The sequence below is a fragment of the Bacillus cereus group sp. MG1 genome, assembly GCF_040460035.1.
Taxonomy (GTDB): Bacteria; Bacillota; Bacilli; order Bacillales; family Bacillaceae_G; genus Bacillus_A; species Bacillus_A cereus.
This window is the reverse complement of sequence record NZ_JARVGY010000001.1, coordinates 3804045-3861715: the sequence shown is the minus strand read 5'-3', so window position 1 is coordinate 3861715 and position 57671 is coordinate 3804045. Positions and strand designations below refer to the sequence as shown.

Below are 57671 nucleotides of genomic sequence, written 5' to 3'. Positions count from 1 at the left end.
ACTTAGCAAGCTCAATCGCTGTCTCCATTACACCAATTGTGTGTATATAACGTTTTTCATGCATTTGTTGTTTGACAATATGCAGTGCATTCTCACGATTCATACAACCCATTCCTCTCGATATATACCTGTACTTTTTCAGGAAGTAAATATTTACACGTTTTCTTCTCTTTATATCTCTCACGTAATAAGGATGAAGAAACTGCAAATTCCGGAATTTCCACTGTAGTAATCTTATATGGTGTATGCAATGTATACCCAGGTCTTGCAACTCCAACAAACGTTACAAGATTAAGTAAAGCTTCAATGTTATACCACTTCGGTAAATATTCAACCATATCCCCACCAATAATAAAGTGAAACTGCACATCCGGATACTTCTTCGTCAATTGTAACATAGTGTCATACGTATAAGATGGGCCCTTCCTACTTAGCTCTTCTAAACAAATAGAAAAGTGTTCTTCTGCCTCAGTCGCGAGCTCTAACATATGTAAACGACTTTCTACACTTGTAATATTCCGGCCTTGTTTATGTGGCGGAATCTGGTTTGGCAAGAACCATACTTCTTCCAAGTTCAAAGCGTGATATACTTCATTTGCAATTAGCAAATGTCCATAGTGAGGCGGATCAAATGTACCGCCAATGATGCCAATTTTCCTCAAAAGAAACGCCCCTTCCTTTTATATACAGCAACTCTCCTCGGTTAGGAATGAAGAGAGTTGCTATTAATAAAAGTTCAATTGGTTTCGCTCTCTACATCATTACGCATCAGCGATAAAAATAGCGCATGCTAATCTTTTTATCGAGGAAGCTTAATTTGTTTATTTTCTCTTGATTCTTTGTATAAAACGATTGTGCTTCCAATTACTTGAACGATTTCAGCACGTGCACCTTTTGCAAGTTCTTCCGCAACCTCACGGCGATCAAATTCACAGTTTTGTAATACACTTACTTTAAATAACTCACGAGCTTCTAAAGTATCTGCAATTTGTTTAATCATATTTTCATTTACTCCGCCTTTTCCTACTTGAAAAATTGGTGTTAAATGATGTGCTTGTGCACGTAAAAATCTTTTTTGTTTTCCTGTTAACATATATGTTAGCCTCCAAGCTTTTCTATAACTAATTGTTTCATTCTCTCGATATTTGGGGTGCGTCCTGTCCACATTTCAAATGCAAGTGCTCCTTGATAAACAAACATATCAATACCATTTTGAATGATTGCACCTTGCTCTTTTGCCTCACATAAAATTTTCGTTTCAAATGGATTATAAATTATATCTGATACAATCGTTCCTTTTTTTAACGAACAAATTTGTAATGGCGTATATTCTACGTGCGGATGCATACCTATCGTTGTCGTCTGAATGATAATATCATAATTTCCTTGTTCTTCTGTCGCTTTTTCTAACGACAAAGCAACAGAATTAACATCGGCCGTACGTGCAGCAATAAGTTCCTTCGCCTTATCTACTGTACGATTGGCTACATCAATCTCTTTTACACCTACATCAGCAAGAGAAAAATAAATAGCTCGGCTAGCACCACCTGAACCAAGTAACAAAATACGTTTCCCTTGAAGTGGTTCATTACTAATTGACTGCAGCGCTCGAACAAAACCAATCCCGTCTGTGTTATAGCCAATTAATCTTCCATCCTTATGAACCACTGTATTTACTGCACCGATTTTCCTTGCCAATGGGTCAATCTCATCCAAATACTCCATAATAGCAACCTTGTGCGGAGTTGTTACATTAAATCCTGAAATACCTAATGCTTTTAAACCTCTTACTGCTTCCCCTAGCAATTCCTCTTCAACAAGGAACGCATGATAATGGGCATCCATATTCAAGTGTTCAAATGCATCGTTATGCATAACGGGTGATAATGAATGTCCAATTGGATTTCCGATTACACCATATAATTGTTTCATAAATCCCTCTCCATATTAAATTAAAGATTTACGTAGTGAAACACTTACTCCTTTTGGTACGTGTGCAACAATTTTTGCTCCTGGTTCGTTCACAGTAACCCATCCTAATCCAGAGAATACAACATCCGTTTTAGGTTCACGAATATTAAATTCGTATTTCACTAGCTCAGGCATATTTGCTAATTCTTCTGGCGTTGGTGGGCTTAATAAATCCCCGGCATGATTTTTATATAATTCATCTGCTTTCTCAAGCTTTGTACGATGGATTGTTAAGCGATTCGAGAAGTGACAAGTAAATGCACGACGACCACCACTTACATAATCAAAACGTGCCAATCCACTAAAGAATAACGTTTGTTCTTCATTTAATTGGAATACCATCGGCTTAATTTCTTTTGTTGGTGTAATAAGCTTTAAGCTTTGCTTTCCAACATAATGAGCCATTTGGTGGTGGTTAATAATACCTGGCGTATCATATAAAGAAGACTCTTCGTCCAATGGAATATCAATTAAATCCAGTGTTGTTCCTGGGAAATGAGATGTTGTAATTACATTTTCAGTCTCATCACTAAATTCTTTAATCATACGATTAATAAATGTCGATTTTCCTACATTCGTACATCCAACAACATAAACATCTTTGCCGCCGCGATAATACTCAATAGCATCTGCTAGTTCAGCAATTCCTTGTCCCTTCGCTGCACTAATTAAAAAGACATCTTCTGGTTTTAATCCTAGCTGCTTTGCACTATAGCGCATCCAATGTTTTACTTTATCATGTTTTACTGACTTTGGAATTAAATCAGCTTTATTTCCAACAAGTAATACTTTATTATTCCCTACGAAACGATGTAAGCCAGGTAACCAGCTACCATTAAAATCAAAAATATCTACAATTTTGACTACTAATGCATCTGATTTTCCAATTCCATTTAAAATGCGTAGGAAGTCATCATCTGTTAACGATACATCTTGAATTTCATTGTAATGCTTCAAGCGAAAACAACGTTGACAAATGACTTGTTCTTTCTCTAAAGATGAGGCAGGAGCATACCCCACTTCATTTTTATTTTCTGTTTGAATTTCTACACCGCAACCAATACATTTAATTGTTTCAGTCAAACTTTATTCCTCCCAGTTAATTAAACCTTTTTTCTTCATATTTTTCATAATTCTTCGTTCAATTTTTCGATTAAAGCGCGTTACTAATCCGTCCGTTTGTGCTACCGGTACAACTAAAATTGTATGAAGGCCTACTCGGTTTCCACCAAGCACGTCAGTCAGTAACTGATCTCCAATTACTACAACTTCATCTGGCTGCAAACGCATCTCTTGTATCGCACGCTTAAATGCGCGAACAAATGGTTTACGTGCACTATGAATAAATGGAATACCTAATGGATCAGCAAAATCTTTCACACGTTGCTCATTATTATTTGAAACGACCGTTACTTGAATGCCTTGCTCTTTCATTTCCAAGAACCATTTTTCAAGTTGCGGCGTTGCATTGGGACGATCCCATTCAATTAAAGTGTTATCTAAGTCAGTAATAACGCCTTTAATCCCACGTTTTTTTAAATCTTCTGGTTGAACATGATATACATTTTTCACATATTCATTTGGTAAAAATAGTTTCAATTTCTTTCACCTCTTTGAGGATTTTTCATAAAATTTTTCGACAACATTTTTCGATATATAACCTGTGGATAAAATTGTACACATTTTCCACATTGATTTTGCAGTTAATTTGGAATTTACTAACAAACTATACACACTTTATCCACCTAGGTATGTGGATAACCACTCGTTTGTGACTGTCATATTTTTTTGGTACATTAAATGCATCAACGAATCAATCCTTATATTATTAGGAGGTGACTCACCTTGAAAACAAAACATATGGAACAGTTATCCACTGAGTTACTCACTGAGTCTTATTATAAAGCAAAAGAACTAAAATTAAATCCCGACTTCATTTTACTTATAAAACAAGAAATCATTAGACGCTCATTAGAGGACAAGCTTGTCAAATCATCTTGATTACATATAAAGTGAAAGTTTAATCAGCCCTTACCAATCAAACAGTTAAAGGATAAATTATTAGATGCCCTGTAAAAAGAGCCATCCTACGATGGCTCTCGAATAAACAAGTACTCCCATCTAGGGGATTTCATCATTAAGTATCTTTGCCCATAACTCTTACTTACGGTTATAAAAGCTTTTCTTTATTTATGAGCTAAGCGAGTAGCTATTTTTTCACCAAGACGAAGCTCTTGTCCACTCTTTAATTCCTGCACTACTTCTATCATATCTTTTTCAAACAATAACACAACTGTTGAACCAAATGTAAAGTATGCCATTTCTTCACCTTTTTGAACAGTGTCTCTCTCATGCAAAAGCTCAATACTATTAACAAACATAGCACCTACTTTTACAAGAGCCATATGCTCGCCATCACTGCTTACTTCTGTAACAGAACGATAATTTTTTGACAGTGGTTCTTTCCCGTATTCCATACCAGCTGCATTTACCGGATATGATTTTCTACCGAGTACAAATCTTTCAGTCACAGAACCAGAAAGCGGACTATGAATGCGATGATAATGACTTGGACTCAAATAAATTACCATATATGTACCGCCTGCATATCGCGTTGCACGTTCTTCATTACCTAGCATATCCACGATTGAATAGCGCTTTCCTTTAATATCAAATGTTTTTGTATCCTCAATAGGACCATGATCTGCAAAAACACCATCAACAGGACTAACGATACTCGATGCATCTGTATCAATACTACGCTTTCCTTCTTTTAGCTTACGCGTAAATAATTCATGCAATGTTCTATATTCCTTCAAACCCTTTTCCATCTCATCTTGATTAATTTGAAAAACTTTCGCGTACGATGGAATAATGATAGAGCTCAAACGAGATTGTGCAAATTTACGTAATATATAAGAAGTAAAGCGACCATTTGTAAGTTCTATCATAAGTCGATATAATGTACGTCGCAAATTGCGAAACCCCCTAATCAGTCTATAACTTTAGTTTTCCCTTCTTTTCTTTCTATATCATATGTAAAATTGGTTCTTATTCCCACATATCATATAAAGCAGCCTTATTATATATACAGAAAACTAAGTATGGTATTATTCTTAAATTATTTAGCACCTTCTAATATTACAGATAGAATCCGTCATTTTCAACAGTGAACGTGTATTTCTTCTTAGCATAACGCGTTTTCTTTTCTTATTTACAATAAAAAAAGCAGCCCATTTTAAATATGGCTGCTTCTAATACACTTTACTCTTTCGCTTTTTTCTCTTTCTCTGCCCTTACAAACTCGTGGAACATTTTCATTAAAGCACGCTTTTCAATCCGTGATACGTAGCTTCTAGAAATACCAAGCGCCTTAGCGATTTCCCGCTGTGTTTTCTCCTTATCTAGCCCAAGTCCAAAACGTTTCACAATCACTTCTTTTTCTCTTTCGTCTAAAATATCGATATACTCTTTAATTTTTTCTAACTCCATACTAAGCTGAATCATATCAATTACATCTTCAGACTCTGATTTTAATATATCAATAAGCGATATTTCATTACCCTCTTTATCTTGCCCGATCGGATCATGAAGTGAAACATCTTTTTTCGTTTTCTTTAGTACACGTAAATGCATCAAAATTTCATTTTCAATACAGCGTGCTGCATACGTCGCAAGCTTCGTTCCCTTTCCTGCAGAATAGCTCTCGATCGCTTTAATGAGCCCGATTGTACCAATTGAAATTAAATCTTCTGCATCTTCTCCTGTGTTCTCAAATTTTTTAACGATATGAGCTACAAGCCGTAAATTATGTTCAATTAAAAGATTTCTCGCTTGAGCATCACCTTGCTCCATTAACTCTAAGTACTTTCTCTCATCATCTGATGATAACGGCTGCGGGAACGCATTGTTCTTCACATAAGAAACAAAGACAAACACTTCTCGAACCATATATCCAATTGCGGCGAATAGACTCAAACCTTTCACCTCCGCCAAAATAGTGGTCTTTATTATGTGTATGTGGGCGTGAGGTTGTTTGTGTCTGTACAGTTTATTTATAAAACTCAACACTTCTAACATTTAAAATATTTTATTGTTATATTATAATTAAATAAAATTGTTATTTATATATGAATATGCTATTAAAGGGGACACTATTCATGATTACATTAGAACGATTATTAAATGTAACAATTTATTTAGGGGTATTTTTACTTTTCATTTCGTTCATTACTTTTGTTATTAAAAGAGGGCCTGATTTATTATTTTTTCAATTTGGAATTTCTTTATTTTTTGGAGCTCAAATTATAACTGGAATAAAATTTTTTCATAACTATGGTTTCTCCTTTCACTCAAAACTAGAACTACTTATCTTTATTTTCTATGTAATTGGAATTATTACATGTATACTATTATTCTTTCACTTTCAAAATCCGTATCGAATTTTTTTATTAATCTGTAGTTGTTTATTTTTAACTGGATCCAATTATTACTTTAAAGAAACATTAAATTTTAGTAAAAAAATTCCAAAGCAAAAAAAAACTTTTTTAAGTACACAAGATGACTCTTTCCCAAAAGAAGTTCGTAAATTTTCAGAGGATTACAACAACATAATAAGAAATGATTTTTATGAAATACCGATGATTCCTACTGAATTACAGATTACAAGCAAAAAAGATTCTTCCCATAGTACATCTTACTTAGTTGAACTTCATAATAGCGAAAATGAAATTACTGATGACTCTGTACAATTAACTCCATCAGACCGTTTTTATGTGCTGTTAAATAAACAAAAAACAAAAATATCAAAAATAGTATATGAAGGACAGAATTTTTTCACATTTACAGTCACACTAAAGGCTCTTAATTTACAGCAAGAACCAGAGATTCATAATATGTTTTTAGAAATAGATAAACGTAGAGCGATGAATCTTCTTAATTTTGAAATTAAAGCCCATACTAAAGAATGGAAAGTAATATTTAAAAGTGATAGTTCTTATTCCAATCTTCCTATCACATTTACTTTTGAAAAACGAACAGGCAAAGTATAAAAATAAAAAGAGTTATTTTCTTTGAAAAATAACTCTTTTATTTTACTTACTCCAAATCTTTCTCCCCGCTTGGGCATCAATATAACGAATTTCCCGCCTACAATTAAAAGGTTCTTTATGTTTTTCATCTGTCGTTTGTTTGTAAAGTAGTTTGTATTTCGTTTCCTCTGCATCATGATCTAAAAACCATTCTAATTTAACTCGGATAGCCTCTCTGTATATTTCTAACGCTTTTTCTTTAGTTACTTTTGGTGTTATTTCATATGTGAGCAATTCTTTTATAAAGTTGCTAGACTCCCCCGAGTAGTGCATAACAGCACCATTTTCTGCATTGATGTTAATCATAAATTGGTTATACTCTGCCGGAATATCATTTATATATACAGAAAAGATAAATCTTTCAATCCCATCTTCTGCTTCTTCACGTTCCTCCCAAAGACGCAGATATTGTGTGATATCTGGAATAACTCGTTCTAAAAATTGAAGTGCTCTTTGTAAACATTCCTCTCTAGACAGTATTTGCTTTACTTCTTTATCATCTGTCAGTTTTATAAAACCAGTTAATTCATTGGTTAATTTATCAATTGTAACGCTAACTAAATTATTATATTTCAACATCGGTAAATGCTTTTTAAAGAATTCATTCATTAAATATGGATTCTTTTCTTCTTTCTGTTTTTGTAATTCCTCTTTCGGAACAAATTTCATCCTTATTTCATCATCATTTTCTGTCTCATCTACTTTTGTAAAACCTTCTTTATTCCAGTCAAATAATTCGAATACTTCACCTCGTTCGTTACCTTTTTTCGATTTTTCAACAGCTACAGCCGAAGGCAATTTATAATGATCTGGTCCAAATAAATCTTTACCTGTACTTGCATCAATAAACGCATGACTAGGCTCTGGTTCATATACAAGATGGTACCCTTTTACTTCTTCCCCGTTTTCATACTCACATGAAGAGTATGTTAAATCTATAAATACAAGTCTCATATCTTGTCTAGCTTTCAAATTTTCTAAAACGATATTCTCCTCAACAATTTCACTTGGCCATAACGGTTTTTTCTCTATAGCTTTTTGTCCATTGTAATGAAAATGCACAACATTACCTGAAGAGTGCACTCGCACAACGCACCCTGTATTCGGCAATGGATAGCTATTCACTTCTTGCATATAATTTACTTCTTTCCAACCGCGCCTGTCGTCCTTAACCGTTACATATGTATAGAATTCATATCCTTCTTTTGTATATTTTTTCAAGAACGCATTTGCAATCTCTCTTGCCTTCTTCTCCTCTATCGCTTCCTTGCCACTTGAAAAAGGATTTTCATCATCTATCCTAAATTCAATTAAATTACCAGTATGTCTATTCAATGTAATTTGTATCGTTCTCTCCTGATCCTCTTTATGCTCCTACCATAATAGATGATACGGGTCATCACCCCCTTCTTGATCATCTACAACAAGACTATATTCATCTGGAATATTAATAATATGAGCCACTTGCTCTTTTCTTTCTTTATCTTTTTGATTCATCATACCGCTCCCTTTATTACAATTTAAGGTAATTATAACAAACAAAACCAAAGAACTATAAAAAAAGACTAGAGATATCTCTAGTCTTCTACTTCGTTTCACGATGTAACGTTACTCGCTTTAATCGTGGACAATATTTTTTTAATTCGATGCGTTCTGGATTGTTTCGTTTATTTTTTTTAGAAATGTAATTACGATCACCGCACTCCGTACAAGCTAATGTAATATTTACACGCATATTTAATTCTCCTTTCTTTCAAAAATCGCAACTAAAACGTAATGATTACGATTTATATATTATAAAACTTCATTCCATTTGTCAATTGCAAAAACAAGAAGATTCCATTTAGAATCCCCTTGTTTTTATAGTTAAATAAATTTTCTCCCGCATTAACGGGCAGTAAGACCCCCCACTGATTAAAAGTTTCACTTTATTAAAACGATTCGTATGTAACAAACTCACTAATCGGCTTTCGATATCCTCGTGGGCGAGTTTTAGTCGTATCACTTTTTCCTATCGTAATCATTAAAACAGGTACTATATGCTCCGGCATATTTAATTCACTTTGTACTGCTTTTTCATCGAAACCAATCATTGGACATGTATCATAGCCATAATATTTAGCTGCGTACATAAAAGTCATCGCGCTTAACGAAGCATTTCTAATCGCTTCATCCTCCATGAAACGCTCTCCTTTTCCTTCATATAAACCTTTCGTTTGCCTAATTGTATCTTCATATTCACATTCATCAATCATTTTTAAAACTTTCATACCGAAGTAAATATTTTCAACATTTTGGTATGCTTTTTTATCACCACAAACGAGCACTACCGCTGATGCACTCGATACTTTATATTGACCGAAAGCTAATTCTTTTAATCTTTCTTTTCGCTCTTGATCACGAATTACAACATAATGTGTGTGCTGCAAATTATAGCAAGATGGAGAAAGCTTAGTTAACTCAAATATTTTTTTAAAATCCTCATCAGGGATTTCTATACCTTGTATAAATTTCATTGCAGAACGTCTAGCAATTGCTAATTCTTCAAAGTTCACCATATATCCTCCTCGATAACTGTAAATTTAAATATACATTAATTTATACAAATAGATAAATCAAATAAAAACACTTTAAATCCGAATAATAATTATGATTAACAGCAAAAAAGACAAAAAGCTGAAACAATTAGTTCATACGAAATTCACACGAATCTATTACTATAGAAACTGTACATAGTGAACTTATTAACAATCACGTTTATTTATATAAAATCTTACTCGAAAGGAGTTGAAAGTATGAAAACTAAATATCGCTTTATGATCTCATCATTTGCTGCTTGCGCTTATATGATTTGGTATTTAGTATAATAACGACCTCACTTGCAAATAGGAAAAGGTGTGTATATAAATGGAATATAATCAATCAACAGTTAACTACTGGAAAGCTTTTGTATTACCATATACATTTGCTTTAGAAGAGTTAAAAACTAAATTTGAAATTATGAACCGGGAAGCTCAATTTCTAGAGGATTACAACCCGTTTGAACATATAAAAACAAGACTAAAACAACCTGAAAGTATTATTAAAAAACTAGAGCGCAAAAGCTTATTACCAACAGTTGAAAATGCTCAAACACATTTACAAGATATTATTGGTATTCGTATTACATGTTGCTTCGTAGAAGATATCTATCATTTGAAAGAAGTCATTCAAAAACGCGAAGATATGGAAGTCATAGAAGTAAAAGATTATATCGCTAACCCAAAACGAAACGGATATAAAAGTTTACACATGATCATTAAATACCCTTTATCACTAAATTCTGGTACAAAAGATGTATTTGCAGAAATTCAGTTACGTACACTGGCAATGGACTTTTGGGCAAGTTTAGAACACAAACTTTATTATAAATATGAAGGGAAAATACCGGAGTATTTAAAAGATGAACTACATGATGCAGCAATGAAAGCTGAAGATCTGGATAATAAAATGGCCACAATTCGTCAAGATATTGATGATATTGAGGCATGTTCAAATCAAATTATGCTACCACTATAAAAAAAGGTTCTCGCCAATGAGAACCTTTTTTCTATCATTTTTGGGAAGTATGACTCCACACTTATTAAAGTTTCACGTTATTTTTTCTCTATTGTTCGAACCTCTTCAATCTTCCATTTATCCTCTTCTTTTCCAAGGGCATACTGTACTTTCTTTTGAAGAGTAATACTGTCGTCTACTTCCTTTTCTTTCGTTTCAACAATAACATACCCTACTTTACTAACTTTCATATCTATATGTTCCAATTCAATTTTCTTATTTCCCTTTTGAAATGCGGCTTCTTTTTGTGTTTTTAAGTCTTCAGCACTAGGCATCTTCTTTGAAAATAACTCCATATGTTCTGCAAGATTTTTTTCATTGGTCGTTCGCACAAATGTATGAATAACATCTTGAATAGATTTCTCTTCTTCTTTTGTTATTTGTACCTTTTCCTCAGTTTTTTTAGTAGTAGATTTTTGTGCTACATTATTCTCTTCTTGTTGACATCCAACTAGTAATACTACAAATGCTAGAAGGAATCTTAATTTCGCAAATATTTTTTTCATATTTCCAACTCCTAAAAAGAAAAGCGAGGCAGTTCGCCTCACTTTCGCTCTTAATTAGCGTCTTCCTTTATTCGGATCACCGCCACCAACAATATCAAAGACACGTTTCGCTATATTTGTATTCTCTTGAACGCCAGAGAACAAGTATTTACCTGGACCAAATGCATACACGTTCACATCTTCCCCTGTATGTCCACCTGTTGTCCAGCCTGTAACCGAGCGCTTATTGAAAATATCTTCAATTGCATTATCAATCTTTGTTACATCTTTTGACGGAGCTATATCATTTACAGCTTGAATTTCTTCTGGAGTTAATTGTAAATCAATATACTTTTTCAATGTTTCTTCTACATTTGCACCTTTTGCAATCTCATTTGCCATAAAGTCTGGTGTGCGTTTTGCAGCTTTAATTGGATCTACTTTAAAGTTATACTCGCCATTGGCACCTAAAGATAAGCCACCAGTAGCGTGATCTGCCGTTGCAACAACTAACGTATTTTTATCTTTTTTCGCAAACTCAATCGCTGCTTTGAAAGCTTTTTCGAAGTCTTCCATTTCACTCATTGCACCAACAATATCATTATCATGTCCAGCCCAGTCGATTTGACTTCCTTCCACCATTAAGAAGAAACCATTTTTATTTTTGTTCAAACGCTCAATTGCTGCATTAGTCATTTCTTCTAATGAAGGTGTTTTCTCATTGCGGTCAATCATTTTATCTAATCCACCTGGTGCAAATAAACCAAGAATTTGATCATTTTTATCATTTAACAATTGATCTCGATCCGTTACATAGCTATAACCAGATTTCTTAAACTCTTCTGTAAGATTACGATCTTTTCTAACAAAGTTCTTTACGCCGCCGCCAAGCATAACATCTACCTTATGCTTCCCTTTAATTTTCTCATCAAAATAATCATTTGCAATTGCGTCCATATTTTTACGGCTAATGTCATGCGCACCGAAAGCAGCTGGTGTTGCATGTGTAATTTCAGAAGTTGCAACGAGTCCCGTTGATTTCCCTTTTTCTTTCGCTTGCTCAAGAACTGTTTTCACTTCCGCTTTATCATTATCAACTGCAATTGCAGCATTATATGTTTTAATTCCTGCTGACATAGCTGTTGCTGCCGATGCAGAGTCTGTAATATTTTCATGTTCATCTTCTGGGTATGTTTTTTGTGTTCCTACAAGATGCTTATCAAATTCTGTAGATTCCATTTCAAAGGTTTTTGGATTATCTTTCATATAACGGTGAGCCGTCATATATGAAGGACCCATACCATCCCCAATTAATACGATAACATTTTTAATCTTTGCATTGCTTCCGTTCTCATCTGCATTAACCTCACTAGAACGAGTAAAATTCCATGTTGCTACCGAAGTAACTGCTAATGATGCCACAACTGCAAATGGCCATGCTTTTTTCACAAACTTTTTCACTGTCTTGTCCCCCTAATTAGGTTATTCATTTCCCACTATCAAATTTAATGGAAGACTATTAAGAGAAAATTAGCTGTATGTAAATTTTTTGTTAACTTATGTAAATATCAGTTATAATTTGTATAAGTTTGTCTTTTTGTATCAATCATTCCGCCCTTTACAATTTAAATATAAACAAGTTGGATTTCATTTAACGTAAATCTCTTTTTTTACATTTTGACTCTATGTTTATGAAAATAAATAGAAATGCGGTGAGCCTTTATGAAAATAGTAAAGCTAAATGAATCTTTTATTTTTGAATTACTTAATCTTTGCAAATCTGTTGGATGGTTACACGATGAAATTTTTATGAAAAAACAATTCGAAATGTATCTTTCTATCGGCACACTTGTAGGTTACATTCATGAAAACAAACTCATTGCGACTGGAGGAGTATTTCCCTTTACAAGTAACTTCGCTTCCATTGGTATGTTAATTGTTCACCCTAATTTTCAAGGACGCGGAATAGGGCGCATGTTGCTAAATCATTGCTTGGAACAAATTCATCCAAAACAACCCATTGCACTTATTGCGACAAAAGCTGGCGAACCTCTATACACATCATGCGGATTTCAAACAGCAACAACGATTCATCGTTTTGAAAAGCAAACTATTAAGACGTACCCTTCTCACTTACAACAAGTACAAGAAGAAGACCTTATACCTGTTACTTCTCTGGATCAAATTGCAACTGGTATGAATCGTTCTCTACTTTACTCTTTGCTATTACCAAGGGCCGTACACTCTTTTAAAATTGAAAGAAATAACTGTATAGAAGCTTTTTCATTATGCATACAAAAGGGCAATATATTATGTATCAATCCACTTATCGCCCAGCAAGAAGAAGATGCTATCCAATTATTAAAAAAGATATGTGAATGTTGGAATGGTATAGTACGAATTGATGTTCCACACTCACAATTTACATTTCGTCAATTTCTTCAAACAGAAAATTTCCAAGAAACGCTCCTTTCACCTCTTATGATAAAAAATGGTAGCCAACTTCCTGGAAATCGTAATATGCTATTTGCTATGATAGATACAGCGTTATGTTAGAAAGGAGACACCTAATTGAAGCGATTTAGCTATTTTATGGTAGGTTGTCTTACTCTTACACTATTAGTAGGATGTAGTGCAGCAGAAAAGCCAGTAGAACAAGTAAAACAAGTTAAAAATACAATTACAGCGAAACTAGCTACCGAGGAAAAAATGGTAGAAATAGATGGTCAAACCATTTACTTTAAAAAGATTGGTAATGAAAAACCACCTTTACTTATGATTCATGGCTTTGGAGGGTCATCAGATGGTTTTCAAAAGATTTACTCCGATTTAGCAAAAGATCATACAATTATTTCTGTAGATGCTTTAGGATTCGGGCGCTCATCTAAGCCAATGGATTTTTATTATTCTTTTCCAACTCATGCAAATTTGTATTATAAATTAATGAAAAAACTAGGGTATGATTCATTCGCAATACTGGGGCATTCCATGGGGGGAGAAATTTCTCTAAATTTAACATATTTATATCCTGAAGCAGTTACTCACCTTATTTTAACTGATGCTACAGGTGGCCCTCATACATTCGTTAATAAACAAGGCTCACCAAAACCACAATTGTCGACTGATTTAAATGCCGTTTCTTCTATTACAGATTATGATGAAAGCAAAGTGAAATTCAAACGTAATGATGAAGAGCATTATAATAAAATGAAATTATGGCCTAGACGTCTTAAAATTAATGCAAATGAAATAAAACAGCCAACTTTAATTATATGGGGCAGAAATGATAGTAGCGTTTCCTGGAAAGAAGGAGAAACGTATCATCAATTCTTAAAAAATAGCACTTTACATATTATTGAAAAAGGTTATCATGCACCATTTCGCCAAGAACCACAAGAATTTGTCGGGTATGTAAAAGATTTCTTTAAGAACAATCCGATTAAAGTTGAAAAATAACATAAACGGGTATCTCAAAATGAGATACCCGTTTTCATATATTAAGCAGCTTGCTTTTGGCGTTTTGGAGTTTTTGATCCTAATACTTTCGGGATAACGAAGCCATCCATTCCAAATTTCCCAGCGTTCATACCGGAAACAAGAACAAACATAGATAAGATAACCATCTCAGGGTTCACACCAATTGACCCACTAAACATATAGGAAAAGTTCATTACAAGACCAAAAAAGACCGCTGTTTTTGTTAAACAGCCTACAATTAAACCAATTCCGACTAAAATTTCTCCCCATGTTACAAGTGTATTAAACAAATCTACATTTGGAATTGCAAATTCTTGTAAGAATGATGCCCACCAAGATTGAACAGCCGGTTGTGCACCTTTAGATTTTTCAATTGCCCCTTGCAAATAACCTGTTGCATCGAATCCTTTTCCTTGTAGTTTACCGATTCCAGCCATTAACCATGTGTAACCAAGATATACTCGAATTACTGCTAATGCAAAAGAAACTGCTTTGTTTTCTCTTAAAAATTGAATAACCATATCTTCCTCCTAAAGTTGTAATTAAGTTAGTTACAGATAATATAATAACATTAGTTACTTATTTTTCAAACGTTAATTATGAATAATCTGTGACATGCGTATGAAACATTAAAAACTAACGTTTATATAGTAACTTTTATTACCTGTAAAAACTTGAACATATCATACCACAAGTGATAACCATTTTCATTGAAAAAAATGTAAAAAAAATGTGAGTTAAATGTGAAACAAGTTTATTCGAATATAGAATAAACTTGTTTCACACTAATTATAGAATCGAAATGTATGTGTCTCCTCATCAATTAAACTCGCTTCTTGAAACGCTTCTTCTAACGTTTTCCCATGGTTAATAACCCCATAAAATAAGCGTATAGTAAACATAAGTGCTGCATTTCCATCTACATAATCAATCGATCCAATATATGATTTCGCACCACTATGTAAAAAAGATTTTGCTAGATTTTGCTCCCCTAACGTGCACCCGCTATTTACAATATGTGTATTATGCAATTTTGCATATTTATAAATTTCTTCTGTACCAAAATCCCCTCTCGGTTCATCTTGTTCATATACTTCTTCGCCTAACTCTTCCATGACAAACTTCCCTTCTTCACCATGAAAGCAAAAAATAATATAATTAATATTGTTAAATAAGTTCTTTCCAGAAAGAACTTCCACAAAATCTTTCGGTCTACCAATCCAATATGTCACAACCCTTGCACCAAAATATTCAAGAGATGCTCGAATTGATTGCGCTTCTAAATCCGAATTAAAACCAACTACTAATGCAATATTCAACATACAACCCCCATCCTATAATCAGCCCTTATCAATCAGAATTTTATGGGATAAATCCATTTCATATATGCCCCTTTCTTTCAAAAAATCTGATCTAGTTAAAACGACTTTCTGTAAATATTGCCTATATGCTGTAATTGTTCCATCGTGAGATACAATGCAAATTCTTTCAGCACCCAGTTCATAACACCAAAGAAGAAATTCATCTACTATTTGCTGAAAACTATTCTCTGAAATAGTGTTTATACCTTCCTTCCATAACTGATTATTTGAGCTTTTCTCTATCGAAAAATGCGGAAATAACTTTGTTATCATTCCCTGATCTACTATATAATCGCACGGTAATGTTTTCGCTCCTTCTCGATAAGGAAAAATACGTGGGGATACATATGGATGGACTAGTTTTTGACAAGCAACTTTCGCACTCCATATTGTCGCCGTTTGCAAAGTTCTAAGTGTAGGACTAACAATTAATATATCCGTCTCTTGCAATGGCACATTGCATTGAAGTAATTTAGCTTGAGCCTTTCCTACTCTCGTCAATGGTGGGTCAAACACTTGTAAACTTTCTGGTAAATCCGTTGTATGTTCACCTTCACCATGCCGAACAAAAACGATTTTCATCCTCTTCCTCCTCTCTTTATGAAATCCTCTTACATATTTCTTCCCTATCTTATACTTTATTCCTGCTATATGAAAAACTGATATGTAAAACACTTTTTACAAGGGAGAAGTGAATCAAAAAATATGAAATGGATAACCATCTTAATTGGAATGATTATATGGGGATACATAAATGGATTTTTTAGTAGTGATAAAGTGAAACTTTAATCCGTGGGGGTTTTGTTCATCCCCCACGGATTATTAGTTGAACCAATCGGGCTTTTACGGACAGTTGATCCCCACCTAACTTCTTTGCCTCCGCTGAATTTTGAGGTGGGGGTCTTACTGCCCGTTAATGCGGGATAAAACTGCTAATCCTTGGATTACAGATGATGAACGTGAAACAAAAATTAAACAAAAAGCAATTACGGCAAGCTGGTCCGGTGTTTTTATGTTTTGTACCATTAGCCTCTTAAATAAATGGTTAGGTTTAAACACAAACGATAAATCACCGTACTTACCAGACCCTATCGCAGCTATTTTAAAGGAAAATGTAGAGTTACAAGTTTTACTCATGCTATTTGTTATGTATGGAATATTTTACTTACATTATCGAAGAAAATTAAGTGCCTAACTTCTAACTCATGATTATCCTCCTAAATGGTTATAGTAATTAGGACGAAATGAAAGGAGTGATAGAAAAATGAGTAACTCGAATGAATTTTTAGATACACTACATGAAAAACAAGCAAAAGATGAACAAAATAGAAAGCGCCAAGGGAACGGAAACCCAGCGAAAAAAAAGCCAAATAAAACGCATAAATAACAATAAAAAACTGCCTAAAATGATCTTTTAGGCAGTTTTTTATTGTTATTTCACCGAGATGACATTTTCCCAATTCCATTTCTCATAATACCACGCTGGTACATCTATATTTTCAATCCACTTCTTTTCCTGTTTCCCATCTTTATGAGCAAGCCATACATCCGCTTTCTTACGGTCTGAACGTATCCAAATTAATTGATTACTCTTCTTCATGAAGATCGGGTGGTAATCCCCTTGCTTGTTCTTTTTCTTTGTGATTTGATGCTGTGCATTACTTGTACTATCGACCTCATACAAAGATGGTAGTGGCCTTTTTTCTGGTGGAGTTTCTATCCCTGCCTCCTTTGCTCGTGAAACGATAATTACTCTATCGTTCTTCCGTACAAAATCCCAATCAACATATCCTTTCGGCGTAAATATGTTCTGCTGAAGTGCTGGCAATTCCTTTACTTTTAAATGCTTATTTTCTAATGCAACTCTTCCGCTCCCTTCAATATAAGCTAATATATTTTTTGATGGTGCCCATTGAAACCATTGTGCGTTTAGTAACATTTGATCTACTTTTTCAAACCGACTGCCATCTGCACGAACTAAGCAAAGCGTATTACTATCAGCTGACCATGAAGCTGTCGGTACTGCTAAAAATGAAATCCACTTTTGATCTGGTGACCACTTAAAGCCACTTGCTACTAGCGCTAGGAAATCATCATGTTGATTTGGCAATGCATACAAATGCTTCATTTTGTGAGGATTCATATGTGCATCTTTTTGCACTTCATATAGCTGAGCCCCTGTCCATCCTGTTGGAAGTAAGTGCGCTTCAGAGGATACAAGAAAGTTCTTTCCATCGGGGTACCATGCATAATCCCCTACACCAGCCGATACATTTTCAAAATCTGCATTCTTTTTTTCTACATCAAATGTATTTAATGTACCTGTAAATATAAATGCAATTATATTTTCTGTTGGTGACCATTGATAATTCGATGCTTCTGAGTGAAACGGCGTAACTTTCTTTCCATCTTTCAGCCGATATAACTCAAGAATATTTTGTTTCTTCCCTTTTACATATGCCAGCCATTCTCCATCATGTGACCACTTTGGCCCTGTTATGTTCTCTCCTTTTGTAAGTTGTTTTTCTTTCCCCTCAACTTTAATCCAAAGGTTATGATGACGAATAAAAGCAACTTTCACACTATTATTTTCTGCGCTAGTAATAGTGATAGAACACAAAAACATAAACAACACTACACTACCACTTACTATTAGCCTTTTCATACCATCACTCCATTTCCCTCATAGCATTCCTCACTTTCTTCCTACAATATGTGAAAAATATCGATTCGACATAATCAGAAAAAATTTCCCAAGAAATTTTCAATTCATAGAGGATTGGTATGAATTATGTTGAAAGTATAGTTTAGCCAACATTTATATTTATAAGTTATAACTAAAATGTAAGATTTAATTTCTGAATATTGTCACTTTTTATTAGGGGGAGTATCAATGAAAAAAACTACATCTACACTATTAAGCATGGCGCTTGTCTTTTCTAGTTTTGGAGCTTTAAGCGCTCATGCTGAATCACTACAAAAGGAGAAGCAATTTAGTCCACAATTAAAAACAACGATTGAACAGTGGGGAGAACATAAAATTGCTCAAAATGTTGAAACGAAAACAACAAAAGAAATATCAGTAATTGTAGAATTGCAACATGCACCTCTCGCTGCTCAAAGTAATATTCAGCATGCTCCAGATTTACAAAATAGTAATGCTCAGTCTTATCATGCTGAGCTAAAAAAAGCACCTGGTATTCCAGTGAGAATGCAATATGAAATTAACGGAAATGGTGTATGGGAACAGGCATTCCTGAACCCTTGGGAGAAAAGCTATGACATTTATTTCGATCGCACTCAATTACACGAAGAAAAAAATACTATTCACATTGTAGCAACTGATGCAGCTGGCAATACCTCTAATTTAACTGTTAATTTAGAAGTGAAATAAAGTGAAACCTTAATCAGTAGAGATTTTGTTCATCCCCACTGATTATTAGCCTTCACCAATCGGGGGTTACGGGCAATTATTCTCCCACCGAATTTTGAGGTAGGAATTTTACTGCTCATTAACACGGGATAAAAAATTTTTGTTGACAATTTTTTTAATATAGTTTTATAATACAAAACATAGTTTAGTTTAACGAATTATATATCGGCTTTGAAGGAATGCTAGTAGCGACTTATATCACTGTCCCAGAGAACTGATGGTTGGTGCGAATCAGTACATATACAAGCGTGAATTACAATTCTGGAGCTTCTTTCCCGTAATGCTTTTTATGCATGAAGAGAAAGACGGATCTTTCCGTTATCGTAAAGTGAGTGGTAAACAATTAGTTGTTTACAAATAGGGTGGTACCGCGATTTTTATCGTCCCTATCGGATTTTCCGATAGGGACTTTTTTGCATCCATCCTCTTACACAATTTCATATATACGCGTTGAAAGAATCGCAGTAGTATCTTATATCCCTGTTACAGAGAGCTAATGGTCGGTGGAAATTAGCACATATATAAGTATGAATTACAATTCTGGAGCTTCTTTTTCGTAATGCTTTTATGCATGGAGGAAAAGACGGAATTTTTCCGTTATCATTAATTGAGATGTAAGTATATTTTCACTTACAAATAGGGTGGTACCGCGATTCTTTCGCCCCTATCGGATTTTCCGATAGGGGCTTTTTCTATTTATCACAGAAACATATGTTAAATAATTCCGAATCTTATGATAAAATTTTATAAGCGCTTACAAAAAAATGAAAGGGGGTGATACAAGCTATACGAAATCGATATTCAATTTTATTGAAAAAAAGGAGGATGTCTAAATGACAAAGAAAACAGAAATTCCATCGCATTTAAAACCATTTGTATCCACACAACATTATGATCAATACACACCGGTGAATCACGCTGTGTGGCGTTACATTATGAGACAAAATCATAGCTTCTTAAAAGACGTTGCTCATCCAGCCTATGTGAACGGACTACAATCATCTGGTATTAATATAGATGCAATTCCAAAAGTAGAAGAAATGAATGAGTGTTTGGCACCAAGCGGCTGGGGCGCTGTAACAATTGACGGACTTATTCCTGGCGTAGCATTCTTCGATTTTCAAGGACACGGATTACTACCGATTGCAACAGATATCCGGAAAGTAGAAAATATCGAGTACACACCAGCTCCAGATATCGTACATGAAGCCGCAGGACACGCACCGATTTTACTTGATCCTACATATGCAAAATATGTGAAACGTTTTGGGCAAATTGGTGCAAAAGCTTTCTCTACAAAAGAAGAACATGATGCATTTGAAGCTGTTCGTACATTAACGATAGTAAAAGAAAGCCCTACTTCTACTCCTGATGAAGTTAAGGCTGCTGAAAATGCTGTAATTGAAAAACAAAACTTAGTTTCTGGTTTATCGGAAGCTGAACAAATTTCACGTCTTTTCTGGTGGACAGTAGAATATGGATTGATCGGAAATATAGATGATCCAAAGATATATGGTGCTGGTCTCCTTTCTTCTGTTGGCGAAAGCAAACATTGCTTAACAGACGCTGTAGAAAAGGTTCCATTTTCTATCGAAGCATGTACAGGGACAACTTATGACGTAACAAAAATGCAACCACAACTATTTGTTTGTGAATCCTTTGAAGAATTAACAGATGCGCTTGAAACATTTTCTAAAACGATGGCCTTTAAAACAGGTGGAAAAGAAGGTTTAGAAAAAGCAATTCGCTCTGAGAACTATGCAACAGCTGAGCTAAATAGTGGATTACAAATTACAGGTACATTTAGCGAGACAATTGAAAACGATGCAGGTGAATTAATTTACATGCGAACAAATTCGCCAACGGCATTAGCGCTTCATAATAAACAGTTAGCGAATCATTCTACTTCTGTACACAGTGACGGATTTGGAACACCGATTGGATTACTTACTGAAAATATTGCATTAGAAAATTGTACAGACGAACAACTACAATCATTAGGAATTAAAATTGGAACTATCGCTGAGTTTACTTTTGCAAGTGGTATTCATGTAAAAGGAACAGTAACAGATATTGTGAAAAATGATAAGAAAATTGCTCTTATTTCCTTTATCGATTGCACAGTTACTTATAACGCCCGCGTTTTATTTGATGCCTCATGGGGCGCATTTGATATGGCTGTTGGCTCACAAATCACTTCAGTATTCCCAGGTGCCGCAGATGCAGCAGCATTTTTCCCAATGGATGAAGAAGTTCAAGAAATTCCTGCTCCGCTTGTACTGAATGAACTCGAGCGTATGTATCAAACAGTTCGAGATATTCGAAGTGAGGGGATTTTACACGACGCGCATATCGATCAATTAGTAGCAATTCAAGAAGTATTAAATAAATTTTATGCGAAAGAATGGTTGCTGCGCCTTGAAGTATTAGAGTTACTTTTAGAGCATAACAAAGGGCATGAAACATCTGCAGCATTACTACATCAACTTTCTACTTTCACAACTGACGAAGCTGTAACACGCCTTATTAACAATGGTCTTGCGTTACTTCCAATAAAGGATGTGAAAAATGATGCTAAGATTAACTGAAGAAGAAGTTCACGAGGAATTATTGAAGGTAGATAAATGGATGGTAAAAGATGAGAAATGGATTGAACGAAAATATATGTTTTCCGACTACTTAAAAGGAGTCGAATTTGTCTCTGAAGCCGCCAAACTATCAGAAGAACATAATCACCATCCATTTATCCTTATCCAGTATAAAGCAGTTATTATTACTTTGTCATCTTGGAATGCAAAAGGTTTAACGAAACTAGATTTTGAGCTTGCAAAACAATTTGATGAACTATTTTTACAAAACGAAAATGCAATTATAAGAAAATAAAAAAGAGAAGCCTTTTTAGGCTTCTCCTTTTATTTGGAAATGGATACAATGTCCAAATGGATCCTCGACTTGTAATATTCCATCTTTGTACGTAGCAATCTTACCAATATTTTTTAAGCTTTCACATACTTGCTCTTTTTGTTTTTCATCCGCTAATACAATTGTGAAATATTTCAAACCAACAGAACCTGGCATTTGCGGTGGTACCCCTTCACCTTGCCATGTATTTAAACCGATATGGTGATGATAGCCACCTGCTGATACGAACAACGCTCCATTACGAGCTGGGATTGTTACTTCAAAACCAAGACCATCAACATAGAAACGTTTCGCTTCCTCTAAATCAGCTACATGGAAATGAATATGCCCCATCACAGTACCAGCTGGAAATCCACTCCATGTACTTCCTTGCTGCAATAATTCTTCACCAGCTAACGGGTTACTAACAAATGGGAGCTCTCCATTCTCATCACGCCAAACTTCTTTTTGTCGATCATGATAAATTTCAATCCCGTTTCCATCTGGATCAGCTAAATAAAGAGCTTCACTAAAGTAATGATCGGCCCCACCATGTAGTGGATATACCATTTCTACAAGATGACGAAGAACATTCGCTAAATCCTGCCTACTTGGTAATAAAATTGCGTAATGATATAACCCTGTTCTTCCTCTTTGCTTCGGAAAAGCTTCTTTCTTTTCTTCAATGATAAGAAGTGGTTCATCATTTTCATTCCCAAATGTAACGACTGCTTTTTCTTCTTTTAGCACCTTCATACTTAGTACTTCCGTATAAAACTCTAGTGATTTCTTTACATTAGATACGTATAAATGAACAACATCCAGTGTTGTATCGGGATGAAGTTGAAAACTCATCTTGTTAGCCCCCCATTTAAATTAGTTCTTCTTTGACATTTTTTCTTTTAAGAAATTATCTACAAAACCATCAGCTTTTGCAACAAATAAGTATGCACCCATTGCTAATAATGCAAGTTCTAATTCGAAACCAGGATTTTTTCCATCTCCCAATAAACCAGCTGACCATTTCACTTTTACGATTGCTCCAACCATAACAAGTGCAAATAATAATCCAATATATCTTACACCTAAACCTAGAATTAATAATAGGCCTCCAACTAATTCAAATGTTGCTACACCGTATGCAAGTCCTCCTGGTAAACCAATGCTTGTAAACCACCCTGCAATATTGTCAATTCCTGATTGGAATTTTGTTAAACCGTGCATGAAGAATGTTACCCCTAACACGATACGAATAATTAAGTTACCAATATGTTGATTCATTTCTTTCTCTCCTTTATAGTTTTATTATACAAAACTTTTATTTACATTACAAAACATACACTAATTTTTTTTATTCGTCAATTCATTTTCACTGGGAAAAAATATATTTTTTTTGCTATGATACAAATAGTTGTTTACAAAAAGGAGCTTGATTTTATGAATATTGGTTCTGCAATACGTGAAATTCGTCAACGTAGGGGCATAACAATCGCACAAATTTGTGAGGGAACAGGTCTTTCTAAAGGATTTATGAGTCAGGTTGAAAATAATAAAACATCACCATCTATCTCAACTTTAGAAACGATCTCCAATTTTTTAAACGTTCCCCTTCCCTATTTATTGTTAGAGCAAAAAGATCGATTAAAAATTGTCAAAAAAGAAGAACGGAAATACAGTGTATACGGCAAAGATGAGCAAAGAATTGAACATGTTGCGGAGCAAGGGGGCCTTCGCCTATCTTTAGTAGAAATCCCTACTGGATTCCCGAAAGAAAACTCACCAAATGCCCATGAAGGGGAAGAATGTCACCTTGTATTACGCGGAAAACTAGAAGTTCAGCACGGTGAAGATATTGCAATTGTAGAAGAAGGTGATTCTTTCTCATGGAATGCATGCGTTCCTCATATTGTTCGTAATATAGGAGAAGAAACTGCATTACTACTCATCTCTAGTTATGCGGAAAATCGAAAACGTGTTTACTAAATAATAAAAAAGAAGCCTGCTAAACAGGCTTCTTTTTTATCCCCTTATAATTCCATAACTTGTCCCCACTAGTACAGTCTTTTCGTGTTGATTGCGATAAACTGACTCGATTGAAACTTTTTTATAGCCTTCCATTTGCTCAACATTTGTTAAAGTTAATTCACAAGTGATCGTATCTCCTGTGAAAACTGGTCTAATAAACTCACTTACTAATTCTCTTGCTATGTAATGTAATTCTTCGCCTACTTTCGTTCCAATGCTAGCAGTCAATAAACCATGGACCATTAATCTTCCATTTTCATCATATTCCACATGGTGTCTACCTTTATCTCCGGTAATATTTGCAAATTCAAACACCTCTTCCTCAGTAAATCTTCTTTCATATTTAAATACATCCCCAACTTTTATACTCATTTTTATCCCCCTAATAATAAACAGAATTTTCTTTTATTTTATCATAAAATGTGCCTCAATCCATTCTCTATTATCAAATCCTCAAAATTACCTCGCTAAACTTTTACTTTTCATTCATTTATCGGTGACCATCTCTTTTCGCGACTTGATATCCATAATACGCACATGTTCCATTTCTCGATAGCTCTCTAACTTCAAATCCACAGCTTCTATAAAAATCAAAATTGTTCGCAGAAGTATGTGCAAACCAGTCACCATGTGGTAGCTTTTGCAAGCAAAGAGCGACAAGTTTCTTACCTAATCCCTTCCCTCTATATTCACATTTCACAACTAAATTTACTATGTTCGCGACCATGATTCCATCAGAAACGACTCTAACCATGGCAATCATCTCTTCTTCATCCCAAATTGTGAATGCCCATGTTGAATTTTCAAATGCTATCGTGAATTTTTCAATTTGCCAAGAAGGGATATTATCATTGCTCCAACCGGCATCTTCAAATAAAGTCTTAATTGCATATGCAGGTACACCATTCGTTCCCTCACGAATAATAAGTCCATTATGATAAATGTACATGTAATCCCCCCTTTATTTTTATATACCATTCTTCAAAAAATGCAATTAACCTTTTTTCATCCAACGCGCCTAATGGAATAAACGAGAACATCCATCCCATGAAATGAAGTTGTTTTCTCATAACTAAGCCCCGTTTTTCTAGCAACAAAGATTGAGGCGGGGTGATCCGGATTAATAAGAGAAATCAATTTATTCATTCTTAACGCTTGGAAGCCATAGTCTCGAAATGCTGCCGCTGCTTCTTTCGCATAGCCTTTTCCCCAATACTGAGGTAATAACCAATAACCAATTTCAATTTCCTCTTTTCCATCTATCTGCTGCTTTACTAATCCTGCATGACCAATCCGTATTCCCGTTTCCTTTTCAATTAATACAAATAAACCGAGGCCGTTTTTATAGCTAGGAATTACCCACTCCTCCAAACTTTTTTTACATTGCATATATGTTTTTAACTTCCCGTTTCCAATATAGCGCATTACTTTTTCGTTTCCCCATAGTGAAGCGTAGAACTGTAAATCATCCATTGTATATTTACGAATTTGTAAACGGTCTGTATGAAACATTCCTTCACTCCTTCCCACTAATTTATTCTTAATTTCACGATCATATTTTGTATGCACAATAAATGTTACCATTTATTATAAATGAATCAACTACATAACACAGAATATTCAATCTTATAGAAACGAAAAAAGCAGTAGACAAATATTGTCCACTGCATCCATATCATAACTAGCATAAAGAAAACTACAATTGAGGGGGGTGTAGGATTTTCAAATATACTAGATACTTATCCCGTTCTAACGGGCGGTAAACTTTCCAATTGTTTCAAGTGAAAAGTTTACCGCACATAAGAACTTCTTCCGTTCATTAAAATAGTATTGCTAAATAATCATATACACGCTTAGATTTCTCTCCACCCATTCGTGCATGTTGAAGAAGAGAAATACCATGAGGACCAGATGCACGCAATGCTTCTGGTTGAGCTACTAAAATAGCTTGTACAACTTCTAATTCACCAAGCATAGCTGCTGCAAAAATATCCATCCGAGCACCCTTTTCTAGTAAATAAAGAGCAATATCTTTACGACCTACATGTGCCGATGCGCCTAACGCACTTTCCCAATCTGATCCACCCCAATTATAAGAGGCGTGAAGTAAGCTTGGTGATTCAACCAATAGCTCTTGTACTTTCTCTAAATCCCCGTGAGCTGCCATAACAAATTCTCTTACTAATTCAATGGTAATACGCTCTTCTGCTTGCATCGCTCTTCTCCCCTTTTAGAAATTCGTTTCGGTGTAAAAAAAGGCTTGTCACTTCCCTGAAAAATATCTACATCTATGCCAAACACATGTTGAAACATTTCATGGCATAGTACTTCTTCTGGTATACCATCATACTGAATTTTTCCTCGCTTTAATACAAGTAAACGATCGCTATATTGAGCAGCTTGGTTAATGTCATGCAAAACCATTATAATTGTCATTCCAAACTCCTCATTTAATCGTTTAACAAGTTCCATTACTTCCAACTGGTGAACGATATCTAAAAAGGTTGTTGGTTCATCCAATAATAAGACATTTGTACGTTGCGCTAGCGTCATCGCAATCCAAGCACGTTGCCGTTCCCCTCCTGATAAAGAATGTAAAAGACGATATTCATACCCTTCAAGATTTGTAACAGACAATGCCCAATCAACAATTTCTTCATCTTCTTTATTTAAGTGGCTACTCCATGATTTATGTGGACCTCTTCCGAACTCAATTAGTTCTTTCACTGTTAAATCTAATTGATGATCATGCATTTGTGGTAACATTGCTAATTGCTTCGCTACATCAGCACTCTTCATCATATGAATATTTTTCCCATCTAAAATGATGTCCCCTTCGCTTTGTTTCAGTAGCCTTGCTATTAAACGAAGCAAAGTAGATTTTCCCGATCCATTCGGACCAATTAAACTAACGATTTCTCCAACCTTAATATGTACATTCATATTTTGCATTTGAAATCTTTCAGAGTGTGCGTAAAACACTTTGTTAACGGAAATCACTTTGTTTTCCTCCTCTATGAATTAAATATAAGAAGAACGGACCACCTAAGAAGGACAGTAAAATACCAACAGGCAATTCGATTGGGTCAAACCAACTTCGAGCTATTGCATCCGCAAAAACAAGTAATACCCCGCCGCCAAGGCATGATAAAGGTAGCAAATATCTATAATCATTTCCAACTAATAAACGTAGCATATGTGGTACGACAAGACCGACAAATCCAATAAGACCAGACACACTTACTGCAATTCCAGCTAATAATGTACTTACTACGATTAAATAAAACCGACTTTTTTCCACGTTATGTCCTAATAACTTTGCCATTTCATCTCCAAGCATTAACACTCGAATATGCTTAATACCAAAGAAAGCTAATATAATGGCGAATATTGCATAATAAATAATCATGTTTAAATGTGCCCAACTTACACCACCAATACCGCCCGCTAGCCACGGTAACACCGATTGTACTTTGTCACTATGTAATAACATTAATGCTGACGTTGCTGCACCAATTAATGCATTGATCGACACCCCTACTAAGACGATTCTTGAAGGTGATGCCCCTTTTTGCCATGATAAAGCATAAATAACCATTGCTGTTATGAAAGCTCCTAAAAACGCCCCTAGTGGTAAAAAAGCTAGATGCTGTGGGAATAAAATCATGATGACAATTGCTACAAGGCCTGCCCCAGATGAAACTCCGATAATACCAGGATCTGCAAGAGGGTTTCTCATAACCCCTTGTAGCAGTGTACCAGATGCAGCTAAACATGTTCCTACTATAAACCCAATGAGCACTCTCGGTATGCGAAGATCCCATACAATTCGATGAACTGTCGAACCTTCCTCTTGTATACCTGTTAAAATATCTCGTACAGAAAAGGATAAACTTCCTGCGAAGAGACCGTAAAAGAGACCTAGGATTGTTAATACAACTAAAGTAACTGCTATTATCCATCTTTTTTTCGCAAAAGGATGTTCCTTTTCTCTTACTACTTCACTACTTTCCATACGTATCATTTCCTTACATCTTGTATACTTTTATACATAAAGTCCATTGCTTCTGTAACTTTTGTACCAGGATTAGATCCAAATAAATCAGGTGGCAAAATAACTACGCGGTTTTGTTTTACTGCCTCTAAATTTTTCCACGCTTCATTTTTCATCATTTCGCCTTCAAATGCTTTTTTCACACTTTTTGGATCTCCGTGTGTAATTAAATAAATGACATCTGGATTCGCCTCAATAATACGTTCTACACTTAGCTGTGCATATTGCGGATATTCTTTCGTTTCTGGAAAATCAGAAGCAATATTTTTTCCGCCTGTTTTTTCTAAAATATCACCTGATAAAGATGTTGGTAATGCCGCTAAATAAGTTCCTGGTGCGCCATACACTAGCAATGCTTTCACATCACTTTTTTTCTCATATTTCTTCATTTGATCATTCATTTTTTGATTAATTTCTTTTGCTTTATCTTCTTTCTTCATTACCGTTCCATATAATTCAATATTCTTTTGAATATCTTGTACAGAATTCGCAGAAGAAATGATAACTTGCGTTCCTTGTCCTTCAACCGTTGGCACATTCTTTTGGAATCCATTGTTAGCAACAAGTACATCGGGCTTCAAACTAGCAATTTGCTCAAAATTCGGTTGATGTGCATTCCCAATTACTTGTGCTTTCTTTAACTCCTCTGGAAGAGTTAATTTCGTATCCGGGCGACCTACTATTTTTCCACCTAAAGCATGAATAATATCCATGTCCCCCATACTTAATGTTGCAAAACTTTCTGGCACTTTATCGAATGTTACCTTTCTTCCTGATAGGTCGGTAATTTCGATTTTCTCTTTTCCTTTTTCTGTTTTGGTTGCAGACGCTTTTTCGTCCCCTTTGGCACTGCAACCTATTAACAAGAAAAAAATGGATAAAATCGCTGTAAATAGCGTAATAGATTTCTTCATTTCTTCACCTCTAATTGATAATGATAATCATTAACTACTATTATACTTTAATTGATAAGGATTATCATTGTCAACACGAAACACATATATTTTCCTACAAAAACAAAAAGCGCGACAAAAAGATTTTTTCTTTTCGCTGCGCTCTAGTTAACAATATTATTCACATTCATTTTCCTCTAGCTGGTCACGCATCACTTTCACACGCTGAAAGAAAAAGAACGATAAGCTTAAAAATATAACGATGCTCCCCATCATAACAAAAAATTGGATTGTCTCTTTTGCTCCACTCGGAATCAATAAGCCAACCATTAACAATGTACTTACAGCGAGAAGCATTTGTCCAAACCGAGTATAATCTTCTATTTTTCCTTTTAATTCTTTCATTATATTCTCACTCCTCCATTTCACTGTATCATATTCTATGAAACTGAAAGACCAGTAAATACAGCCATTCTGGGAGATGTTTTCCAATAAAAAAAGAGCCGCTTTTACTGCGGCTCTTTTTTTATCATTATTCACCTTTATATGCTTCCATATAAATTTCTTTCAGCTCTGAAATAAGCGGTAACTTTGGATTAGCAGTTGTACATTGATCTTCAAAAGCTCTTTCTGCTAATACTCCAACAACCTCTTCAAATTGCTCTTTATCGACTCCTTGTCCCGCAATACTCATATTAATATTTAAGCTTTTTCCAAGCTCAATAATTGCTCGGACGAGTGATTCCACCCCTTCTGCTGCCGAACTTGCTGGAAGCCCGAGCATTCTCGCTATATGTGCATATCTTTCATCTGCCACAAAGTGCTCATATTTTGGGAACAATGCGTGTTTTCTTGGCTTAATAGCATTATAGCGGACTACGTGCGGCATTAGAATGGCATTTGCGCGTCCGTGCGGAATATGGAATTCTGGTCCAATCTTATGTGCTAAGCTGTGATTAATACCGAGGAAAGCATTTGCAAATGCCATCCCTGCAATTGCAGAAGCGTTATGCATTTTTTCTCTTGCTTCTTCATCATTTCCATCTTTATATGCTCTCGGTAAATATTTGAATACGAGATCAATAGCTTTTAATGCTAATCCATCTGTATAGTCATTTGCCATAACAGACACATACGCCTCAATTGCATGTGTTAAAACATCCATACCAGTATCTGCTGTTACATGTGGTGGTACTGTCATTACAAATTGTGGATCAACAATTGCTACATCTGGTGTTAATTCATAATCTGCGAGCGGATACTTTATATTATTTTTCTTATCTGTAATAACCGCAAATGGTGTCACTTCTGATCCCGTTCCTGATGTCGTTGGAATCGCAACAAACTGCGCCTTATTTCCTAATTCCGGATATTTACATGTACGTTTTCTTATATCTAAAAATTTCTGTTTAATACCATAGAATGTCGTTTCTGGATGCTCATAGAATAACCACATTCCTTTTGCTGCATCCATAGCTGAACCACCACCAAGTGCGATAATTACATCTGGCTTAAAGCTTTTCATCATTTCCGCACCTTTGAAAACAGTTTCATCTGATGGATCTGGTTCGACCTCAAAGAAAACTTCAACTTTCACATCATTTGCATTCTTGTTTAAATAGTGCGCGACTGTATCGACATAGCCATGTTCAACCATTCCGGAGTCCGTTACAATAAATGCACGTGAAATGTTAGGCATATTTGCTAAATAAGCTGTAGCATGTTTTTCAAAATAAATTTTTGGTGGCAGTTTGAACCACTGCATATTCTTTTTTCTATTTGCCAGCCTTTTTATATTTAATAAATGAGTCGCTGTTACATTTTGGGAAACTGAATTCTTTCCGTATGAACCACAACCAAGTGTAAGTGATGGAATAAATCCATTATATATATCCCCTATTCCACCTTGTGATGAAGGTGCATTTACAATGAGACGGCAAGCTTTCATACGTAACCCAAATTGCTTTTGCACATCTTTATTTGTAGAATGGATAACTGCTGAATGTCCTAAACCACCGAGGTTCAACATTTCTTCGCAATATGTAAATCCTTCTTCTAATGAATTTGCCTTCACACAAGCTAATACTGGACTCAGTTTCTCACGGGATAACGGATATGCTGCTCCGATACCTTGAATTTCAGCTACAAGCATTTTTGTATGTCCAGGAACAGTGATCCCAACTAAATCGGCAATATACTGTGCGGATTTCCCTACAATATCACTATTTACTGCACATGTATTTTCATTTATAACGAGCTTTTCTAATTTTTTTCTTTCTTCTTCTGTTACAAAGTAACAACTGTTTTCAATCATTTCTGTTTTAACATCATCATAAATTTCTTTATCGACAATGATTGCTTGTTCCGATGCACAAATCATACCGTTATCAAATGTTTTTGATAAAATTAAATCATTAACAGCTCGTTTTACATGTGCTGATTTTTCTATATAACACGGTACATTACCAGGACCAACGCCTAACGCTGGTTTTCCAGTAGAGTAAGCTGATTTCACCATACCAGCGCCTCCAGTTGCTAGAACGAGTGCTACACCATCATGGTTCATCAATTGTTTCGTCGCTTCAACAGACGGTCTTTCAATCCATTGAATACAGTGTTTTGGTGCACCAGCTTTCATCGCTGCATCATATACGGTTTTCGCTGCTGCCACAGAACATTTTTGTGCGGAAGGATGAAATGCGAAAATAATTGGATTTCTTGTTTTTATCGCAATTAACGCTTTAAACATTGTTGTCGACGTTGGATTCGTTACTGGTGTTACTCCAGCTACTACACCGACAGGTTCCGCGATTTCTATTATTTCTTCATGAGGATCTTCGTGAATAATCCCTACCGTTTTATCTTGCTTTATACTATGCCAAATATATTCAGTGGCAAAAATATTTTTAATGCATTTGTCTTCATATACACCACGGCCAGTTTCTTCAACTGCCAATTTCGCTAGCGGCATATGTTGATCAACACCTGCTAATGCCATTTCATGAACAATGTTGTCAATTTCCTCTTGTGTAAAACTTTCTAATGCTTGTAAAGCTTGTTGACCATTATTTACTAGCGTATCAATCATCTTTTTTACTTCCTGCATTTCATTTACAACTTTCTCTTTGACTACCATGTGAATTTCCTCCTATTCTACTATTACGGTCCTTATATGTCCCTGTAGGTCAAAATAAGTCCCAATTAACACAAAAAAATAGAGATGCTTTCCTACATGAATTTCATTGTTTGTGAAAAGTTTCACAAGTTTGTTCGTGAGTAACGTTTCCTGAATTCAATATACATGAAATCATTTCGTTTGTGTATGTCTATTTTGTGAAATGTTTCACAAAAAGACGTAATAAAAAAACGCACTGCTAATATAGAGCAGTGCATTTTTTATTATGCTAGCGCTTGTGCTAAATCTTCAATTAAATCTTCACCATCTTCAATACCGACAGAAATACGAAATAATGTATCTGTAATTCCTAATTCTTTGCGGCGATCAGCCGGGATTGATGCATGTGTCATTTGAGATGGAATAGAAATTAAACTTTCTACCGCTCCTAAGCTTTCAGCAAGTGTAAAGTATTGTAGTTTCTCAAGTACTTTATTTAATGTTTCTTCACTATCTACATCAAATGAGATAATAGCACCAAACCCGTTTGCTTGTTCTGTTGCTAATTCGTGATTTTGATGTGATTCAAGACCTGGGTAATATACTTTATTTACTTTTGGATGATTATTTAAGAACTCAGCAATAGCACGTGAATTCGTTTCATGTTCTTCCATACGAATTCCTAATGTTTTTAAACCGCGAAGTAGTAAGAAGCTATCTTGTGGCCCAAGAATACCTCCTGTTGAGTTTTGTACAAAGTGAAGATCTTCTGCTAGTTGTGGGCTATTTACAACTACTAAACCTGCAACTACATCACTATGACCTCCTAAATATTTCGTTGCACTATGAAGCACAATATCTGCTCCTAAAGAAATCGGCGACTGCCAATATGGCGTCATGAATGTGTTATCAATAATTGTTAATAGGTCTTTCTCTTTAGCAAGAGTAGATATTTTCTTAATATCAGTAATTTTTAGTAGTGGGTTCGTTGGTGTTTCCACATAAATTGCTTTCGTATTTGGACGAATCGCTTCTTCAACTTCCTCTAAGTTTGTTGTATCTACAAATGTATGCTCAATACCGAAACGGTTTAATACTTTCTTAATAACGCGGTATGTTCCGCCATAAACATCATCTGTTAAAATAACGTGGTCACCTTTTGAGAACAACATAATTGTCGCTGTAATAGCAGCCATTCCTGAACCAAATGCAAATCCAGCATGCCCATTTTCTAATACAGCAATCATTTCTTCTAAAGCTGCACGTGTTGGGTTACCTGTACGTGAATATTCATATCCTTGATGCTTACCAACTGCTTCTTGTTTGTACGTACTTGTTTGATAAATCGGTACGTTTACAGATCCAGTTGAAGGTTCTCCTATGCGAATACCATGAATTAACTTTGTCTTTGCTCTCATTTTTTATTCCCATCCTTTGTATATGTCTTTACTTAAATAGCGCTCACTGCTATCAGGAAAAATCGTTACAATATTTGTACCTGGTGCTGCCTTCTCGGCCTCAAGTAAGCTCGCATGAAATGCTGCTCCTGAAGAGCTCCCAACGAGAAGTCCTTCTTTTTTCGCTAATTCTTTCACTCGTAAAAATGCATTTCGATCAGAAATCGTATGAATTTCATCAAAATAAGATGTCTTCAAAAATGGCGGGATAAATTCCAGTCCAATTCCTTCGGTCTCATGTGAACCAGCCTTACCACCATTTAAAATAGATCCTTCTGGCTCTACGATAACTGTTTTAATATCTATATTTTTTTCTTTCAAATAAGATGCAGTCCCCATAAACGTACCGCCAGTTCCTGCTCCAGCAACAAATATGTTAATCTCTCCATTCAATGCGTCCCACAGTTCAGGTCCTAGTGTTTTAAAATATGCACGAGGATTTGCCTCATTTGCGAACTGACTTGGAGAGTATGAATTCGGTAGTTCATTTACTAACTCTTTTGCTTTAGCAATTGCACCGGTCATTCCTTGCTCAGTCGGTGTATGCACGACCGTTGCACCTAGTGCTTTCATTAATTCTTGTTTTTCAATACTAAATTTCTCTGGTACACAAACAATAACACGTAAATCATGTTCTAATGCTGCAAGTGCCAGTCCAATACCAGTATTCCCAGCAGTCGGTTCAATAATTGTTCCACCCTGGGTCACAAGCCCTTTTTCTAGCGCATCTTCGATTAATTCTCTTCCTAAACGATCCTTAACGCTTCCGCCTGGGTTATAAAATTCAAGCTTTGCAAATAAACGGACTCCTTTCGGAAGTGAAAAACGAGTAATTTCTACAATTGGTGTATGACCAATTAACTCATGAACTCCACGATATACATTCATCGTGTTCTCCCCCTTGTTTGCCAATAAAGAAAAGGCAACTGTATGTATTTTCTTTATATGAGACAGTTGCCTTTTTGTTACATTACTTTAACTCTTCTAACACTTTTACGATAAAGTTTGTAGAATGAAGAGCTGCTTGATCTAAAAACTGATCAAATGAAACATTTGATTCTTTACCAGCAATATCAGAAAGTGCGCGAATGATAACAAACGGAATTTCATATTGGTGGCATACTTGTGCAACAGCTGCTGCTTCCATTTCTACCGCATAAAGATTTTCAAATTTATCACGGATGGCTGCAACGCGGTTCGAATCACTCATAAATGAATCACCTGTTGCAATCATACCTTTTACAACTTGAATATTTTCTTCAGCCTGCATACATTTCTCAGCTAATGCAACTAACGCCTCATCAGCTTTAAATCCAGGCGGCATTCCTGGTACTTGACCATATTCATAGTTAAATGCTGTTACATCTACGTCATGGTGACGAACTTCAGTGGAAATAACTACATCACCAACGTTTAGAGAATGATGGAATCCACCAGCTGAACCAGTATTAATTACTTTTTCAGGCTTATATTTTTCTAATAAAATTGTCGTTGACATCGCTGCGTTTACTTTACCAATACCAGACTTTAACAAGATTACTTCATGCCCTGCTAATAGCCCTTTCGTAAATTCACAACCTGCAACCGTTTCTGTCTCTGCTTGTTCTAATTTGTCACGTAAAATACGTACTTCTTCTTCCATTGCTCCAATTACAGCAATTCTCAATCTAATCCCTCTTTCTATTGCTTAGTTGCCTCCATTACCCAAACGAAATGATTTAATCTCGTGAACGTTACATGGAAGCCATTGTTTTCAAAAATAGTCTGCATAACTGGAATACGTGTATAGTATTCCGTTTGCAAATCGTTTGCTAACTGGTGGAAACCTCTTTGTTTTGCTGTTTCAACAGTTTTATCATATGCATCTTGATCTGCAAATATCGTATCAGCAAACACTATTTTACCACCTTTGTTTAGCAATTGACTATACTTCGCAATCGCTACATTTTTTTCATCATCTGTTAAATGATGAAATGCATAGGTGCTTACAATGGTATCAATTGAATTTGGAACTTCAAACGAAAGAAAATCACCGTCTGTAATTGAAAATTCTTTTGGCAATTTCTCTTTTGCAATCATGCGCATTTCACGCGACGGTTCTATACCGTAAACTGTGCGGCCAGCAAGTAATAATTTATTTGTTAAATTACCTGTACCGACACCAAATTCTAATACATTACCAAATGACTTGTTAACTACATCCTCTAGAATGTCCTCATAATGGGCGAAAACTTCTTTATATTGTATATCTTCGCCTTGTACAAATGAGTCGTACGTATGAGCCCACTCATCAAATAAACCATTAAATTCTGTACCCATAAAAATTCCCCTTTTTCTTATCGGTTTTATCAGTATGATATTCCCTCTTTCTAAAAATGTCAATTGAAATGTACATGGTATTTCCTTCTTTTCTTTGTTACACTATAGTTGATTACATAGGAGAGGGGCCGTCTTCATGTCATTTACCTTTGAAATGTTAGAAGATAAAGTAGAGTTTTTTGAAGCGGGAGACTTAGCTTCTTTAGAACGAAAAATTAGTGAACAAATTGATAATAATAAAGCACTTATGCTTGAAGTTCATCACATCTCACATCAAATGGTTATGGATCCTGAAAGCAAAAGACCGTATTATAGCGCGGTTGTTCATTTTAAATTAAAGAAATTGCGTTAACAAAAAAGAGAAGCTCCTAAGGAGCCTCTCTTTTTTAGTTTAGAGTTTGAACAAGTACTGGTTTCCAGCCCTCATTGTCTACCCAATCAATATTTACATAATATCTTTTCCCACTTTGCTTATCTTGAACATCACCATAAGCTTTGCTCTTTCCAGTTTTGTCTCTTCCAACAAAATGGAATACTAATTGCTCTTTCGGTACTTCAACACCTGCAGCAATTGCACTTTGCATCTCATTCCAATCTGATGAACCCTGTTTAAACGTCATCGCTGGTGATGAACCTTGTTCTGTTCCTACAGCTTTCCAAGAAGGTTTTGTATACGCCTCTTTTGCCTTAGATACAGTTTTCTCAGCTGATACTTTCTCGTTAGCTTTCGCTTCTTCTTCAGCTTTTTTCTGTTCTTCTTCAGCCTTTAGCTTCTCTTCTTCAGCTTTTTTCTTAGCTTCTGCTTGCTCTTGTTCTTTTTCTTTTTTCTTAGCAGATTCTTTATCTTCTGATTTTCCAGCTTTCTCATTCTTTGTTGTTTGTTGAGAGACTTTCTTATCAGTAGAAGATGCTTGCTCTTTCGTACTAGGAACGAACAATTGATATGCTACAATAGCTACTAATAGTAATACAATAGCGATTGCAATATTTAAAACACCGTTTTGACGACGTTTTTGTTGTTTCTGTTGGAATCTTGATCCTCCTGCCATTCTCCAAACCTCCATGCAGTTTTTCCTAATTGCTATTGTAACATTAAATCTAGAAAGGTTGAACATTTACAATGATATTTTCATGAAATGAAGACATTTCACTATAAATTGCAAGATTACTTTTCATTCTCCAATTGATAGATTGCTCCTACCATATCTTTAAAAATAGGTGTAACTTTATTCACTTTGCTATCAGTCTCTAGATCAACAACAACTAAAGCATATCTTGGATTCTCATACGGAAAATAACCTGCAAACCAGCGATTCACCCTCGTCCCTTTCCCTGTTTGCGCTGTCCCGGATTTTCCAGCGACACTTAGTGGCAACGAACGGAATGCCGTTCCTGTTCCTTTCTCCCTTGTTACAACGCCTCTTAATAACTCTTGTAATGTTTTCACTGTTTCATACGAAAGCTGTTTTCCATTTAACGTATGGCTCTCAAATGTAAAAAAATCCGCTCCATTTTTATATACTATTTTTTCAACTGCTTTCACTTCCATCTTTTCTCCATTCCTCGCAATCGTCGCCATCATATTTGCAATTGCTAGAGGTGATATACGTACATCTTTCTATCCAATTGCTGTTTGTTCTACCGCTTTTTTACTATTTTTATTTTCTTCATTCCCCCAAATAGTAGTACCCTTTTCTTCTGGCATTTGCTCAAAATGAGGTGTATGAAATACAGAACCTTTCCATCCAACCTTTTCATTTGCTCCTAAAGCTGCTACGTATGTTTCTAGCACCGTCTTATCCTTTTGTAATAGCTCGTTACCTAACTCGGAAAATGTCCTGTTACAGCTCCTAGCAAAGCTCTCTTTAAAGTTAAGTGTACCCATCCTAACTTGCGGGTCGTTTTCACCATATAAATCTTTATTACAGTTAAATGTCCGATTAAACAAATTTACTTTTTGATCAATGACTGCAGCTGCAACTACTGTTTTAAAAACAGAGCCTGGAAAATGTGGCGTTAACATTTGATTTTCAAGTGTAGTTTTATATAAATTCTCATCCCTTACTTGTAAAGACGGCTTACTAGCCATCGCTAATATTTCATTTGTCTTTACATCAAGTAATACTAGTCCCCCCTTCTTTATTTCATTCGCTTCAATCACTTCTTCTGCTTTTTGCTGCAACTCTTTATGTAAAGTAGTTTGAATCCTAACTGGATAAAATGGATTTCCTGGTGAAGTGTATTTCGCTTGCTTTCCGAAAATTGGTTCTCCTTGCCGATCTACTTGATATAATACTTTTGCCTCTCCATCAGTCAATAGAAATTCATCAAATGATTGCTGTAATCCTGAAATACCTATCGGCGTTTGTTTTGAGATTCTTTTCAATTCTCCATATCGCTTTTGAAACTCCCTTTCGTTCTCCCCTACATCACCAATTAAATGATTTATCTCTCCAGTTTGTTTTAATCGCACTTCAGCTGCTACAATACCTAATACATGTAATTCATTTACCTTCTCCATCTGCTCTCGTGTCACTCGAAATGGAGCAGTTTCTCCTTGTAGTGTAAATGCATTTTTATTATTTTTCATTTGTCTTCTAATCTCTTGTCTCGACACACCAATGATATGCGCGATTTTCTCTAACATGTCATTTTTTATTTGTAAAAATGGAAAAATAATTAAAACAGGATATTTTTCCTCACCTATTTTTTTACCATTACGATCTATAAACTGCCCACGTCCATCGTCTACTGTAATGGATTGTGTGCGTTGCGTAACACTTTTTTCAATTAAATTTATTTTGCGATCAGTAAATGATTCTGTATCTATAATTTGAATTTGGATTAAACGACAAAGCAATACAAACATAACGCTCATAAAACAAATTAAAACAATTGTAATTCTCCGTTTTATTTTCATAAAAAACACCTCGTCTATTGTAGTTTAGACGAGGTACTATTTTATTTATACAATCTCCAAAACAAAAACAGATATTATATAAGGCTATTATTGTTTCTTTGGCTTCTCTAAAAATTTCATAAGAAGCGATCTAAATTCAGTTTCATTCACTCCAGTGTTTTTAGCAACTTCAATTACAGTGGTTGTTACATTAGCCGCTATTTTTAAATAATCCTTACTAAGATTATCCATTTCATTTCTTTTTTCTTTTGCATTCTCAACTGTTACAGAATCAATACAAGTAATCATCTTATCTACAATATGTAAATAATTATTTTGTGCATCTATTATTTTTTGAATATCATCTTTATTACTTACTTTCGATTGTTTTAAATATGTATATGCTTGATTCACTTCATCTTTTAAAATTTTATCATTATTCTTCGCCTGTTCTTGTAACATATTCTTCATATCATCTATTGTTTTTTGATCCATCGAATCTCGCAATAAATAATCTGGATTCCCAATTGCGTAATCATACTTAATCGTTACATCTTGAAATATTTTCATGACAATTGCTAATTGATACGCTACATCAAAATCATTAAATTCCTTTTTATCTTGTGGATTTTCTAAGGCTTTTGAACTCTCAGTTGCTTTAATATCCTTTTTTTCTTCTTGCTTCACTTTTTCTCCCTTTGATGATGTAGTTTCTTCATTCGTTCCGCATGCAGCAAGTCCTAATATGGAGATACTACAAACCAATCCTGTAAAGATTTTATGTTTCATAATTAGCCCCTTTTCCCTTTTAAAACCTATGGTCTCTAATTATGATATCAAAGCTTAAAGTGTTTTTTTGACATTTTTTGTCGAATCACTCTAAGGTTTACACAATTTTTTTCAGAGTGTTGGGAAACCCTTTAGGGGTTCCCAACACTCTGTAATCATTTTGATTTTAGCGAATAAAAACAACATAAAATAATAGAGTTTCAAAAAAATAGCCCTCCACCAGACCTTTTTTGGTCAGATGGAGGGCTATTTTTTTCATGTTTTGACAAGCTGCGGTGAGATAAGCCTGCATTTGGACAGACTTCAGCCCTCGAAATCGAGCATATCGATAGCCATGTAGTTCTTTGGCGTCTGCAAAGCTTCGCTCTATAGTTGAACAGCGTACTTTGTACAACTTTTTCCCTGTAACTGTTAGTTTGTTTTTTCTAGCGATATCCTTATATTTCTCCCATATATGATGAGTGATAACTTTTTGTTTTTGTTTCTTTGAAAAACATACCTCACGTAGCGGACAAACAGCGCAGTCTTCTGGCTTCGATTTATATTGACGATATCCTTCACGATCCGTTGTCGCATACTCTAAAATACACCCCATCGGACAAGCGAATGCATTCATTTCTTCTACATATTTAAATTGGCTTTTTGGTACTTCTTTATTTCTTTTTCCAAATCGGCGATACCCCATCACCATAAATATATTTCTCTCCGATAATTTCTTACAGATATAGCTCGTAAAATAGCCTGCATCAAGAGCTACAGCTTCTACTTTGAACCCGAATTTATCAATTTGAGCTTGGAGGCGTGCTAAATATGGCTCGGAATCTGCCATATTTCCAGCCGTTACATAGGTATCTGTAATAATATTGTACTTCGCATCAGTCGTACGATGGTCTAAGAAATGAAAACCGTTCGGTTTTCCATCTCTCATTAAAAATCCACTATCTGGATCCGTTGTACTTATACGAGTTTTTTTGGTAGGGGTATCACTTTCCTCTCTAGGTTTTAATTCTTTTTTCCATGTACCTTACGATCTTCGATTACCGCAGCTTCTAGCTCATCTATATAAAACTTTGCTTTTTCTTTTTTATATTTATGTACAAATTTATTTTTATTGGCATTGGCCTTAATGTGCGTAGAATCTGTCATTAGCGCACGTCCTCCCACCATCCGGTGCTCTGTCGCTTGCCTCACGATCTCATCAAAAATTTCTTCGAAAATATTTGTATGAATAAAGCGGGTACGGCGATTCCAACTGATTGTAGAATGATCTGGAATAGTATCTGATAGAGAAAATCCTAAAAACCAACGGTAGGCGATATTCGTTTTAATCTCTTTTTCCAATTGACGCTCCGAACGAATACCGTAAAAATATCCAATAAACATCATTTTAAATAAAACGATAGGATGGATTGACGGACGTCCATTGTTTTCACAGTAATAAGGGCGTAATTTCTCTTCAATAAAATCAAAACTAATTGTCGCTTCAATCGCACGAAGGAAATGATCTTGTGGAACCAACTCTTCTACAGAAACAGATACACGTTCATCACGATGATTTTTTAAAGCACCCATCATAAAAACTCTCTCCTTTTCCTCTTTTTTATCAGTGTTGACACATAAAAAGAGGTTCAGACACAAAAACAGGCTGTGGAGAAGACTTTCTCCACAGCCTGAAAAAAAGATTCTCCCGATAGGAGAATCTTTTTTTATTTTACAGAGACAATCTCTACTTGCATTTCTCCGCCTGGTGTTTGGATTGTTACTTTCTCACCAATTTGCTTACCTAATAAGCTTTTTGCGATTGGAGAATCGTTAGAAATTCTTCCTTCGAATGGATCAGCTTCCGCGCTACCTACGATTGTATACGCTTCTTCATCTCCGTTTGGTAATTCTTTAAATGTTACTGTTTTACCTAATGTAACAACAGTAGATACTTCGCCAGTATCTTTAATGATAACTGCGTTACGAATCATATTTTCTAATTGTGTAATACGTCCTTCTACGAACGCTTGCTCATCTTTCGCTGCATCGTACTCAGAGTTCTCAGAAAGATCCCCGAAGCTACGTGCGATTTTAATACGTTCTACTACTTCTTTACGTCTTACTGTTTTTAATTGCTCAAGTTCGTTCTCTAGTTTTTGCTTACCCTCTTGCGTCATAGGGTATGTTTTTTCTGTTGACATATTTTCCACTCCTTTTATATACCAATCCCCCGAAAAAAAAGAGGAGTTCCATATGAAAACTCCTCCGCTTCCATTGTTAGCGGAGGTTTCTAGTACCCTTGCACTAGCGGAGTTGTCACATACAACCCCGTATTTCCAATTCTTCTTTATATAAAGAAGATATGTATGGAAAGTTGATATAAATATGCCCTCACCTATATATAGATGAGGTTGCATGTTTCATTGTATTCGATAAGAAGGGAAAAAATCCCTTCCTACCGTATATCTTTTACTATGCTATTACAAATTTACTTTTTGTTCAAGAATTGTTGCAATTTTTGTCACCATAATATCAATTGCAACGTGGTTTTGTCCACCTTCAGGGATAATAATATCCGCAAATTTCTTAGAAGGCTCAATAAATTGATTGTGCATTGGACGTACAACATTTACGTACTGATCAATAACTGAATCCATCGTACGACCGCGCTCTTTAATATCACGTTGCATGCGGCGCAGAATACGAAGGTCAGCATCCGTATCAACGAATAATTTAATGTCCATTAACTCGCAAAGACGTGGGTCTTCTAAAATAAGAATTCCTTCTAAAATAATTACATCTTTCGGCTCAACCGGAATAATTTCTTCTGAACGCGTATGCAATGTATAGTCATATACAGGCTTATCAATTTGCTCATATGCAAGCAACTGCTGCAAATGTTCAATTAACAGATCATTATCAAACGCAAGCGGATGATCATAATTTGTTTTTAAACGCTCTTCCATTGGTAAATGGCTTTGATCTTTGTAATAATAATCTTGCTCTAAGATTAAAATAGAATGACCTTTAAAATGGTCAAAAATCGCTTTCGTTACACTCGTTTTACCTGATCCCGAACCACCAGCAATTCCAATTACAACAGGCTTATTCGTCCCCATTCGACTATCACTCTTTCTTATTGAAGTATGCTTTTGCGCATCATATTATTCACATACACTCGTTGATCCACTTTGAATTTCACGATTTGCAACGGATGTCTCGCTGCATCTAATTCGTTTCCATCCTCATCCCAAATTTTCTCCACCGTTTGCGTAAAGTTTTCTATTTCTGGTCCAAAGAACTCCACTTCATGTCCTGGTTTGAAATGATTACGTTGCTCAATCGTTACGATGCCCGTTTCTTCATTATAATCTAACACTAAACCAGCAAAATCATACGTTGTTTTCTTACTATGATTTCCAAACATTTGCTCTTGATGTCCTGGAACCCCTTCAAAGAAGGCAGGAGCTGTATCACGATTTGCACATTTATCAAGCTCATCTAACCATTCTTGTTTAAACTCAAAGTTATCTGGATCCGCACAATACGCATCAATTACTTTACGATATACAGTTGCTACAGTCGCTACGTAATGGATTGATTTCATACGTCCTTCTACCTTTAAGCTATCGATTCCGATTTCAATCATTTTTGGAATTGATAAAATTAAATTTAAATCTTTTGGACTCATCGCAAAGTGAGCATCTCCTTCTTGGAATAGAGGAAGCTCTTTTGCATCTTTATGTTGTGATACTGTTTGAACTAAATCATAATCCCAGCGGCAAGATTGGCAACAACCACCACGATTAGAATCACGCGCTGTCATATGGTTACTTAATGTACATCTTCCTGAATATGCGATACACATTGCACCATGGACGAACGCTTCAATTTCAATATCCACTTTTTCTTTAATTTCTTTCATTTCTTCATAGCTTGCTTCACGAGCTAATACAAGACGATGTAAACCTTCTTCTTTCCAATACTGTGCTGCTTTCCAGTTGGATAGTGATTGCTGTGTGCTTAAATGCACCTCAACAGAAGGCGCTACGCGTTTACAAGTCTCAATGATAAGCGGATCAGCAACGATAATTCCCGTTACGCCAGCTTTTTCAATCCCTTTTAAATATTCCTCTAGCCCGTCCATATTTTCATTATGTGCAAAGATATTTGTTGTTACGTATATTTTCGCTCCATACTTCTTTGCAAACTCAACGCCTTCTGCCATTTCTTCTAGCGTAAAGTTACCTGCATTCGAACGAAGACCAAATTCTTGTCCACCTAAATATACAGCATCTGCCCCGTAATGGATAGCTACTTTTAATTTTTCTAAGTTACCCGCAGGGATTAACAGTTCAGGTTTCTTCACAATAACACGTTTGCCATCGATCACTCGTGAAATTTCTTGTACAGTCATTTCCTACACCCTCCTCGTTTAGTAAACCGTTTCTTTAAAGAAGAATCCTGTATCTAACGGACGATTTACTGGTTGCATTTCTTCTATTTCTTTATATAGATCATCTTTCACGTCATAATATGCATCACGATCTTCTACGCATAAATCAATCGCTTGACGATATTTCTTCGTTACTTCAATAATGTATTCAGAGCTTTTTAGTACACCGTCGATTTTTAAGCTATCAACTTCAGCATCGATTAGTTCCTCTAATTCATCGATGAAACAAATGTCGTTCGGACTCATAATGTGAGTACCATTTTCATCTTCATAAATTGGATATTTATTGTTACGCTCTGGGTCATATAAGAACATATTCTCTTCATATTTTTTCTTTTCAATGTCAAGATTACGTCCTTGATACTCAAAGTAGTTTCCTACTAATGAACGCTTCGATTGGAACATACAAGTCATACCGTGAATTTGTACTTCCAGTTCCACTTCAGCATTTTCTTTTAAATCAACAATTTCATCTAAGCTAAGCTCACGAGCTAATACAGCACGCTTTGATCCTCTTTGTCCCCAGTAATTACAAGTGAACCAGTTTGTTGCTGTCGTTTCTGTATTCCAGTGCAACTGCATATTTGGTGCTACTTCACGAACAGCCATTAATACCGCTGGATCTCCGAAAACAATTGCATCTACATTTACTTCGTTTAAAAATGAAACGTAATCTGTTAATTCTTCTACTTTATCGTTGTGGAACATAGCGTTCATGGCTACGTATACTTTCACACCATTTTCATGTGCAATCTTCACAGCTTGTTTTACATCTTCACGTGAAAACTCCCCTGCTAAACGTAAACCAAACTTTTGCTCACCGATCATTACCGCATCTGCTCCTGCTTTCGCAAGTTGTTCGATATCCGCCACCGCTCTTGGCGTTACTAACAATTCAGGTTTCTTCATACCTTGGTCACCCTCTCTTTTTACTAACAGCTACTCCATCACCAATTGGGAAAATCGTTGTATCATATCCTTCATGGTTCATAAGCCACTCATTGTACGTCTTAATACGACGGATTAAACCACGTGTACGTCTGTTTTCAATTTTCTCTTTTGTCGTTACAAGACCGTGGTACATAACATTATCTGAAATAATTACGCCACCAGGATTTAATAACGGTTCATATAAGTCAAAAAAGCGACGATACTGTCCTTTTGCTGCATCAATAAAAATAACGTCAAATGTCCCGTGTTCTTTTACTTGTTCACCTGTCTCTAACGCATCACCGTAAATAACTGAAATACGATCTGTTACTGGGGAACGTTCTATATATTCAAGTGCTTTTTCATATCGCTCACGATTGCGCTCAACTGTCACAATACGTGAATTTGGAATAGCTTGCATCATACGAATACTAGAATAACCGATTGCTGTTCCAAGTTCTAAAATGCTTTTCGGTCCAATTAAACGTAAAAATTGCAGCATAAATTCCATTCCAAGTCGATCCATAATCGGCACATGATTTTCTGTTGCATATTCTTCCATTTCAAGAATTAATTTATCTTTCGGATCAATAAATGATAATAGGTACTCGTTAACTGCATCCTCCATAAATGGTCCTCCTTATTTACATGGAGAAGTGCCTCTATGACGTCTTTTCACACATAGAATGCAATAAAAATACAAGCCAGCTTTATCCTTAGCTTGTACGTCCCGTTTTGATATTAAAAACGATTCTTCTGCCAGTTTTTAACCCGATATATTTTACCACAAAAAAGAGGGATGTGCGACTTTTTTCGCTATCCCTCCCCATTTCACTATTTTTTCGTAATGTATTTTTGCTTTAATGCATTATGCTCTTCTAATGTTTTCGCATAGTACACTTCACCACTTGGTGCAGCTAAGAAATAATAATAATCTGTTTGCGCAGGTTCTAACGCAGCTTCTACTGAATGTTTACCAGAGTTTGCGATCGGCCCTACCGGTAATCCTTTTACAACATACGTATTGTACGGTGAGTTGACCTTTAAATCTTCGTATAATACACGTTGTTTATGCTTTCCAAGTGCATATAATACCGTTGGATCCGTTTGAAGCGGCATACCTTTTGCTAAACGATTATAAAAGACACTAGAGATCTTTTGACGATCTGTAAAACCAGTTGCCTCTTCTTCAATAAGTGAAGATAATGTTAAAAGCTGATGAACATCCCAATTCTTCGCTTTCATTTTCGCCTCATTTTGAACAATGATTGCATTTGTTTTCTCAAGCATTGGAATTACAATTTCTTCTAACGTCGTATCTTTCTTATAAAACGAATACGTTGCAGGATATAAATAACCTTCTAATGGGTATTTAATATTGCTATCAAAGATTTTATCCGTTAATAACTTCGGATACTTTTGCTGCATTTTTTGAATAAATGCTTTATCGTTTAATTGACGCGTAACATCATCTTTATTCCACTTTAGTTCTGTCGCAATCGTTTCTGCAATTTCAGTTACTTGCGCCCCTTCTTTAATCGTCACTTTATAAAGAGCTGGACGATGCACGTTGCCAGATGACATTTGTTCAATCACATCTTCAGCATTCATTGAAGGATTTAATAAATATGTACCTGCTTGTAAACTTTTCGATTTAGCCTTTGTATAAAAACTAAAAACTGTACCGTTTTTTACAGCGCCTTTTTCTTCTAAAATTTCTCCAATTTTACTTGTAGATGATCCTTTCGGAATTTCTACTTCAATCTCTTTTTTATTCCCGCTATCAACTGGTCCTAATGCGGATGAAATATACGCATAGACTGAACCACAAACTAAAAGCAGTGCAATAATCGAAAATAAAAAGATACGTCTACGCTTCTTTTTCACTTGATTCTCTATCAAAACATTTCCTCCTTACTTAATTGTAGACCGTATGTACACCTTTCTATACAGCACGATGTAAAAACGCAAAAAATTCACTTATCTTTTTTAATTGACACTTTATTTTTCTACAATCCGTCTCATTATACTACAAAGACTTACACAGTTTCGACAAAAAATCTTTCATTTTACATATAAATACAAAAAAAGATGGACTGTATGTCGTCCATCTTTTCAGTACTTATTATTCAGCTTCTTGCTCATCAGCTAGAGTGTTGAACATTTCTTGTACCATTTCCCACTCTTCTTCAGATTCGATTGGAAGTAAAGTTCCGCCCTCTTCTTCATTTTGCTCATAAGCCATTGCATCATAAATTTGGTCTCCATCTTCGTCTACTTCACCGATTGGAGAGAAGACTACGTATGATTTTTTTCCAAATTTTTCAGCGTCAAAAGTGAAAATAATTTCACATAAATGTTCGTTACCTTTTTCGTCTACAATTGTAATTTGATTTTCTTCCATTTTGGTCACCTCTTATTTACTATCTAAAAATCCTTGTAAGATTACGACTGCAGCCATCTTATCAATTACTTGCTTTCGCTTCTTACGGCTTACATCGGCTGAAATGAGCAGACGTTCCGCTGCCATTGTTGACAAACGCTCGTCCCACATTACAACGTCTAATTGTAACAGCTCTCGTAGGTTTTCTGCAAATTGTTGGCACGCTTCACCACGCGGGCCAATTGTACCATTCATATTTTTAGGTAAACCTACTACTATCTTGTCCACATTGTACTGCTTTACTAACTCAGAAATACGATCAAAACCAAAGTGACCTCGTTCTTCGTTAATCTTAATTGTTTCTAATCCTTGTGCTGTCCAGCCCATTTCGTCGCTAATTGCAACTCCGACTGTTTTTGTACCTACATCTAAACCTAATATCCGCATAAACTACTCCTCACGATGATGTTTCAAGTAAGACTTCACAAGCTCTTCAATTAACTCATCACGTTCAAGCTTGCGAATGATGCTACGTGCATCTTTATGGCGAGGTATGTATGCTGGGTCTCCACTTAATAAATAACCGACGATTTGGTTAATCGGATTATAGCCTTTTTCTTGAAGTGCATCATACACAGTTAAAAGTACATCATTTACATGGACACTCTGTTTTTCATCTTGAATGCTAAACTTCATTGTTTTATCAAAACCGTCCATTTCAAGCACCTCACTTATATAGTAAGTATAGGGAGAAGAACTTCTCCTCTCCCTACCATTGTACACTACTATCTCTTTATTTTGAAACAGATTTAACGTACTCTTGTACAAATGCTAAAGCTTCTTCGACTTGAGCTGGGTTTTTACCCCCTGCTTGTGCCATATCAGGACGGCCGCCACCGCCACCGCCGCAACGAGAAGCTACTTCTTTCACAAGTTTACCAGCATGGTAACCTTGGCTAATTAAGTCTTTCGTTACACCTGCTAGGATGTTTACTTTATCGTCATTAACAGACGCTAATACAACAACTGCTGACTCTAATTTATTTTTCAAGTCATCCATCATCGTACGTAAGTTGTTCATATCTGCAACATTTACTTTCGCTGCTAATACATTCACACCATCAACTGTCATTACAGAATCAGTTAAGTTTCCAGCTTCGATATTGCTTAATTTCGCAGCAAGAGATTCATTTTCTTTTTGCAGTTGTTTCACTTCAGCAAATAGACCATCAACTCTTGTTAAAATATCTTTCGGATTTGTTTTCATTTTTCCTGCTGCTTCTTTTAATAAACCTACTTGATCGTTCATTAATTCGTATGCAGACTTACCAGTTACTGCTTCAATACGACGAGTTCCTGCACCGATACCAGACTCAGCAACGATTTTGAAAATACCGATAGAAGCTGTATTTTCAACGTGACAACCACCACAAAGCTCTAAGCTGTAATCGCCAACTTGTACAACGCGTACAACATCTCCGTACTTTTCACCGAATAATGCCATTGCGCCCATTTCTTTCGCTTCTTCGATTGCTTTTTGAGAAATCTCAACATCAATACTTTCCCAAATTTTCTCGTTTACCATACGCTCAATTTTTTCTAATTCGTCAGCTTGTACTTGACCGAAGTGAGAGAAGTCAAAGCGTAGACGTTCAGAAGTTACAAGAGAACCTGCTTGGTTAACGTGTGTTCCAAGTACGTCTTTTAATGCTTGGTGTAGTAAATGAGTTGCTGTATGATTTTTTACAACGCTACTACGATTTTTCGTATCGATAATAGCTTTTACAGCCGCATCTTTCGTTAATGTTCCTTCTTCAACAACAACTTTATGCAAGTTTTGGCCGTTTGGTGCTTTTTGTACGTCTTTTACAAGAACTTTCACGCCATCAGCAAGAAGGTAACCACGGTCTGCAATTTGTCCACCGCTCTCAGCATAGAATGGTGTTACATCAAGAATTAACTGTCCTTCTTCACCAGCTTGTAAGCTGTCTGTGTATTCGCCATTTTTCACAAGTGCAACAACGTTACTTTCTGTTGCAACTGTACCGTAACCAACGAATTCGCTCGCTACTTTAATTTCTCCAAGGACACCACCTTGAACTTGCATAGAATCAACGTCTTGACGAGCAGCACGTGCACGCTCACGTTGTTTTTCCATTTCATTTTCAAAACCTTCATGATCAACTGTCATGCCAGCTTCTTCTGCATATTCTTCTGTTAATTCAATTGGGAAACCGTATGTGTCATATAGACGGAACGCATCTACTCCAGAAATAACAGTTGTTTTTTCTTCTTTTGCTTTTGCAATTACTTCAGCTAAAATCGCTTCACCATCATGAAGTGTTTCATGGAAACGCTCTTCTTCGTTCTTCACAACTTTCGCAATGAAATCTTTCTTTTCAAGTACTTCTGGATAGAAGTCTTTCATTACTTCTCCAACAACCGGTACTAATTCAAACATAAATGGACGATTGATGTTTAATTTCTTCGAATAACGAACAGCGCGGCGTAATAAACGACGTAATACATAACCACGGCCTTCGTTAGATGGAAGAGCACCGTCACCAACAGCGAATGTTACTGTACGGATATGGTCAGCAATTACTTTGAATGCCATATCTTTTTCTAAATCGCCATTACGATATTTTTCACCAGAAATTGTTTCTGTTGCATCAATCATCGGCATGAATAGGTCTGTATCGAAGTTTGTAGGCACATCTTGAACGATAGATGTCATACGCTCTAGACCCATCCCTGTATCAATGTTTTTCTTAGGAAGTGGTGTATATGAACTGTCTGGATTATGGTTAAATTGAGAGAATACAAGGTTCCATACTTCTAAGTAACGCTCGTTTTCTCCGCCTGGATATAATTCTGGGTCACTAAAGTCATTACCGTAAGCTTCTCCGCGGTCATAGAAAATCTCTGTATTCGGTCCACTTGGTCCTTCACCGATATCCCAGAAGTTTTCTTCTAAGCGAATAATACGCTCTTTTGGAACGCCCATTTTCTCATTCCAAATTGTGAATGCTTCTTCATCTTCTGGATGGATTGTAACTGATAGTAATTCTTTATCGAATCCGATCCATTTGTCGCTCGTTAAGAATTCCCAAGCCCATGTAATTGCTTCTTCTTTGAAGTAATCACCAATTGAGAAATTTCCTAACATTTCAAAGAATGTATGGTGACGAGCTGTTTTCCCTACGTTTTCAATATCGTTTGTACGAATTGATTTTTGAGCATTTGTAATACGTGGATTTTGTGGGATTACACGTCCATCAAAATATTTTTTTAATGTAGCTACACCACTATTAATCCATAGAAGAGATGGATCTTCATGCGGAACTAGTGATGCACTAGGTTCTACTGCATGTCCTTTTTCTTGGAAAAAGTCTAAAAACATTTGACGAATTTGTGCGCCTGTTAGTTGTTTCATTGTATTTTCCTCCTTAAATATAAAAAACTCCCGTCCCTATAAAAGGGACGAGAGTTAACTCGCGATACCACCCTAATTATGAATTGATTACAATAACAATCAATTCATCACCTCATGGTGCCGTAACGTGGCAAGACGGCAGTGATTAGCTGCTCTCAGGATTAGCTTTCTGTTACCCTTCATTTAAAGCTTCTTTCAGCCATATGGAAGCTTCTCTCTATAAATGGACTGTAACGTACTTGTTCCGTCATTGATTTAATGTATTATATGACTAAATATAATAGAATTCTCTTAAGTTTGTCAATGTAGATAATCATTTATATTGGATTAATTACTTATTAATCATAAGTATTCTACTATTCATTCTTAACAGCCTTTTCATATAGTATGCATTTATTAATAAATCGGAATCTCCTTATAAGAATAATTTATAAAAATTTCTAAATATTACTTTTTTGTTATAATTAAATTATTGTTAATAAAATAAAGGAGCGATCACAATGACAACCTTACTTAGCAAAGCTAAAAACATATTAGCGACTGACGAAACGATATTATTTTACGCAGCATGTTCATTAGACATATTTATTTATCGTTCCGTCGCAAGGCCAGGAATGCTAGTTTTAACGAACAAAAGGCTATTCTTTTATGGGCCAGATGTAAGTAAGAATCCAATATTTGAAGAGTACTCTTTCGCAAAAATTTCTAATCTAAAAGAACAAAAGCGTCTTTTCAACAATCAAATTGTATTTATGTATGATAACGAATGGAAAAAAATAAAACATATTCAAACAAATGATGTGAGCTCCCTCGTTCAAAAGATACACGAGCAGCTTTCTAAATAAATATATGATTAGCCCTCTATTTCTTACATAGAGGGCTTCTATACTTACACATCTTCTTTTTTCAAGAGCGGTCTCACATGAACAATGACAGTGCGAATAACTGCTAAAATCGGAACCGATATTAGCAATCCTACAATCCCAGCTACCTCTCCCCCAACTAGTAAGGCAAGCATAATAATAACGGGATGCATACGAAGTGACTTACCAACGATGTAAGGCGATAAAATGTTACTCTCCACAAATTGCAAAATCGCAATTGTGATCCCCGCCTTAATAAGTAAACTCGTTGATACTGTTGCTGCAATCATTAACGTCGGGATTGCTCCTAAAATAGGACCGAAGTACGGGATTATATCCGTTACCCCAATAATAATGCCAAGCAATAATGGATATTTCATACCGATAAACCAAAAAGAAAGAGCTGATACTCCCCCTAATACTAAACAAACAAATAACTGTCCTCGAATATAACTTCCAAGTGATTTATCAATTTCTTTCGCAAGCATTTGCCCCGTACCTCGCCATTTACTTGGGACTAGTTTCCAAAAGATATGATAAAACTCACCATAATCTTTTAATATGTAAAATACAATGAACGGTATTAAGAAAATAATGAGCAATGAATCGAGTACACCACGAGCTGTACTCATCACTTTATTTAAAAGCGCTTGAATCTTCGTTTCCACACCCACAAAAAGTTGTTTCACCTTTTCATGAATGAACGAAGGGAAATTCGCCGTTTGTTCTGTAACGCCATCCATCCACGAATCGTACATTTTTGTAAACTGCGGAAATTGTTCATTAATCTCTTGTAACTGTTTAATAACGACTGGTGTTCCTTTATAAATCCCATAACCAATTCCGCCAAAGAAAAGGATATAAATGAGCAAAATGGCAAGTGTACGGGGCATCCCTTCCTTATGAATTTTTTCAATTAAAGGGTGCAATAAATACGCAATAAAACACGCGATAAGAAACGGCGTGATTGCTACTTTAAATACAAAAATAATCGGTGCCCATAGCGGCTTAATTTTTAAAAAGACGAGCAGACAAAGAAAAACAAGTAACAATAATCCTAAACGATATATCCAAATGATTTTAAGATTCTTCACATGAAAAACCTCCTCCACCTTTATTTTGAAAATAAATGGGGTAGGTTATGTGCGAAACTTTTAAAATCTTTTCATACGGACCATACTGTTTTTTAAAGACGTACATATAAATAACATAACAAGGACAACCACCCCTGAGAATACAGCATGAATTAATATAATCAGGAGGGCTAATTATGGTTTTGTTTAGGCTTGGATTATCAGCACTTTTTATGATTCTTGAATGGATTTGTATCGGGTTCGGTATTTGGAAGGGGTTCTTTATTCATTCCTCACGTAAAGAAAAAGCGAAGCAATTATGGCAGTATGGAATACTTGGCGTTGGCTGCTACGGTCTATCTTATCTTTTCTCAGAGATCGGACTTTTTTATTTACATATGGGTGCATAAAAAAACTCCCTTGTCTACAAGGGAGTTTTTCACTTTATCGAAATGATTATAAGTAAGACTTAATCATCTTACGTGCTTTTTTCATATTGCGTTTTGAAAATACATCTTGCTTACGAGCATATTGATATGCTGCAGCTCCAACACCTAATGCGATTAATGAATTGCGTAGATTCAAAGTAAATCCCCCTTTTCGTTATCCGATCGTTCTTTCATTCTCATCAAATAAATCATCAAGAGAGCTTAGTGAACCATCTTCCTCAACTTGATGCGTATGGATTTTCCCCTTTGAAACCGATAATTCGATATAACAATTCCAGCAATAAAATTGGTTGACACCTATTTTTCCAATGTCTTTCCCTTTGCAATTTGGACAAATAAACATATGGCTTTCATCTCCTTACAGTCTCCCAGATTCTATTCGCCATTATGTCCAAACTGCATTCATTTATACATTTTACTGGAGCCTTTCAACGCTATGCGTTTGAAAGTTTCACTATATAATTTCACCTTGTTACATGAAATCATACGGTGAAATGTTTTCCACGTCCATTTCCTCGCCATTAACTGTGACCATCTGTACTTCTCCTTGTGATTCTTGCAAGCGACTAGCTAAGGTTGTTTGACGCATTGCATCATCAAGGCGATTTACACCAGATTGGAAAGCTGCTTCCTCTCCGCAAATAATAAGGAACTTCTTACTTCTTGTAATGCCCGTGTAAATTAAATTACGACGTAACATACGGTTGTAACTTTTCACGATTGGCATAATAACAATCGGAAATTCACTACCTTGTGATTTATGAATGGAACAACAATATGCATGCGTAATTTGATTTAAATCGGGCTTCGTATACGTTACCTCAATTCCGTCAAATGAAACGATAATCATATCTTGTTGCTCAACGTTTTCTTTCGCATAAAACACCGAAACAATTTCCCCAATATCACCATTAAACACTTGGCTCTCCGGCTGATTCACGAGTTGCAGTACTTTATCGCCTCTTCGGTACACAACATCACCGTAAGCAATTTCTTTACTCTTTTCCCTCTTCGGATTAAATACTTGTTGCAGCGCTTCGTTTAATACATTAATACCAGCAGGCCCACGGTACATAGGTGCTAATACTTGTACATCTCTTGCGCTAAAGCCTTTTGTTTTAGCATTTTCACAAACTTTTTTCACAACCTCAACAATTTGAGCTCCTGTACAGCCGATAAATGAACGATCTTTTTGATTTTGTGCTAAATCTGGTGGTAGAGTTCCATTTTTTATCGCATGGGCAAGTTGAATCACTGATGAGCCTTCCGCTTGACGATAAATTTCAGTAAGCTTCACTGTCGGAACTGCGCCTGCATTTAATAAATCTTTTAATACTTGTCCAGGTCCTACAGATGGCAACTGATCTTCATCACCTACAACGATAACTTGAATGTTCGTCGGCAACGACTTAAATAGCTGATTTGCAAGCCAAATATCAACCATTGAAAATTCATCGATAATAAGGAGCTTACCTTGGACAGGATCCGTTTCATTACGCTGGAAAGATCCTTCTGGCGTCCAACCAAGTAAACGGTGAATTGTGCAAGCTGGAAGTCCTGTCGATTCACTCATCCGCTTCGCTGCTCTTCCTGTTGGAGCTGTTAATAGTATTGGAAATGGATTATCATCACTGTATTCATTCGGATTTAACGATAACCCGTGTAGTGATGCATACATTTCAACAATCCCTTTAATAACTGTTGTTTTCCCTGTTCCTGGTCCACCTGTCAATAACATCATCGGTTTATGAAGTGCCGTTTGAATTGCTTCTTGCTGAAACGGTGCATATTGTACGTTCAGTTGTTCTTCAATTTCACCTAACGTTTTTAACACTTCTGCTTCTGGAAATGAAGGTGTTTCTTCTTGATTCATAAGCCTGCGAATAGACTTTACAACACCTTTCTCAGAGTAGAATAACGTTGCTAAATACACTCGTTCTTCTTCTATGATGACTTTCCCTTCACTTTGCATCGTTTCAATACAACCTATAATATCTTCCTCAGTCACTCTTCCTTCTTGATTGTTTAAAAGTGACATCGTTTCTCTTACAAGTTGATCTTTCCTCATATAAACGTGACCAAGTTGTAATGAGACATTCTCTAATGTGTAAAAACATCCTGCGCGTACACGGTCGTCATGATTACCCGATATCCCTAACGCACGCCCTATATCATCCGCTCTTCCAAAACCAATCCCGTCCACTTCTTCGATAAGTTGATACGGATTATTACGAATCACTTCTAATGTCATCTCTTTATATTGCTGGTAAATCTTAATAGAAAGTTTCGTTCCAAAACCGTAGCCATTTAAAAAGCTCATTACTTTCTCTAGCCCTTGATGTTCAACAATTGTCTCATATATTTCCTGAGCCTTTTGTTTATTAACAACACCATTTAATGCCTCAGGGTCATCCATAATTTTAGAAATAGCATGTTCTCCGAGATGGTCCACAATTTTTTCAGCTGTACGCTTTCCTATCCCTTTAAATAAATCACTCGCTAAATATTGCACCATACCTGCTTTTGTTTGCGGCAATTCTTTTTTAAATGTTTCAACCATATATTGTTTTCCATACTTTGGATGGTCCTTAAAATGACCTGTCAATGTAAACACTTCATCTTCATGCATGCGGGGAAAATGACCGTTTATCATTACTTTCTTTTCGTCATACGTTTCATTCGTTTCAATGACTTTCATACTGACAACGGAATAGAGGTTTTCTTCGTTGTGGAAAATGGTATGAAGAACTTGCGCTTTTATAAACTTTTTCTCTTCCTCAAACAAATCCATTGCATGTTGATTTCCCATTTTTCCTCTCCTTTCCGGTATTTTCACTTTAATGAGCAGTACATCCCCCACCTTTTTAGATGAGGGATAACTACCCATTAAACTATATTTTTATCTTATTCAGCTTCTTGCTCTAATAAACGAACGCCATTACCCGCTAAAAAGTGATCTGGCTGAATTTCAGTTGCTTTCTTAAATAAAGCGAGAGCCTTCTCATTATTTTCCTCAAATACGTACGCAACACCTAAATTGTAATACGCATCTGCATGCTCCTCATCCATTTCTAATACCTTTTCAAAATAAGGTTTCGCCTCTTGAACGTGTTCTAATCGCGCGAAGCAAAGTCCGCACTGGAATACAGCTTCTACATCGTTTTCATCTAATTCTGTTGCTCTTTGTAAGAATGGTAGTGCAAGACGATCATTTCCAAGCTGTACATGTGTGATACCTAACATAAATGTTACATCAGCTGATTGTAATCCAGCTTGCATTGCTTGTTCAAATACAGCTTTCGCTTCAGTAAATTGCTCTTGGCCATAATATACATTTCCTAAACCATAATAGGCTGCTGCAGATTTATCATCTAACTCTAGTGCACGTTTATAAAATAAAATCGCTCGCTCGCTATCACCTAATACGTCTAATAAATTTGCAAAATTAATGTACCCAAGCGCATCTTTCGGATTTTCTTCGATTGCTTCTGTAAAATTTTTAGCTGCTTCTTCCCAGTTTCCTTCTTGCATATATTGAATACCTGTTTCAAGTTTGTTTGACATGTCCTTCACCTCTACAACAAATTATAACAAAGAATGTATTTTCCAAGCGAACGAAAATTCGCTTTATGTAAAAGAAACCTCTAACCGCTAATCGGCAGAGGCTTCTCATTTATCCTAAATAATCCAATTTCTTACCACTACGGTATACTTCATCAATTGTAGCACCGCCTAAGCACTCATCTCCATCATAGAAAACGACTGCTTGTCCTGGTGTAATTGCACGAATTGGCTCATCACAAAGAATACGAACTGTATTTTCATCAACGATTTGAACCGTTACTTTATTGTCTTCTTGACGATAACGGAATTTCGCCGTGCACTTAAATTCTGTTTCTTTTTCTTTGTTACTTACCCATCCTACATTCGTAGCAATAACTTCATCACCATATAGAAGTTCGTTATGGAATCCTTGATCAACATATAAAATGTTTTCTTTTAGATTTTTCCCAACAGCAAACCATGGGTCACCATTACCACCAATTCCAAGGCCATGACGTTGTCCAATTGTATAATACATTAAACCGTCATGCTTCCCTTTCACTTCACCAGATAATGTTTGCATTACACCTGGTTGTGCCGGTAAGTAGTTACTTAAGAAATCTTTAAAGTTACGCTCACCAATGAAGCAAATACCTGTACTATCTTTTTTCGCCGCTGTCGCTAAGCCAG

Annotated in this window: 63 protein-coding genes, 3 pseudogenes and 3 other annotated features (2 of these 69 cut by a window edge); of the genes and pseudogenes, 14 read left to right on the top strand and 52 right to left on the bottom strand. The window is 35.7% G+C overall.

The window, feature by feature from the left end; translation table 11 throughout:
* From yqeK to QCI79_RS20380, 6 genes are all read right to left on the bottom strand, one after another.
* Positions 1 to 103: the 5' portion of a bis(5'-nucleosyl)-tetraphosphatase (symmetrical) YqeK gene (yqeK, locus tag QCI79_RS20405; RefSeq protein ID WP_001078477.1), read on the bottom strand. 467 nt of this gene lie to the left of the window's left edge; only the first 103 of its 570 coding nucleotides appear in the window; its start codon is at positions 101 to 103; the stop codon falls past the left edge of the window.
* Positions 93 to 662, bottom strand: a complete 570-nt coding sequence (nadD, locus tag QCI79_RS20400; RefSeq protein ID WP_001226048.1) for a nicotinate-nucleotide adenylyltransferase — start codon at positions 660 to 662, stop codon at positions 93 to 95. Before nadD ends, yqeK begins: the two co-directional genes overlap by 11 nt.
* 137 nt (positions 663 to 799) lie before the next feature.
* Positions 800 to 1093 (bottom strand): ribosome assembly RNA-binding protein YhbY, encoded by a 294-nt coding sequence (gene yhbY / locus QCI79_RS20395; RefSeq protein ID WP_000955224.1) that lies wholly within the window; start codon positions 1091 to 1093, stop codon positions 800 to 802.
* Between the two features lie 5 nt (positions 1094 to 1098).
* Positions 1099 to 1932, bottom strand: coding sequence for a shikimate dehydrogenase (gene aroE, locus QCI79_RS20390; protein WP_000812077.1), 834 nt, complete (start codon positions 1930 to 1932; stop codon positions 1099 to 1101).
* A 15-nt stretch (positions 1933 to 1947) separates the two neighbouring features.
* Positions 1948 to 3054 carry a ribosome biogenesis GTPase YqeH gene (gene yqeH, locus QCI79_RS20385; protein ID WP_000140799.1) on the bottom strand — a complete coding sequence of 369 codons (1107 nt, stop codon included), beginning with the start codon at positions 3052 to 3054 and terminating at the stop codon, positions 1948 to 1950.
* Positions 3055 to 3057: 3 nt separating this feature from the next.
* A complete protein-coding gene (locus tag QCI79_RS20380; RefSeq protein ID WP_000765314.1) occupies positions 3058 to 3570 on the bottom strand; it encodes a YqeG family HAD IIIA-type phosphatase in 513 nt (170 codons plus the stop codon).
* 246 nt (positions 3571 to 3816) lie between these two features.
* Here QCI79_RS20380 and sda point away from each other — a divergent pair, with 246 nt between their 5' ends.
* The gene (sda, locus tag QCI79_RS20375) at positions 3817 to 3972 is read left to right on the top strand and encodes a sporulation histidine kinase inhibitor Sda (protein WP_000850094.1); all 156 of its coding nucleotides are present in this window, start codon (positions 3817 to 3819) and stop codon (positions 3970 to 3972) included.
* A 185-nt stretch (positions 3973 to 4157) separates the two neighbouring features.
* Here sda and QCI79_RS20370 read toward each other — a convergent pair whose 3' ends face one another.
* Together QCI79_RS20370 and sigK are read right to left on the bottom strand one after the other, a co-directional pair.
* Complete coding sequence (locus QCI79_RS20370) at positions 4158 to 4946, bottom strand: phosphatidylserine decarboxylase (protein WP_001255000.1); 789 nt, start codon at positions 4944 to 4946, stop codon at positions 4158 to 4160.
* A gap of 289 nt (positions 4947 to 5235) precedes the next feature.
* On the bottom strand, positions 5236 to 5949 hold the full coding sequence (gene sigK / locus QCI79_RS20365) for an RNA polymerase sporulation sigma factor SigK (RefSeq protein ID WP_000051382.1): 714 nt from the start codon (positions 5947 to 5949) through the stop codon (positions 5236 to 5238).
* 152 nt (positions 5950 to 6101) lie between these two features.
* On the opposite strand from sigK, the gene QCI79_RS20360 reads away from it, so the two are divergent.
* A complete protein-coding gene (locus tag QCI79_RS20360) occupies positions 6102 to 7022 on the top strand; it encodes a hypothetical protein (RefSeq protein WP_080346179.1) in 921 nt (306 codons plus the stop codon).
* A 42-nt stretch (positions 7023 to 7064) separates the two neighbouring features.
* Here QCI79_RS20360 and QCI79_RS20355 read toward each other — a convergent pair.
* From QCI79_RS20355 to QCI79_RS20345, 3 genes and pseudogenes are all read right to left on the bottom strand, one after another.
* Positions 7065 to 8558, bottom strand: a pseudogene (locus QCI79_RS20355) (YcdB/YcdC domain-containing protein).
* 88 nt (positions 8559 to 8646) lie between these two features.
* Positions 8647 to 8796, bottom strand: a complete 150-nt coding sequence (gene rpmG, locus QCI79_RS20350; protein WP_001265617.1) for a 50S ribosomal protein L33 — start codon at positions 8794 to 8796, stop codon at positions 8647 to 8649.
* A gap of 196 nt (positions 8797 to 8992) precedes the next feature.
* Positions 8993 to 9619: a nitroreductase family protein gene (locus QCI79_RS20345; RefSeq protein WP_000245978.1), complete on the bottom strand. Its 627-nt coding sequence runs from the start codon at positions 9617 to 9619 to the stop codon at positions 8993 to 8995.
* 349 nt (positions 9620 to 9968) lie between these two features.
* On the opposite strand from QCI79_RS20345, the gene QCI79_RS20340 reads away from it, so the two are divergent.
* Positions 9969 to 10619, top strand: coding sequence for a GTP pyrophosphokinase (locus QCI79_RS20340; RefSeq protein WP_000456230.1), 651 nt, complete (start codon positions 9969 to 9971; stop codon positions 10617 to 10619).
* Positions 10620 to 10696: 77 nt separating this feature from the next.
* Here QCI79_RS20340 and QCI79_RS20335 read toward each other — a convergent pair whose 3' ends face one another.
* Both QCI79_RS20335 and QCI79_RS20330 read right to left on the bottom strand, forming a co-directional pair.
* Positions 10697 to 11164: a hypothetical protein gene (locus QCI79_RS20335; RefSeq protein WP_000717905.1), complete on the bottom strand. Its 468-nt coding sequence runs from the start codon at positions 11162 to 11164 to the stop codon at positions 10697 to 10699.
* A 54-nt stretch (positions 11165 to 11218) separates the two neighbouring features.
* Complete coding sequence (locus tag QCI79_RS20330; RefSeq protein WP_000714912.1) at positions 11219 to 12604, bottom strand: alkaline phosphatase; 1386 nt, start codon at positions 12602 to 12604, stop codon at positions 11219 to 11221.
* A 261-nt stretch (positions 12605 to 12865) separates the two neighbouring features.
* Here QCI79_RS20330 and QCI79_RS20325 point away from each other — a divergent pair, with 261 nt between their 5' ends.
* Together QCI79_RS20325 and QCI79_RS20320 are read left to right on the top strand one after the other, a co-directional pair.
* Complete coding sequence (locus tag QCI79_RS20325; protein WP_000706692.1) at positions 12866 to 13699, top strand: GNAT family N-acetyltransferase; 834 nt, start codon at positions 12866 to 12868, stop codon at positions 13697 to 13699.
* Between the two features lie 15 nt (positions 13700 to 13714).
* The gene (locus QCI79_RS20320) at positions 13715 to 14599 is read left to right on the top strand and encodes an alpha/beta fold hydrolase (RefSeq protein WP_000819810.1); all 885 of its coding nucleotides are present in this window, start codon (positions 13715 to 13717) and stop codon (positions 14597 to 14599) included.
* 41 nt (positions 14600 to 14640) lie between these two features.
* Here QCI79_RS20320 and QCI79_RS20315 read toward each other — a convergent pair whose 3' ends face one another.
* From QCI79_RS20315 to QCI79_RS20305, 3 genes are all read right to left on the bottom strand, one after another.
* Entirely contained in the window at positions 14641 to 15141 is a 501-nt protein-coding gene (locus tag QCI79_RS20315) for a DoxX family protein (RefSeq protein ID WP_000236592.1), read from the bottom strand.
* A 264-nt stretch (positions 15142 to 15405) separates the two neighbouring features.
* A complete protein-coding gene (locus QCI79_RS20310; RefSeq protein WP_000931928.1) occupies positions 15406 to 15942 on the bottom strand; it encodes a hypothetical protein in 537 nt (178 codons plus the stop codon).
* A gap of 18 nt (positions 15943 to 15960) precedes the next feature.
* Positions 15961 to 16563 (bottom strand): histidine phosphatase family protein, encoded by a 603-nt coding sequence (locus tag QCI79_RS20305; RefSeq protein WP_000706244.1) that lies wholly within the window; start codon positions 16561 to 16563, stop codon positions 15961 to 15963.
* A 334-nt stretch (positions 16564 to 16897) separates the two neighbouring features.
* Between QCI79_RS20305 and QCI79_RS20295 the strand changes: the two genes are divergently transcribed.
* Both QCI79_RS20295 and QCI79_RS20290 read left to right on the top strand, forming a co-directional pair.
* Positions 16898 to 17176, top strand: a complete 279-nt coding sequence (locus tag QCI79_RS20295; RefSeq protein WP_002101335.1) for a hypothetical protein — start codon at positions 16898 to 16900, stop codon at positions 17174 to 17176.
* A 69-nt stretch (positions 17177 to 17245) separates the two neighbouring features.
* A complete protein-coding gene (locus tag QCI79_RS20290) occupies positions 17246 to 17368 on the top strand; it encodes a DUF4023 domain-containing protein (RefSeq protein WP_000071866.1) in 123 nt (40 codons plus the stop codon).
* Between the two features lie 45 nt (positions 17369 to 17413).
* Here the strand turns inward: QCI79_RS20290 and QCI79_RS20285 are convergent, their stop codons facing one another.
* Positions 17414 to 18646: a TolB family protein gene (locus QCI79_RS20285; protein WP_021728411.1), complete on the bottom strand. Its 1233-nt coding sequence runs from the start codon at positions 18644 to 18646 to the stop codon at positions 17414 to 17416.
* A 228-nt stretch (positions 18647 to 18874) separates the two neighbouring features.
* Between QCI79_RS20285 and QCI79_RS20280 the strand changes: the two are divergent.
* The 3 genes and pseudogenes from QCI79_RS20280 to QCI79_RS20270 all read left to right on the top strand — a co-directional run.
* Positions 18875 to 19174: pseudogene (locus tag QCI79_RS20280) on the top strand (hypothetical protein); the annotation flags it as partial.
* 402 nt (positions 19175 to 19576) lie between these two features.
* Positions 19577 to 19805, top strand: a binding site (T-box leader).
* Positions 19806 to 19855: 50 nt separating this feature from the next.
* Positions 19856 to 20083 (top strand) — a binding site (T-box leader).
* Positions 20084 to 20247: 164 nt separating this feature from the next.
* Positions 20248 to 22002, top strand: a complete 1755-nt coding sequence (locus QCI79_RS20275; RefSeq protein WP_000163190.1) for an aromatic amino acid hydroxylase — start codon at positions 20248 to 20250, stop codon at positions 22000 to 22002.
* Positions 21983 to 22297 carry a 4a-hydroxytetrahydrobiopterin dehydratase gene (locus QCI79_RS20270; RefSeq protein WP_000979538.1) on the top strand — a complete coding sequence of 105 codons (315 nt, stop codon included), beginning with the start codon at positions 21983 to 21985 and terminating at the stop codon, positions 22295 to 22297. Before QCI79_RS20275 ends, QCI79_RS20270 begins: the two co-directional genes overlap by 20 nt.
* Positions 22298 to 22312: 15 nt before the next feature.
* On the opposite strand, the gene QCI79_RS20265 is transcribed toward QCI79_RS20270, so the two are convergent.
* Positions 22313 to 23170: a VOC family protein gene (locus QCI79_RS20265; protein WP_000009844.1), complete on the bottom strand. Its 858-nt coding sequence runs from the start codon at positions 23168 to 23170 to the stop codon at positions 22313 to 22315.
* A gap of 21 nt (positions 23171 to 23191) precedes the next feature.
* Positions 23192 to 23596: a DoxX family protein gene (locus tag QCI79_RS20260; RefSeq protein WP_001071553.1), complete on the bottom strand. Its 405-nt coding sequence runs from the start codon at positions 23594 to 23596 to the stop codon at positions 23192 to 23194.
* Between the two features lie 156 nt (positions 23597 to 23752).
* Between QCI79_RS20260 and QCI79_RS20255 the strand changes: the two genes are divergently transcribed.
* Entirely contained in the window at positions 23753 to 24298 is a 546-nt protein-coding gene (locus QCI79_RS20255) for a helix-turn-helix domain-containing protein (RefSeq protein WP_001020693.1), read from the top strand.
* A 36-nt stretch (positions 24299 to 24334) separates the two neighbouring features.
* Here the strand turns inward: QCI79_RS20255 and QCI79_RS20250 are convergent, their stop codons facing one another.
* From QCI79_RS20250 to QCI79_RS20190, 13 genes are all read right to left on the bottom strand, one after another.
* Positions 24335 to 24712: a hotdog family protein gene (locus QCI79_RS20250; RefSeq protein ID WP_000025015.1), complete on the bottom strand. Its 378-nt coding sequence runs from the start codon at positions 24710 to 24712 to the stop codon at positions 24335 to 24337.
* Between the two features lie 118 nt (positions 24713 to 24830).
* A complete protein-coding gene (locus QCI79_RS20245) occupies positions 24831 to 25289 on the bottom strand; it encodes a GNAT family N-acetyltransferase (protein ID WP_000276118.1) in 459 nt (152 codons plus the stop codon).
* A gap of 56 nt (positions 25290 to 25345) precedes the next feature.
* On the bottom strand, positions 25346 to 25924 hold the full coding sequence (locus QCI79_RS20240) for a GNAT family N-acetyltransferase (RefSeq protein WP_106001063.1): 579 nt from the start codon (positions 25922 to 25924) through the stop codon (positions 25346 to 25348).
* Positions 25925 to 26159: 235 nt separating this feature from the next.
* Entirely contained in the window at positions 26160 to 26555 is a 396-nt protein-coding gene (locus QCI79_RS20235; protein ID WP_021728410.1) for an ankyrin repeat domain-containing protein, read from the bottom strand.
* The gene (locus QCI79_RS20230; protein ID WP_000626551.1) at positions 26522 to 27340 is read right to left on the bottom strand and encodes an ABC transporter ATP-binding protein; all 819 of its coding nucleotides are present in this window, start codon (positions 27338 to 27340) and stop codon (positions 26522 to 26524) included. Before QCI79_RS20230 ends, QCI79_RS20235 begins: the two co-directional genes overlap by 34 nt.
* Complete coding sequence (locus QCI79_RS20225; RefSeq protein ID WP_002132647.1) at positions 27327 to 28355, bottom strand: FecCD family ABC transporter permease; 1029 nt, start codon at positions 28353 to 28355, stop codon at positions 27327 to 27329. Before QCI79_RS20225 ends, QCI79_RS20230 begins: the two co-directional genes overlap by 14 nt.
* A 5-nt stretch (positions 28356 to 28360) precedes the next feature.
* Positions 28361 to 29308 carry an ABC transporter substrate-binding protein gene (locus QCI79_RS20220; protein ID WP_000748457.1) on the bottom strand — a complete coding sequence of 316 codons (948 nt, stop codon included), beginning with the start codon at positions 29306 to 29308 and terminating at the stop codon, positions 28361 to 28363.
* 156 nt (positions 29309 to 29464) lie between these two features.
* Positions 29465 to 29692 (bottom strand): YrhC family protein, encoded by a 228-nt coding sequence (locus QCI79_RS20215; RefSeq protein ID WP_000661265.1) that lies wholly within the window; start codon positions 29690 to 29692, stop codon positions 29465 to 29467.
* A 127-nt stretch (positions 29693 to 29819) separates the two neighbouring features.
* A complete protein-coding gene (gene adhE / locus QCI79_RS20210; RefSeq protein WP_000260502.1) occupies positions 29820 to 32423 on the bottom strand; it encodes a bifunctional acetaldehyde-CoA/alcohol dehydrogenase in 2604 nt (867 codons plus the stop codon).
* 263 nt (positions 32424 to 32686) lie between these two features.
* Complete coding sequence (locus tag QCI79_RS20205; RefSeq protein WP_021728409.1) at positions 32687 to 33820, bottom strand: bifunctional cystathionine gamma-lyase/homocysteine desulfhydrase; 1134 nt, start codon at positions 33818 to 33820, stop codon at positions 32687 to 32689.
* 3 nt (positions 33821 to 33823) lie between these two features.
* The gene (locus tag QCI79_RS20200; RefSeq protein WP_001103880.1) at positions 33824 to 34747 is read right to left on the bottom strand and encodes an O-acetylserine dependent cystathionine beta-synthase; all 924 of its coding nucleotides are present in this window, start codon (positions 34745 to 34747) and stop codon (positions 33824 to 33826) included.
* 82 nt (positions 34748 to 34829) lie between these two features.
* Positions 34830 to 35525 (bottom strand): 5'-methylthioadenosine/S-adenosylhomocysteine nucleosidase, encoded by a 696-nt coding sequence (mtnN, locus tag QCI79_RS20195; RefSeq protein ID WP_021728408.1) that lies wholly within the window; start codon positions 35523 to 35525, stop codon positions 34830 to 34832.
* A gap of 14 nt (positions 35526 to 35539) precedes the next feature.
* The gene (locus QCI79_RS20190; protein WP_000536315.1) at positions 35540 to 36178 is read right to left on the bottom strand and encodes a class I SAM-dependent methyltransferase; all 639 of its coding nucleotides are present in this window, start codon (positions 36176 to 36178) and stop codon (positions 35540 to 35542) included.
* A 136-nt stretch (positions 36179 to 36314) separates the two neighbouring features.
* Here QCI79_RS20190 and QCI79_RS20185 point away from each other — a divergent pair, with 136 nt between their 5' ends.
* The gene (locus tag QCI79_RS20185; protein ID WP_000010984.1) at positions 36315 to 36530 is read left to right on the top strand and encodes a YrzA family protein; all 216 of its coding nucleotides are present in this window, start codon (positions 36315 to 36317) and stop codon (positions 36528 to 36530) included.
* A gap of 34 nt (positions 36531 to 36564) precedes the next feature.
* On the opposite strand, the gene QCI79_RS20180 is transcribed toward QCI79_RS20185, so the two are convergent.
* From QCI79_RS20180 to alaS, 14 genes and pseudogenes are all read right to left on the bottom strand, one after another.
* Entirely contained in the window at positions 36565 to 37227 is a 663-nt protein-coding gene (locus tag QCI79_RS20180) for a YrrS family protein (RefSeq protein WP_000897099.1), read from the bottom strand.
* A 116-nt stretch (positions 37228 to 37343) separates the two neighbouring features.
* Positions 37344 to 39098 (bottom strand): annotated as a pseudogene (locus QCI79_RS20175) (peptidoglycan D,D-transpeptidase FtsI family protein).
* 87 nt (positions 39099 to 39185) lie between these two features.
* Positions 39186 to 39866, bottom strand: a complete 681-nt coding sequence (locus tag QCI79_RS20170; protein WP_000680878.1) for a hypothetical protein — start codon at positions 39864 to 39866, stop codon at positions 39186 to 39188.
* A gap of 166 nt (positions 39867 to 40032) precedes the next feature.
* Positions 40033 to 41441, bottom strand: a protein-coding gene (locus QCI79_RS20165; protein ID WP_097914644.1) for an IS1182 family transposase whose coding sequence is annotated in 2 segments (ribosomal slippage) — positions 40033 to 40880 and positions 40880 to 41441 — 1410 coding nt in all. Because the reading frame shifts where the segments join, the coding sequence is not laid out codon by codon here.
* Positions 41442 to 41572: 131 nt separating this feature from the next.
* A complete protein-coding gene (gene greA / locus QCI79_RS20160) occupies positions 41573 to 42049 on the bottom strand; it encodes a transcription elongation factor GreA (RefSeq protein WP_000102591.1) in 477 nt (158 codons plus the stop codon).
* 279 nt (positions 42050 to 42328) lie between these two features.
* Entirely contained in the window at positions 42329 to 42967 is a 639-nt protein-coding gene (udk, locus tag QCI79_RS20155) for a uridine kinase (protein WP_000537078.1), read from the bottom strand.
* A 17-nt stretch (positions 42968 to 42984) separates the two neighbouring features.
* A complete protein-coding gene (locus QCI79_RS20150; protein ID WP_000217974.1) occupies positions 42985 to 44265 on the bottom strand; it encodes a peptidase U32 family protein in 1281 nt (426 codons plus the stop codon).
* 18 nt (positions 44266 to 44283) lie between these two features.
* Positions 44284 to 45213, bottom strand: coding sequence for a peptidase U32 family protein (locus QCI79_RS20145; RefSeq protein ID WP_000742807.1), 930 nt, complete (start codon positions 45211 to 45213; stop codon positions 44284 to 44286).
* Positions 45214 to 45220: 7 nt separating this feature from the next.
* Positions 45221 to 45862 (bottom strand): O-methyltransferase, encoded by a 642-nt coding sequence (locus tag QCI79_RS20140; protein ID WP_000389102.1) that lies wholly within the window; start codon positions 45860 to 45862, stop codon positions 45221 to 45223.
* Between the two features lie 206 nt (positions 45863 to 46068).
* Positions 46069 to 47136 (bottom strand): endolytic transglycosylase MltG, encoded by a 1068-nt coding sequence (gene mltG, locus QCI79_RS20135; protein ID WP_000572137.1) that lies wholly within the window; start codon positions 47134 to 47136, stop codon positions 46069 to 46071.
* A 223-nt stretch (positions 47137 to 47359) separates the two neighbouring features.
* Positions 47360 to 47638, bottom strand: a complete 279-nt coding sequence (locus QCI79_RS20130) for a DUF1292 domain-containing protein (RefSeq protein WP_000392247.1) — start codon at positions 47636 to 47638, stop codon at positions 47360 to 47362.
* Positions 47639 to 47650: 12 nt separating this feature from the next.
* Positions 47651 to 48064 carry a Holliday junction resolvase RuvX gene (gene ruvX / locus QCI79_RS20125; RefSeq protein ID WP_001221193.1) on the bottom strand — a complete coding sequence of 138 codons (414 nt, stop codon included), beginning with the start codon at positions 48062 to 48064 and terminating at the stop codon, positions 47651 to 47653.
* A 3-nt stretch (positions 48065 to 48067) separates the two neighbouring features.
* On the bottom strand, positions 48068 to 48334 hold the full coding sequence (locus tag QCI79_RS20120) for an IreB family regulatory phosphoprotein (RefSeq protein WP_000348590.1): 267 nt from the start codon (positions 48332 to 48334) through the stop codon (positions 48068 to 48070).
* Between the two features lie 76 nt (positions 48335 to 48410).
* Complete coding sequence (gene alaS, locus QCI79_RS20115) at positions 48411 to 51053, bottom strand: alanine--tRNA ligase (RefSeq protein ID WP_021727841.1); 2643 nt, start codon at positions 51051 to 51053, stop codon at positions 48411 to 48413.
* 40 nt (positions 51054 to 51093) lie between these two features.
* Positions 51094 to 51313: a binding site (T-box leader), on the bottom strand.
* A 240-nt stretch (positions 51314 to 51553) separates the two neighbouring features.
* Between alaS and QCI79_RS20110 the strand changes: the two genes are divergently transcribed.
* Complete coding sequence (locus QCI79_RS20110; protein WP_000209585.1) at positions 51554 to 51898, top strand: PH domain-containing protein; 345 nt, start codon at positions 51554 to 51556, stop codon at positions 51896 to 51898.
* Positions 51899 to 51942: 44 nt separating this feature from the next.
* Here the strand turns inward: QCI79_RS20110 and QCI79_RS20105 are convergent, their stop codons facing one another.
* The gene (locus QCI79_RS20105; protein ID WP_000793128.1) at positions 51943 to 53010 is read right to left on the bottom strand and encodes an AI-2E family transporter; all 1068 of its coding nucleotides are present in this window, start codon (positions 53008 to 53010) and stop codon (positions 51943 to 51945) included.
* A gap of 176 nt (positions 53011 to 53186) precedes the next feature.
* Between QCI79_RS20105 and QCI79_RS20100 the strand changes: the two genes are divergently transcribed.
* Positions 53187 to 53399: a hypothetical protein gene (locus QCI79_RS20100; RefSeq protein WP_021727840.1), complete on the top strand. Its 213-nt coding sequence runs from the start codon at positions 53187 to 53189 to the stop codon at positions 53397 to 53399.
* Positions 53400 to 53445: 46 nt separating this feature from the next.
* On the opposite strand, the gene QCI79_RS20095 is transcribed toward QCI79_RS20100, so the two are convergent.
* From QCI79_RS20095 to mnmA, 5 genes are all read right to left on the bottom strand, one after another.
* The gene (locus tag QCI79_RS20095) at positions 53446 to 53574 is read right to left on the bottom strand and encodes a YrzQ family protein (RefSeq protein WP_001053553.1); all 129 of its coding nucleotides are present in this window, start codon (positions 53572 to 53574) and stop codon (positions 53446 to 53448) included.
* Positions 53575 to 53592: 18 nt separating this feature from the next.
* Entirely contained in the window at positions 53593 to 53781 is a 189-nt protein-coding gene (locus QCI79_RS20090; protein WP_000469281.1) for a hypothetical protein, read from the bottom strand.
* 129 nt (positions 53782 to 53910) lie between these two features.
* A complete protein-coding gene (recD2, locus tag QCI79_RS20085) occupies positions 53911 to 56247 on the bottom strand; it encodes an SF1B family DNA helicase RecD2 (protein WP_000528086.1) in 2337 nt (778 codons plus the stop codon).
* Positions 56248 to 56342: 95 nt separating this feature from the next.
* Positions 56343 to 57002, bottom strand: coding sequence for a tetratricopeptide repeat protein (locus QCI79_RS20080; RefSeq protein WP_000066409.1), 660 nt, complete (start codon positions 57000 to 57002; stop codon positions 56343 to 56345).
* A 109-nt stretch (positions 57003 to 57111) separates the two neighbouring features.
* Positions 57112 to 57671, bottom strand: the 3' portion of a protein-coding gene (mnmA, locus tag QCI79_RS20075; RefSeq protein WP_001038010.1) for a tRNA 2-thiouridine(34) synthase MnmA. The gene runs 556 nt beyond the window's last position; 560 of the gene's 1116 nt are visible here — the last part of the coding sequence; its start codon lies beyond the right edge, outside the window; the stop codon is at positions 57112 to 57114.

Bases quoted from the DNA above. Each gene is read 5' to 3' on its own strand.
- QCI79_RS20090 (WP_000469281.1), bottom strand. From the start codon at position 53,781: ATGTTTATTTGTCCAAATTGCAAAGGGAAAGACATTGGAAAAATAGGT.
- QCI79_RS20275 (WP_000163190.1), top strand. From the start codon at position 20,248: ATGACAAAGAAAACAGAAATTCCATCGCATTTAAAACCATTTGTATCC.
- QCI79_RS20200 (WP_001103880.1), bottom strand. From the start codon at position 34,747: ATGAATGTATATCGTGGAGTTCATGAGTTAATTGGTCATACACCAATT.
- QCI79_RS20150 (WP_000217974.1), bottom strand. From the start codon at position 44,265: ATGACTGTACAAGAAATTTCACGAGTGATCGATGGCAAACGTGTTATT.
- QCI79_RS20310 (WP_000931928.1), bottom strand. From the start codon at position 15,942: ATGTTGAATATTGCATTAGTAGTTGGTTTTAATTCGGATTTAGAAGCG.
- QCI79_RS20220 (WP_000748457.1), bottom strand. From the start codon at position 29,308: ATGAAGAAATCTATTACGCTATTTACAGCGATTTTATCCATTTTTTTC.
- QCI79_RS20140 (WP_000389102.1), bottom strand. From the start codon at position 45,862: ATGGAGGATGCAGTTAACGAGTACCTATTATCATTTATTGATCCGAAA.
- QCI79_RS20250 (WP_000025015.1), bottom strand. From the start codon at position 24,712: ATGAGTATAAAAGTTGGGGATGTATTTAAATATGAAAGAAGATTTACT.
- alaS (WP_021727841.1), bottom strand. From the start codon at position 51,053: ATGAAACAACTAACAGGCGCACAAATTCGTCAAATGTTTTTAGACTTT.
- QCI79_RS20295 (WP_002101335.1), top strand. From the start codon at position 16,898: ATGCGGGATAAAACTGCTAATCCTTGGATTACAGATGATGAACGTGAA.
- QCI79_RS20170 (WP_000680878.1), bottom strand. From the start codon at position 39,866: ATGAAACATAAAATCTTTACAGGATTGGTTTGTAGTATCTCCATATTA.
- QCI79_RS20245 (WP_000276118.1), bottom strand. From the start codon at position 25,289: ATGTACATTTATCATAATGGACTTATTATTCGTGAGGGAACGAATGGT.
- QCI79_RS20290 (WP_000071866.1), top strand. From the start codon at position 17,246: ATGAGTAACTCGAATGAATTTTTAGATACACTACATGAAAAACAAGCA.
- QCI79_RS20190 (WP_000536315.1), bottom strand. From the start codon at position 36,178: ATGGGTACAGAATTTAATGGTTTATTTGATGAGTGGGCTCATACGTAC.
- QCI79_RS20205 (WP_021728409.1), bottom strand. From the start codon at position 33,820: ATGAGAGCAAAGACAAAGTTAATTCATGGTATTCGCATAGGAGAACCT.
- QCI79_RS20080 (WP_000066409.1), bottom strand. From the start codon at position 57,002: ATGTCAAACAAACTTGAAACAGGTATTCAATATATGCAAGAAGGAAAC.
- QCI79_RS20130 (WP_000392247.1), bottom strand. From the start codon at position 47,638: ATGGAAGAAAATCAAATTACAATTGTAGACGAAAAAGGTAACGAACAT.
- greA (WP_000102591.1), bottom strand. From the start codon at position 42,049: ATGTCAACAGAAAAAACATACCCTATGACGCAAGAGGGTAAGCAAAAA.
- QCI79_RS20240 (WP_106001063.1), bottom strand. From the start codon at position 25,924: ATGGTAACATTTATTGTGCATACAAAATATGATCGTGAAATTAAGAAT.
- yhbY (WP_000955224.1), bottom strand. From the start codon at position 1,093: ATGTTAACAGGAAAACAAAAAAGATTTTTACGTGCACAAGCACATCAT.
- recD2 (WP_000528086.1), bottom strand. From the start codon at position 56,247: ATGGGAAATCAACATGCAATGGATTTGTTTGAGGAAGAGAAAAAGTTT.
- QCI79_RS20110 (WP_000209585.1), top strand. From the start codon at position 51,554: ATGACAACCTTACTTAGCAAAGCTAAAAACATATTAGCGACTGACGAA.
- ruvX (WP_001221193.1), bottom strand. From the start codon at position 48,064: ATGCGGATATTAGGTTTAGATGTAGGTACAAAAACAGTCGGAGTTGCA.
- QCI79_RS20255 (WP_001020693.1), top strand. From the start codon at position 23,753: ATGAATATTGGTTCTGCAATACGTGAAATTCGTCAACGTAGGGGCATA.
- QCI79_RS20100 (WP_021727840.1), top strand. From the start codon at position 53,187: ATGGTTTTGTTTAGGCTTGGATTATCAGCACTTTTTATGATTCTTGAA.
- QCI79_RS20360 (WP_080346179.1), top strand. From the start codon at position 6,102: ATGAATATGCTATTAAAGGGGACACTATTCATGATTACATTAGAACGA.
- QCI79_RS20180 (WP_000897099.1), bottom strand. From the start codon at position 37,227: ATGGCAGGAGGATCAAGATTCCAACAGAAACAACAAAAACGTCGTCAA.
- QCI79_RS20185 (WP_000010984.1), top strand. From the start codon at position 36,315: ATGTCATTTACCTTTGAAATGTTAGAAGATAAAGTAGAGTTTTTTGAA.
- rpmG (WP_001265617.1), bottom strand. From the start codon at position 8,796: ATGCGTGTAAATATTACATTAGCTTGTACGGAGTGCGGTGATCGTAAT.
- QCI79_RS20145 (WP_000742807.1), bottom strand. From the start codon at position 45,213: ATGAAGAAACCTGAATTGTTAGTAACGCCAAGAGCGGTGGCGGATATC.
- QCI79_RS20345 (WP_000245978.1), bottom strand. From the start codon at position 9,619: ATGGTGAACTTTGAAGAATTAGCAATTGCTAGACGTTCTGCAATGAAA.
- QCI79_RS20270 (WP_000979538.1), top strand. From the start codon at position 21,983: ATGATGCTAAGATTAACTGAAGAAGAAGTTCACGAGGAATTATTGAAG.
- QCI79_RS20235 (WP_021728410.1), bottom strand. From the start codon at position 26,555: ATGCAAGCAGAAGAGCGTATTACCATTGAATTAGTAAGAGAATTTGTT.
- QCI79_RS20305 (WP_000706244.1), bottom strand. From the start codon at position 16,563: ATGAAAATCGTTTTTGTTCGGCATGGTGAAGGTGAACATACAACGGAT.
- QCI79_RS20325 (WP_000706692.1), top strand. From the start codon at position 12,866: ATGAAAATAGTAAAGCTAAATGAATCTTTTATTTTTGAATTACTTAAT.
- QCI79_RS20120 (WP_000348590.1), bottom strand. From the start codon at position 48,334: ATGGACGGTTTTGATAAAACAATGAAGTTTAGCATTCAAGATGAAAAA.
- QCI79_RS20225 (WP_002132647.1), bottom strand. From the start codon at position 28,355: ATGGAAAGTAGTGAAGTAGTAAGAGAAAAGGAACATCCTTTTGCGAAA.
- udk (WP_000537078.1), bottom strand. From the start codon at position 42,967: ATGGGGACGAATAAGCCTGTTGTAATTGGAATTGCTGGTGGTTCGGGA.
- QCI79_RS20285 (WP_021728411.1), bottom strand. From the start codon at position 18,646: ATGAAAAGGCTAATAGTAAGTGGTAGTGTAGTGTTGTTTATGTTTTTG.
- adhE (WP_000260502.1), bottom strand. From the start codon at position 32,423: ATGGTAGTCAAAGAGAAAGTTGTAAATGAAATGCAGGAAGTAAAAAAG.
- QCI79_RS20215 (WP_000661265.1), bottom strand. From the start codon at position 29,692: ATGAAAGAATTAAAAGGAAAAATAGAAGATTATACTCGGTTTGGACAA.
- QCI79_RS20265 (WP_000009844.1), bottom strand. From the start codon at position 23,170: ATGAGTTTTCAACTTCATCCCGATACAACACTGGATGTTGTTCATTTA.
- aroE (WP_000812077.1), bottom strand. From the start codon at position 1,932: ATGAAACAATTATATGGTGTAATCGGAAATCCAATTGGACATTCATTA.
- QCI79_RS20340 (WP_000456230.1), top strand. From the start codon at position 9,969: ATGGAATATAATCAATCAACAGTTAACTACTGGAAAGCTTTTGTATTA.
- QCI79_RS20260 (WP_001071553.1), bottom strand. From the start codon at position 23,596: ATGAATCAACATATTGGTAACTTAATTATTCGTATCGTGTTAGGGGTA.
- QCI79_RS20315 (WP_000236592.1), bottom strand. From the start codon at position 15,141: ATGGTTATTCAATTTTTAAGAGAAAACAAAGCAGTTTCTTTTGCATTA.
- QCI79_RS20335 (WP_000717905.1), bottom strand. From the start codon at position 11,164: ATGAAAAAAATATTTGCGAAATTAAGATTCCTTCTAGCATTTGTAGTA.